The sequence below is a fragment of the Bradyrhizobium sp. AZCC 1578 genome (genome assembly GCF_036924675.1).
Classification (GTDB): domain Bacteria; phylum Pseudomonadota; class Alphaproteobacteria; order Rhizobiales; family Xanthobacteraceae; genus Bradyrhizobium.
Map to the genome: position 1 here is coordinate 4,768,752 of NZ_JAZHRZ010000001.1, position 55,746 is coordinate 4,824,497.

55 protein-coding genes, 1 tRNA gene and 1 pseudogene (2 of these 57 running past the window's edge) are annotated in these 55,746 nt (G+C 62.7%); 33 read left to right on the forward strand and 24 right to left on the reverse strand.

Features of this window, described 5'->3' with window-relative positions; genetic code table 11:
* Nucleotides 1-75, forward strand: the final stretch of a protein-coding gene (locus V1290_RS22835; RefSeq protein ID WP_334366472.1) for a hypothetical protein. The gene continues 282 nt to the left of window position 1, outside the view; 75 of the gene's 357 nt are visible here — the last part of the coding sequence; its start codon lies off the left edge, out of view; the stop codon is at nt 73-75.
* Here the strand turns inward: V1290_RS22835 and V1290_RS22840 are convergent.
* Nucleotides 59-1,180: a Kelch repeat-containing protein gene (locus V1290_RS22840; protein WP_334366473.1), complete on the reverse strand. Its 1,122-nt coding sequence runs from the start codon at nt 1,178-1,180 to the stop codon at nt 59-61. The two genes, V1290_RS22835 and V1290_RS22840, sit on opposite strands and share 17 nt — an antisense overlap.
* Nucleotides 1,181-1,194: 14 nt before the next feature.
* Nucleotides 1,195-1,407, reverse strand: coding sequence for a hypothetical protein (locus tag V1290_RS22845; RefSeq protein ID WP_334366474.1), 213 nt, complete (start codon nt 1,405-1,407; stop codon nt 1,195-1,197).
* Nucleotides 1,408-1,460: 53 nt separating this feature from the next.
* On the opposite strand from V1290_RS22845, the gene V1290_RS22850 reads away from it, so the two are divergent.
* From V1290_RS22850 to V1290_RS22895, 10 genes are all read left to right on the forward strand, one after another.
* The gene (locus tag V1290_RS22850) at nt 1,461-3,251 is read left to right on the forward strand and encodes a peptide ABC transporter substrate-binding protein (RefSeq protein WP_334366475.1); all 1,791 of its coding nucleotides are present in this window, start codon (nt 1,461-1,463) and stop codon (nt 3,249-3,251) included.
* Between the two features lie 310 nt (nt 3,252-3,561).
* A complete protein-coding gene (locus V1290_RS22855) occupies nt 3,562-3,948 on the forward strand; it encodes a DUF2513 domain-containing protein (protein ID WP_334366476.1) in 387 nt (128 codons plus the stop codon).
* Between the two features lie 391 nt (nt 3,949-4,339).
* Complete coding sequence (locus V1290_RS22860; RefSeq protein WP_334366477.1) at nt 4,340-6,814, forward strand: hypothetical protein; 2,475 nt, start codon at nt 4,340-4,342, stop codon at nt 6,812-6,814.
* A gap of 389 nt (nt 6,815-7,203) precedes the next feature.
* Complete coding sequence (locus V1290_RS22865; protein WP_334366478.1) at nt 7,204-9,162, forward strand: peptidoglycan-binding protein; 1,959 nt, start codon at nt 7,204-7,206, stop codon at nt 9,160-9,162.
* A gap of 163 nt (nt 9,163-9,325) precedes the next feature.
* A complete protein-coding gene (locus V1290_RS22870; protein WP_334366479.1) occupies nt 9,326-9,844 on the forward strand; it encodes a DUF3592 domain-containing protein in 519 nt (172 codons plus the stop codon).
* 313 nt (nt 9,845-10,157) lie between these two features.
* The gene (gene phnC, locus V1290_RS22875) at nt 10,158-10,916 is read left to right on the forward strand and encodes a phosphonate ABC transporter ATP-binding protein (RefSeq protein WP_334366480.1); all 759 of its coding nucleotides are present in this window, start codon (nt 10,158-10,160) and stop codon (nt 10,914-10,916) included.
* A gap of 30 nt (nt 10,917-10,946) precedes the next feature.
* Nucleotides 10,947-11,819, forward strand: a complete 873-nt coding sequence (gene phnD, locus V1290_RS22880; RefSeq protein ID WP_442895008.1) for a phosphate/phosphite/phosphonate ABC transporter substrate-binding protein — start codon at nt 10,947-10,949, stop codon at nt 11,817-11,819.
* A gap of 4 nt (nt 11,820-11,823) precedes the next feature.
* On the forward strand, nt 11,824-12,630 hold the full coding sequence (gene phnE / locus V1290_RS22885) for a phosphonate ABC transporter, permease protein PhnE (RefSeq protein ID WP_334366481.1): 807 nt from the start codon (nt 11,824-11,826) through the stop codon (nt 12,628-12,630).
* A 10-nt stretch (nt 12,631-12,640) separates the two neighbouring features.
* Nucleotides 12,641-13,651, forward strand: coding sequence for a phosphonate dehydrogenase (locus V1290_RS22890; protein ID WP_334366482.1), 1,011 nt, complete (start codon nt 12,641-12,643; stop codon nt 13,649-13,651).
* Nucleotide 13,652: 1 nt separating this feature from the next.
* On the forward strand, nt 13,653-14,531 hold the full coding sequence (locus tag V1290_RS22895) for a LysR family transcriptional regulator (RefSeq protein ID WP_334366483.1): 879 nt from the start codon (nt 13,653-13,655) through the stop codon (nt 14,529-14,531).
* A gap of 49 nt (nt 14,532-14,580) precedes the next feature.
* Here V1290_RS22895 and V1290_RS22900 read toward each other — a convergent pair.
* Nucleotides 14,581-14,665, reverse strand: a tRNA-Leu gene (locus V1290_RS22900).
* Nucleotides 14,666-14,836: 171 nt separating this feature from the next.
* Between V1290_RS22900 and V1290_RS22905 the strand changes: the two genes are divergently transcribed.
* Nucleotides 14,837-15,373, forward strand: a complete 537-nt coding sequence (locus V1290_RS22905) for a disulfide bond formation protein B (RefSeq protein WP_334366484.1) — start codon at nt 14,837-14,839, stop codon at nt 15,371-15,373.
* Between the two features lie 303 nt (nt 15,374-15,676).
* Here V1290_RS22905 and V1290_RS22910 read toward each other — a convergent pair whose 3' ends face one another.
* Nucleotides 15,677-16,765 carry an AbrB family transcriptional regulator gene (locus V1290_RS22910; RefSeq protein ID WP_442893706.1) on the reverse strand — a complete coding sequence of 363 codons (1,089 nt, stop codon included), beginning with the start codon at nt 16,763-16,765 and terminating at the stop codon, nt 15,677-15,679.
* Between the two features lie 251 nt (nt 16,766-17,016).
* Between V1290_RS22910 and V1290_RS22915 the strand changes: the two genes are divergently transcribed.
* Nucleotides 17,017-17,487 (forward strand): hypothetical protein, encoded by a 471-nt coding sequence (locus V1290_RS22915; protein ID WP_334366485.1) that lies wholly within the window; start codon nt 17,017-17,019, stop codon nt 17,485-17,487.
* 41 nt (nt 17,488-17,528) lie between these two features.
* On the opposite strand, the gene V1290_RS22920 is transcribed toward V1290_RS22915, so the two are convergent.
* Nucleotides 17,529-18,125 (reverse strand): TetR/AcrR family transcriptional regulator, encoded by a 597-nt coding sequence (locus V1290_RS22920; RefSeq protein WP_334366486.1) that lies wholly within the window; start codon nt 18,123-18,125, stop codon nt 17,529-17,531.
* Nucleotides 18,126-18,223: 98 nt separating this feature from the next.
* Between V1290_RS22920 and V1290_RS22925 the strand changes: the two are divergent.
* The 4 genes and pseudogenes from V1290_RS22925 to V1290_RS22940 form a co-directional block, all read left to right on the forward strand.
* A pseudogene (locus tag V1290_RS22925) lies at nt 18,224-18,370 on the forward strand (thioesterase); the annotation flags it as partial.
* Between the two features lie 20 nt (nt 18,371-18,390).
* Nucleotides 18,391-18,867 (forward strand): PaaI family thioesterase, encoded by a 477-nt coding sequence (locus tag V1290_RS22930; RefSeq protein WP_334369142.1) that lies wholly within the window; start codon nt 18,391-18,393, stop codon nt 18,865-18,867.
* 99 nt (nt 18,868-18,966) lie between these two features.
* On the forward strand, nt 18,967-19,752 hold the full coding sequence (locus tag V1290_RS22935) for a sulfite exporter TauE/SafE family protein (RefSeq protein WP_334369143.1): 786 nt from the start codon (nt 18,967-18,969) through the stop codon (nt 19,750-19,752).
* 30 nt (nt 19,753-19,782) lie between these two features.
* Nucleotides 19,783-20,454: a DsbA family protein gene (locus tag V1290_RS22940; protein WP_334366487.1), complete on the forward strand. Its 672-nt coding sequence runs from the start codon at nt 19,783-19,785 to the stop codon at nt 20,452-20,454.
* Nucleotides 20,455-20,533: 79 nt separating this feature from the next.
* Here the strand turns inward: V1290_RS22940 and V1290_RS22945 are convergent, their stop codons facing one another.
* The 6 genes from V1290_RS22945 to V1290_RS22970 form a co-directional block, all read right to left on the reverse strand.
* Nucleotides 20,534-20,740, reverse strand: a complete 207-nt coding sequence (locus V1290_RS22945) for a hypothetical protein (protein ID WP_334366488.1) — start codon at nt 20,738-20,740, stop codon at nt 20,534-20,536.
* A 171-nt stretch (nt 20,741-20,911) separates the two neighbouring features.
* Nucleotides 20,912-21,985: a phospholipase gene (locus V1290_RS22950; RefSeq protein WP_334366489.1), complete on the reverse strand. Its 1,074-nt coding sequence runs from the start codon at nt 21,983-21,985 to the stop codon at nt 20,912-20,914.
* A gap of 48 nt (nt 21,986-22,033) precedes the next feature.
* The gene (locus V1290_RS22955) at nt 22,034-23,005 is read right to left on the reverse strand and encodes a S1C family serine protease (protein ID WP_334366490.1); all 972 of its coding nucleotides are present in this window, start codon (nt 23,003-23,005) and stop codon (nt 22,034-22,036) included.
* A gap of 160 nt (nt 23,006-23,165) precedes the next feature.
* Nucleotides 23,166-24,683: an AMP-binding protein gene (locus V1290_RS22960; protein WP_334366491.1), complete on the reverse strand. Its 1,518-nt coding sequence runs from the start codon at nt 24,681-24,683 to the stop codon at nt 23,166-23,168.
* 248 nt (nt 24,684-24,931) lie between these two features.
* On the reverse strand, nt 24,932-25,249 hold the full coding sequence (locus tag V1290_RS22965) for a hypothetical protein (RefSeq protein WP_334366492.1): 318 nt from the start codon (nt 25,247-25,249) through the stop codon (nt 24,932-24,934).
* Between the two features lie 117 nt (nt 25,250-25,366).
* Nucleotides 25,367-26,293, reverse strand: coding sequence for a division plane positioning ATPase MipZ (locus V1290_RS22970; protein ID WP_334369144.1), 927 nt, complete (start codon nt 26,291-26,293; stop codon nt 25,367-25,369).
* Nucleotides 26,294-26,588: 295 nt separating this feature from the next.
* On the opposite strand from V1290_RS22970, the gene groES reads away from it, so the two are divergent.
* Together groES and groL are read left to right on the forward strand one after the other, a co-directional pair.
* Nucleotides 26,589-26,903: a co-chaperone GroES gene (gene groES, locus V1290_RS22975; RefSeq protein ID WP_334366493.1), complete on the forward strand. Its 315-nt coding sequence runs from the start codon at nt 26,589-26,591 to the stop codon at nt 26,901-26,903.
* A gap of 53 nt (nt 26,904-26,956) precedes the next feature.
* A complete protein-coding gene (gene groL, locus V1290_RS22980) occupies nt 26,957-28,618 on the forward strand; it encodes a chaperonin GroEL (RefSeq protein ID WP_334366494.1) in 1,662 nt (553 codons plus the stop codon).
* A 153-nt stretch (nt 28,619-28,771) separates the two neighbouring features.
* On the opposite strand, the gene V1290_RS22985 is transcribed toward groL, so the two are convergent.
* Both V1290_RS22985 and V1290_RS22990 read right to left on the reverse strand, forming a co-directional pair.
* Nucleotides 28,772-29,329 carry an HNH endonuclease gene (locus V1290_RS22985; RefSeq protein WP_057842830.1) on the reverse strand — a complete coding sequence of 186 codons (558 nt, stop codon included), beginning with the start codon at nt 29,327-29,329 and terminating at the stop codon, nt 28,772-28,774.
* Between the two features lie 244 nt (nt 29,330-29,573).
* The gene (locus V1290_RS22990) at nt 29,574-29,999 is read right to left on the reverse strand and encodes a YybH family protein (RefSeq protein ID WP_334366495.1); all 426 of its coding nucleotides are present in this window, start codon (nt 29,997-29,999) and stop codon (nt 29,574-29,576) included.
* A gap of 199 nt (nt 30,000-30,198) precedes the next feature.
* On the opposite strand from V1290_RS22990, the gene V1290_RS22995 reads away from it, so the two are divergent.
* Nucleotides 30,199-31,128, forward strand: coding sequence for a LysR family transcriptional regulator (locus V1290_RS22995; protein WP_334366496.1), 930 nt, complete (start codon nt 30,199-30,201; stop codon nt 31,126-31,128).
* Between the two features lie 347 nt (nt 31,129-31,475).
* Here the strand turns inward: V1290_RS22995 and V1290_RS23000 are convergent, their stop codons facing one another.
* The 3 genes from V1290_RS23000 to V1290_RS23010 all read right to left on the reverse strand — a co-directional run bounded on the left by V1290_RS23000 (nt 31,476) and on the right by V1290_RS23010 (nt 34,680).
* On the reverse strand, nt 31,476-32,444 hold the full coding sequence (locus tag V1290_RS23000; RefSeq protein ID WP_334366497.1) for a peptidyl-alpha-hydroxyglycine alpha-amidating lyase family protein: 969 nt from the start codon (nt 32,442-32,444) through the stop codon (nt 31,476-31,478).
* A 194-nt stretch (nt 32,445-32,638) separates the two neighbouring features.
* The gene (locus tag V1290_RS23005) at nt 32,639-33,319 is read right to left on the reverse strand and encodes a response regulator transcription factor (RefSeq protein ID WP_334366498.1); all 681 of its coding nucleotides are present in this window, start codon (nt 33,317-33,319) and stop codon (nt 32,639-32,641) included.
* Between the two features lie 2 nt (nt 33,320-33,321).
* The gene (locus V1290_RS23010; RefSeq protein WP_334366499.1) at nt 33,322-34,680 is read right to left on the reverse strand and encodes a sensor histidine kinase; all 1,359 of its coding nucleotides are present in this window, start codon (nt 34,678-34,680) and stop codon (nt 33,322-33,324) included.
* A gap of 211 nt (nt 34,681-34,891) precedes the next feature.
* Here V1290_RS23010 and V1290_RS23015 point away from each other — a divergent pair, with 211 nt between their 5' ends.
* Complete coding sequence (locus tag V1290_RS23015; RefSeq protein WP_334366500.1) at nt 34,892-35,881, forward strand: DUF2380 domain-containing protein; 990 nt, start codon at nt 34,892-34,894, stop codon at nt 35,879-35,881.
* Here V1290_RS23015 and V1290_RS23020 read toward each other — a convergent pair.
* The 5 genes from V1290_RS23020 to V1290_RS23040 form a co-directional block, all read right to left on the reverse strand.
* Nucleotides 35,841-37,607, reverse strand: coding sequence for a flavin-containing monooxygenase (locus V1290_RS23020; RefSeq protein WP_334366501.1), 1,767 nt, complete (start codon nt 37,605-37,607; stop codon nt 35,841-35,843). The genes V1290_RS23015 and V1290_RS23020 overlap by 41 nt on opposite strands.
* Before the next feature lie 96 nt (nt 37,608-37,703).
* Nucleotides 37,704-38,801, reverse strand: coding sequence for a DUF2855 family protein (locus V1290_RS23025; protein ID WP_334366502.1), 1,098 nt, complete (start codon nt 38,799-38,801; stop codon nt 37,704-37,706).
* Nucleotides 38,802-39,020: 219 nt separating this feature from the next.
* Entirely contained in the window at nt 39,021-40,553 is a 1,533-nt protein-coding gene (locus tag V1290_RS23030) for an acyl-CoA synthetase (RefSeq protein ID WP_334366503.1), read from the reverse strand.
* Between the two features lie 33 nt (nt 40,554-40,586).
* The gene (locus V1290_RS23035; protein ID WP_334366504.1) at nt 40,587-41,774 is read right to left on the reverse strand and encodes an ABC transporter substrate-binding protein; all 1,188 of its coding nucleotides are present in this window, start codon (nt 41,772-41,774) and stop codon (nt 40,587-40,589) included.
* A gap of 54 nt (nt 41,775-41,828) precedes the next feature.
* Nucleotides 41,829-42,803 (reverse strand): NAD(P)H-dependent flavin oxidoreductase, encoded by a 975-nt coding sequence (locus tag V1290_RS23040; RefSeq protein WP_334366505.1) that lies wholly within the window; start codon nt 42,801-42,803, stop codon nt 41,829-41,831.
* Between the two features lie 209 nt (nt 42,804-43,012).
* Between V1290_RS23040 and V1290_RS23045 the strand changes: the two genes are divergently transcribed.
* Nucleotides 43,013-43,900: a LysR family transcriptional regulator gene (locus V1290_RS23045; protein ID WP_334366506.1), complete on the forward strand. Its 888-nt coding sequence runs from the start codon at nt 43,013-43,015 to the stop codon at nt 43,898-43,900.
* Here V1290_RS23045 and V1290_RS23050 read toward each other — a convergent pair.
* Entirely contained in the window at nt 43,857-44,549 is a 693-nt protein-coding gene (locus V1290_RS23050; protein ID WP_334369145.1) for a DNA-3-methyladenine glycosylase family protein, read from the reverse strand. The genes V1290_RS23045 and V1290_RS23050 overlap by 44 nt on opposite strands.
* Before the next feature lie 185 nt (nt 44,550-44,734).
* Here V1290_RS23050 and gluQRS point away from each other — a divergent pair, with 185 nt between their 5' ends.
* A complete protein-coding gene (gene gluQRS, locus V1290_RS23055) occupies nt 44,735-45,637 on the forward strand; it encodes a tRNA glutamyl-Q(34) synthetase GluQRS (protein WP_334366507.1) in 903 nt (300 codons plus the stop codon).
* A gap of 64 nt (nt 45,638-45,701) precedes the next feature.
* Nucleotides 45,702-46,958: an ATP-binding protein gene (locus V1290_RS23060; protein WP_334366508.1), complete on the forward strand. Its 1,257-nt coding sequence runs from the start codon at nt 45,702-45,704 to the stop codon at nt 46,956-46,958.
* Here the strand turns inward: V1290_RS23060 and V1290_RS23065 are convergent.
* Nucleotides 46,882-47,775: a YihY/virulence factor BrkB family protein gene (locus tag V1290_RS23065; protein WP_334366509.1), complete on the reverse strand. Its 894-nt coding sequence runs from the start codon at nt 47,773-47,775 to the stop codon at nt 46,882-46,884. The genes V1290_RS23060 and V1290_RS23065 overlap by 77 nt on opposite strands.
* A gap of 146 nt (nt 47,776-47,921) precedes the next feature.
* Between V1290_RS23065 and V1290_RS23070 the strand changes: the two genes are divergently transcribed.
* The 6 genes from V1290_RS23070 (at nt 47,922) to V1290_RS23095 (ending at nt 51,925) form a co-directional block, all read left to right on the forward strand.
* Nucleotides 47,922-48,116, forward strand: a complete 195-nt coding sequence (locus V1290_RS23070; protein ID WP_334366510.1) for a twin transmembrane helix small protein — start codon at nt 47,922-47,924, stop codon at nt 48,114-48,116.
* A gap of 23 nt (nt 48,117-48,139) precedes the next feature.
* Complete coding sequence (locus V1290_RS23075; RefSeq protein WP_334366511.1) at nt 48,140-48,712, forward strand: cob(I)yrinic acid a,c-diamide adenosyltransferase; 573 nt, start codon at nt 48,140-48,142, stop codon at nt 48,710-48,712.
* A 138-nt stretch (nt 48,713-48,850) separates the two neighbouring features.
* Entirely contained in the window at nt 48,851-49,600 is a 750-nt protein-coding gene (locus V1290_RS23080; protein WP_334366512.1) for an electron transfer flavoprotein subunit beta/FixA family protein, read from the forward strand.
* Nucleotides 49,600-50,544, forward strand: a complete 945-nt coding sequence (locus tag V1290_RS23085) for an electron transfer flavoprotein subunit alpha/FixB family protein (protein WP_334366513.1) — start codon at nt 49,600-49,602, stop codon at nt 50,542-50,544. The genes V1290_RS23080 and V1290_RS23085 overlap by 1 nt, the downstream gene beginning before the upstream one ends.
* Before the next feature lie 188 nt (nt 50,545-50,732).
* Nucleotides 50,733-51,614: a 3-hydroxybutyryl-CoA dehydrogenase gene (locus V1290_RS23090; RefSeq protein WP_334366514.1), complete on the forward strand. Its 882-nt coding sequence runs from the start codon at nt 50,733-50,735 to the stop codon at nt 51,612-51,614.
* 122 nt (nt 51,615-51,736) lie between these two features.
* Nucleotides 51,737-51,925, forward strand: a complete 189-nt coding sequence (locus tag V1290_RS23095) for a putative motility protein (RefSeq protein ID WP_028348190.1) — start codon at nt 51,737-51,739, stop codon at nt 51,923-51,925.
* A 96-nt stretch (nt 51,926-52,021) separates the two neighbouring features.
* Here V1290_RS23095 and tlpA read toward each other — a convergent pair whose 3' ends face one another.
* On the reverse strand, nt 52,022-52,699 hold the full coding sequence (gene tlpA / locus V1290_RS23100) for a thiol:disulfide interchange protein TlpA (protein ID WP_442893707.1): 678 nt from the start codon (nt 52,697-52,699) through the stop codon (nt 52,022-52,024).
* 135 nt (nt 52,700-52,834) lie between these two features.
* Here tlpA and argH point away from each other — a divergent pair, with 135 nt between their 5' ends.
* The 3 genes from argH to lysA all read left to right on the forward strand — a co-directional run.
* Entirely contained in the window at nt 52,835-54,232 is a 1,398-nt protein-coding gene (argH, locus tag V1290_RS23105; RefSeq protein ID WP_334366516.1) for an argininosuccinate lyase, read from the forward strand.
* A gap of 124 nt (nt 54,233-54,356) precedes the next feature.
* A complete protein-coding gene (gene lptM, locus V1290_RS23110) occupies nt 54,357-54,620 on the forward strand; it encodes an LPS translocon maturation chaperone LptM (RefSeq protein ID WP_334366517.1) in 264 nt (87 codons plus the stop codon).
* Nucleotides 54,621-54,627: 7 nt separating this feature from the next.
* On the forward strand, nt 54,628-55,746 hold the 5' portion of the coding sequence (gene lysA / locus V1290_RS23115) for a diaminopimelate decarboxylase (RefSeq protein WP_334366518.1). 147 nt of this gene lie beyond the right edge of the window; 1,119 of the gene's 1,266 nt are visible here — the first part of the coding sequence; the start codon lies at nt 54,628-54,630; its stop codon lies off the right edge, out of view.

Consider the following 55,746-nt stretch of genomic DNA (forward strand, 5'->3'; position numbering starts at 1 on the left):
CTTCGTTCCGATCTGATCGGCAGGATCGATCTTCGCGTGGTCGGCGACGAGATCGCAATCAAGCCGCCAGCGTAAACGCCTCGTGCACGGACGACTGGACTGCGCCGCCCGTCACCGCGCCTCCGCCCGCAACGTAGATGGTATCGCCGATCGTGGTGGCGCCGACCGCGTGCCGCGGTGTCAGCATCGGCGCATGAGATTGCCAGGTATTGGTCTTCGGATCGTAACTCTCCATCTGACCGAATACGACGCCTTGCGAGATCTGGCCTCTGTCCTGCACGCCGTATTCGCCGCCCATCGCGAACAAGCGGTCGCGGTAGACGACGAGGCCGTGGCCCGAACGCGCCGTGGGCAGCGGCGCGCGCTCCTTCCAGGTGTCTGATACAGGCAGGTAAAGGTGGTGAAGGTCGGTGTTGTATTCAAAGGTGTTGAAGCGGCCGCCTATGATGTGGATCATGCCGTTATAGGCGACAGCGCCGACATGGTCGCGCGCGGCGGGGAGCGCTTTCCGAATTTCCCACTTGTCGGTTTGCGGGTCATAGACCTCATGCCAGCCGACACTGGCGCGCTCGTTGGTGGGCGCGCCGGCGCCACCGATCAGATGTATCTTGCCGTCGAGTGCGACTGCCGCGGCAGCGCCACGTGAGCGCGGCAAAGGCGCGATCGTCGTCCACTTGTCGGCGGCCACGTCGTAGAAAAACGCATTCGGGTCGGGATTGCGGTTCTGCTCGATGAAGCCGCCGAGCGCGTAGACGCGCCCCGCATCCGCCACGACGGCAACATGGTTGGCGCCGCGCGGCAAAGGCGCGGCGTTGAACCATCGATCGTCCTTCGGATCGTAAACATGATGATAGGCGCGATCGACACGGCCTTCGCCATAGCCGCCGACAATATGCATGCGCCCCGCCCAGGCGGTGGCCCAGGCCATTTCGCTTCGCGGCAGCGGCAACGCCGCCTTTGGTGCCCAGCGCCCCTGCGGGCCCTGCGGCGCGGGACTATCCACCTTTCGCTGGGCAATCTGCTCGGTGGTGAGGTGATGCGGCGTGCCACCCTGAAGCCGGGCGAACGGATCGGCGGAGGGCGCTGCTTCGGGCAGCGCTGTGCCTGACGGCGTGCCATGGCCCGCATGCTGGGCGAGCGCCGGTGCGCAACCGAGTGTCGCGCCGGCAGCCACGGCCACGAAAGCTCTCCTGTTCAGACGCGGCAGATCGGATGTCGACGACATGAGAGCTCCTCGGCTAAAGTGGCCGTATCATCAATGGTTGTAACAAAGGCGAGCGCGGTCAAGACGACAAAGCCGGGAACTGGCGCGCCGATGCACTCAATTGCAGGTGATGCCAGGACGACCGTTACGGTACCGGGATGGCCCGGATCCTGCTTTGACAGGTTCGCGCTGACCTGATCCATTTCCTTGATCGAGCGTGACGAGGCATTCATCACCAGTGAGGAGTCGGCCCCCCATGAAAGAACGGCAACTTCGAGACCTGATTGCAGACGTCAAGACTGGCCGGCTGTCGCGGCGGGCCTTTGTCCAGCGAATGATCGCCGCAGGCCTGACGGCGCCGATGGCCGGGATGATGCTGAGCCAGTCGGGGGTCGCGATGGCTGCGACCGCGCTTCCCTACAAGCCGACCAAGGCCGGCGGCGGCGGCGTGCTGAAACTGCTGTATTGGCAGGCCATCACCCTGCTCAATCCCCATTTCGCCGTCGGCACCAAGGACCAGGAAGGCTGCCGGATCTTTTACGAGCCGCTGGCGGGATGGGATGGCGACGGCAATTTGGTACCGATCCTCGCCGCCGAGATTCCGAGCAAGGAGAATCATGGATTGGCCGAAGACGGCCGCTCTGTGGTCTGGAAGCTGAAACGCGGCGTCAAATGGCATGACGGCATGCCGTTCACGGCCGACGATGTCGTCTTCACCTGGGAATATGCCAAAACGCCGGAGACTGCGGCGGTCTCGATTGCCAACTACAAGGACATCACGGTCGAGAAGATCGACGACTTCACCGTCCGCCTCACTTTTGCCAAGCCGACGCCGTTCTGGGCCGATGCCTTTGTCGGCAATTACGGCATGATCATCCCGAAGCACCTGTTCAAGGATTATGTCGGCGCCAGGTCGCGCGAGGCGCCGCACAATCTGAAGCCGGTCGGCACCGGCCCTTATCTGTTCGTGGATTTCAAGCCGGGCGACATGCTCCGCGGCAAGATCAATCCCAACTACCACGTCGCCAACCGGCCGCAGTTCGATGAGGTGGAGGTCAAGGGCGGCGGCGACGCGGTGTCGGCGGCGCGCGCGGTGCTGCAGTCCGGCGAATACGACTATGCCTGGAACATGCTGGTCGAAGAGGACATCCTGCTGAAGCTGGAAGCCGCTGGAAAGGGCAGGGTGAACATCACACCGTCGGGCAATGTCGAATTCATGCAGCTCAACTCGACCGATCCCGCGATCGAGGTCGACGGCGAACGCGCCAGCATAAAGACCAAACATCCGCTGTTCAGCGATCCGGCCGTGCGCCAGGCCGTCAATCTCCTGATCGATCGCGCGTCGATCGAGAAATTCATCTATGGCCGCACGGCGCGTGCCACCGCGAACTTCCTCAACAACCCGGAACGCTTCCGGTCGAAAAACACCAAATTCGAATTCAACATCGAGAAGGCCAACCAGATCCTCGAGGCCGCCGGCTGGAAAAAGGGCGGCGACGGTATTCGCGCCAAGGACGGCAAGCCGCTGAAGTTCGTGTTCCAGACCTCGATCAATGCGCCCAGGCAGAAGACCCAGGCCATCGTCAAGCAGGCGTGCCAGAAAGCGGGCATCGACGTCGAGCTGAAGTCAGTGGTGGGATCGGTGTTCTTCTCCTCCGACGCCGCCAATCCCGACACCTACACGCATTTCTATTGCGATGCGCAGATGTACAACACCACCATGCCGCAAGCCGATCCGCAGTTCTTCATGAACCAGTACGTGTCGTGGCAGGTAGCGAACAAGGAAAACAAGTGGCAGGGGCGCAATGTCTCGCGCTGGCAAAGCAAGGAATACGACGAGATCTACAAGCAGGCCGAACGGGAGCTCGACGCGGTGAAGCGCGCGGCGCTGTTCATCAAGCTCAACGACCTCGTCGTGACAGACAATTACATCCAGCCCATCGCCTCCCGGACCCGGGTCGCGGCGCTCGGCAACAAGCTGACCGCGCATATCTCGGGCTGGGACAACGATTTGTGGCAGCTAGCGAGCTGGTATCGGGAGGGGTGAGAGCGGGGCTTCTGGATGTGCCGGGCGTAGAGGTTGAACGGACGGTGGCGGACGATGACGGAAAAACACATTCTCCGGCGTCTGGGTTGGTACCTGCCGAGCCGAAGTGTGTAGATCTGAAGAAGGACCGATCGCATCGCCGAAACGTCAATCGAGTGGACCGACGCAACGTGGAATCCGGTAGCTGGCTGTACAGTCTTGATCCTGCTGATCCCTGAATGTGTTGTCAGGGTGCCGTGACGGTCTGTGCAACCCGTGCTATCGTCGCTCCCAAGTAGCGAAGCCGTTTCGCTTCCTGGGGGAATTCTTGATGAAGCGGGACATGGAGTACGTGCGAGAGCTCTTGCTCAAGATCGAGGCCGCACCGGATGTCATCGCGCATTCACCTGAGCTTTTGCCGGCGAACTCAACTCTCCAGGACAAGATAAAGCTGAACTACCATCTTGGAATGCTCATCGACGAAACAGGATTCGTGAGCGGTATAGCGGCGCACACCATGGCTGAACCATCCTGGATACGCCTGCAGCTCACATGGCACGGACATGAATTCATCGAGACCGTGCGCGATCCTGAAGTCTGGAAGCGAACAAAGGAAGGGGCGAGCAAGGCCGGCAACTTCGGCTTAGAATTCGTCATTGAGATCGCGAAGGCTTATGGAAAGCACGTTGCCAAAGAACGACTTGGAATCGATCTTTAATTGGCATAGCGATCAATCCCGCCCAGCGAAATTACGGTGCTGGCACCGTAATGCCCATGAGCGCCGGCGAGGCGCGCTTCGTTTGGATCAGATCGGCGAAGATCGACTTTAGCTCCGCGCTCGATGCCGTCAGGGCGGCATCCGCGACCGGTTGAGGGCTTTCTTAGCCCGCCGTCGATGACGACGGATAACTGGACTAGCGCGCCTCTGATAGCATCGATTTCAGGTAGAATCACATATTGTATTTCCGAAGGAAGTCTTCGAGCAGCCTGAGAGACATTAAGGACAAGCCGTCAGTAATGAGGCTCACTGGCCTCTCCGGACGACGCCGAACAGCTATGCGCTCGGGGACGCCAGGATGGTCGTGACCTAACTGAAAGAGAGCTTTCGAATGAGCGAACGCCCAGATGAGAAACTTCGTCTTAGCGGTTCGGTAAATCTGCGGCCAACGAGAATTGGATTCTTAGTCTCCCCCAATGATCTTCGATCCATTCGTAAAATCATTCGATTGAACGCAGTTCTATGGGGTGGCCAGTTCAATCCAATCATTCCGGTTCTCAAAAGAGCGCCGAACCGATGGCTCCAGTCATATCAAAAAGCTAGTGCGTTGGACGTTACGCGAGGTCTTATTAGATTTTTCGAGCCAGACGTAATCGTTGAGGCGAACCCAGGCCTAGCCTCAAAGATTGGTTGGAGCGCAGGAGAGAGCTATGAACGAGAAAAGCGTCTCATAGATATGAACGCATTCTTTTCGATCGATCATTACAGCAGAGCGCAGCCTGCCGCTGGTATAAGCCTCTCAGATGTTTACGCAAATCTGTATCAGAAGGAATTCAGGTTTGAACAAAAGAACAGAATTGACTGCGCGATTCCCGATAAGAACTCGAAGGAGGATGTATTTCTGGACGCCGTAATGGGAAACTTCCCGGTCGAAAAACATCTTGAGTTTTTTGGTAAGAATTTTCGGAGCGCTTTTGCTCCAATCGAAGTTCCAAGCAGTGCAGAGACGCTCAAGAGCATACTAGAAGGACAACTGATAACGCCGCTCTGGTTTACGAGGCATGGCTTGAAGCGAGACTACGATTCGAGTCATGGCCCGACAGTTTTCGTGTTCGACCCTGCAGACGCTCAGGACGTCATCGATTTTTGGAACTATCGAATACTAGAACGTTGGGTGTTTCCAATAAATCTCAACTGGTTTGAAGATTGTTTGGATTGGATCCAGGCGTTTATCGCAGCAAACTTTCGCCCACTTGAGGGCAATCCGAATGGCGTCATGACGCATACCACGCTGGAATTTGCCCGTTCGATTAACGAAATTAGACGCAAAGAACTGTCATCTGCTGTTGCCGCTGGCGTGCCGTCAGGATCTTTCTTCGTAAAGACCTACTATGATTCCATTTGGCAGTATCGCGCCGATGACACGCATTTCAGAGTCGGGCGGCCGGTGAGGGTCAGTGGGGCCAAGACAAGTTTCGATGAGAAAGTCGCGGTCAATGAATCATTTAGGGGCGTTGATTTAACGATTCGCGTTCCAAAACTTGCCCCCTCCTTTCTTGGTTCAGCTAATAGTTTCGAGAAATCAACTTGGGCTAACGTAGTCACAATCATCAAGTACGGCAGAGCCGATAGCATCGCGACGGTCTATCCTATCAATTTTCTGAATCCTAGAATCCCTAACCTCCGCTGGGGCGAGTTTAGTCCCATCACTCGAGAAGGTTGGGTGCTTCCACAAGACTTCGATACATCACATGACATGTTGCATCTGGAATTCGGCCGCAGTGCGATCATAGGTTGGTTGAAGTTACGAGATATCGAGGCCAACCCATCTGACGCGGGAAGAATTGCCGAACAGATAATCGCCGCGGTGGAGGGCTTGCAATCTTGTGCAATGCTTGCTGACCCCAGCGTGATCAAGCTTCTCAATGAGATGGCATCAGGCGGAGATGATAGCGGAGTTCCAACTCAACGTTGGGAGAACATATTTAAGAAGACTGATCGCGGGCGGATGCCATGGATAACATTACAGCGCTTCATCGATGCTCAAATTTTGCGTTCCGGCCTGCAAATCAAGTGTCCTAACTGCTCAAAGTTGAATTGGTATGACGTTAAGACGCTAGACTACGACCTAATTTGCCACAGGTGCTTGAAGGCGTACAAATTTCCACAGGATGCGGCTCATCTTAATGGCTTGCGATGGCTTTATCGAGCGATTGGCCCATTCGCCGTCCCGGGTTTTGCTGGCGGCGGTTACTGCGTGGCGTTAACGTTGAGATTCTTTGGTCATGCACTTGAGATTGATTGTTCGCTGACGTGGACAACTGGCCTCGACTTGAAGATCAACGGTAAGTCGAGCGAGATCGATTTTGCGTTTTGGTATTTGCGGCGGCGCCACTTTGGAGAATACGGCGAACCTGCCTTGATGATAGGTGAGGCGAAAAGCTTTGCAGAAAACGCCGTCACTAAAGCTGATATCGATAGGATTGTAGAGTTAGCCGAAAAACTGCCTGGCGCATTTTTGGTTTTTGCGGTTCTTAAGGAGCACCTTACGACCAGAGAAACGACGTTGCTTCGTAAGCTCGCTAGTTGGGGGCGTCGTCGTCAATTCGAAGGAAGGCCAAGAAACCCTTTGATTGTTCTGACTGGAAAAGAGCTGTTCACGACGTACCGGATATCACGTGATTGGCAATCCAATCCAAAGGTGAAGGCGCTCGTGGGATCCAATGCTGACTTAGCCAATCCTCTTACGCTGGCAGAGATAACTCAACGGCTCCACTTAAATATGCATCCGTTCCACGCTGACTTTGAAAGAAGGCTTCAGACCCTCCAACTCCGGAAGCAACTGAGAGCAAAAGCAACGTCCTAAATGCTCGGACTGCGACCCGGTCTTAGCAACAGAATTACGGCGCTGTCACGTAATGCTCACAGCGTGCCACGGCCGCCATGCTAGGCCAGCGCCGGCGCGCAACCGACTGTCGCGCCGGCAGCCGCGGTAACTGTTAGCTAGCTCACACGTGAAGGCTGCAAAACGATGTAAGCTCTTCACGGTTCGCCGTGAGCTGTCATGCTCCGGCTGCGCAAGCGAATATCGATAGTGCGGACAACGCGTCCGGCCGGTTGTCACTGGCCGGGCGATCGGATCATCGTGCCGAAAGGGCAGATCTGGGCCGGCCAATGAGCAGCAAACCGAGGCCGAGGACGCAGCGATCGGCGAAGAGGAAACTGGCAGCAGGCACACAAACGGGGGAGCGCGCAATGGGTCAAATCGGCAGGTCTACCGACCCCTCGACGGCTGACAATCGCGACGACGTTGCAGGCAGCGAGGTCGCTTCGTTCCGCTACAACAATCCCGGCGCTCAATATCCCAGTGCGCGGGCCGCGCGCTTCGGCCAGACCGGCTATGGGATCATCGGTGGCGGCCACAAGATCGCACGCTTTCCCTCGCCGGTGAACGGCGCCGCCTCGAACTTCGACCTGTTGTCGCGCAGCTATGTCGGCATGCGGATCGGCGAAGCTGGAACGAAGTGGACCGGCGCGCACGGCTTCGGCGTGCCGGGCTATGATCCGAACGCCATCCTGACCAAGGAGATGGTCGACGATCCCGTGCAGGCGATCGCCTTGCTGAAAGCCATTGCTGGCCGCGAGTCGGGCAAAGGCAATAACCTGACCGAGGAGCAGTGGCGTCAGGCCCATCGCATGTACAAGGCCGGCAGCGCCGACGCCTTCTTCGACGGTCTGCCAGCCGTAGCCATTGCCCAGCCGCCCGCGAGCGGTGTGCCCTCAGGTGCGGGCCTGGTGCAGCGCGCCCGCGCGCATATCGGCGAGCAATATGTCAACACGCAGGTGCCGAAAGACGATCCGCATTGGCATGGCCCGTGGGACTGCGCCGAGTTCGTCTCATGGCTGGTCTATCAGGAAGCCGGCACGCTTTACGGCTGCGTCGACCACACGGCACAGCCGGCCAAGGCCGATGCCTATACCGGCGCCTGGAAGGCCGACCTCGAGCGACTCGGCAAGCGCGTTTCGGTGGAGGAGGCGGCGGCGACCGTCGGCGGCATCGTGCTCCGCTATCCGCCGGGTCCGGGCAAGATGGGCCACATCGCCGTATGCGACGGCAATGGCGGCACCATCGAGGCAAAGGGACGGCGTTACGGCGTGGTAGCGGACACGGTGCATGGCCGCGGCTGGCATACCGGCATCCTGATTCCCGGCATCTCCTATGACAGTACCGCGCCGATCAAGGTCAACCCGCCAGCCGTCATCTACGAGGTCGGTGCGCCGAACATGGATATGGCCGTGGTTGCGCGCATCCAGGCGGCGCTGGCCGCGAAAGGCTTCGATCCCGGCCTGATCGACGGCGAGTTCGGACTGAACACGCAAGCCGCCGTGCTGCGTTTCCAGGAAGCCGAGGGCATGGTCGTCGATGGCGCGGTCGGGCCGGAAACGGCGGCAGCGCTCGGCATCTCGCTCGAGGCGGAAACCGTTAAGCCCGGCGTCGCGGTGGCGGAGACGGGTCCCGCCGCTGGCGCTCCTGCGCTCGACCTGCAGCAACTGCTCCCGCTCATTCTCATATTGCTATCGAAGGAGAAACCGATGGCCGCCGATCCTGCCAAGCCGGGCCAAGGCCTCGAACTGCTGCTGCCGCTGATTCTGCAGTCGGCGCTCACCGGCAAGCAGCTCGACATCACGCAGCTTCTTACCGTGCTTGCGACCGGCAGGCCGGCGCCGGCGGTCACGCCGATTGCCAACACGCCGGTGCTCGCGCAACCGGTCAACACTGTCCCGGCGCCGGTCGTCGCGCAGCCGGCAACGCCGCAACAGCCTGGCGCCGCTGCGCCGGTCGATCTCATCACCGTGCTGATGCCGCTGCTGTACGAGCGGCTGACCGGCAAGCCATTCCCGGGTACCGAAAAACCGGACAAGCCCGCCGAGCCGCTCGCGCCGGCCGTGACGCGGCCGAGCGTACAGCTTTCCGCCGGCATGCTCGGCATCGTCACCCTGCTGCAGTCGGCCGGCATTCTCAACTTGCCTTTCAATCTTGGAGCGATCGCCGGCCAGGCGCCAACCACAACCGCGCCGGTTTCAGGCTCGACCATGGCGACCTTGATTCCGATCATCACCGGCGTAATCGGCGCCACCGGCGGCTTCGGCGCGCTGGGTGGGATTGCATCGAAGCTGTTGGGCGGACTGCTCGGCGCGTTCGGGAAGAAGTGAGCGGATACGATACCTGGTCCTGTGCGCAGATTGCTGTCTAGCGTTGCTTGGGCGCTGAGCTCGCCGCTAGTGTCATGACACCTGCTCGGGGCATTGAACCTTTCGGTCCGCGCCAAGACACATCCTCGCCTACAACAATGTTTGCCGCAGGGCGCGTCTTTTCATGGAAGATCCTGCAGTTTTTCTCAGCCGTATTGCCAAGTTCGTCCTGATACCGGTTGGCCTGCTGCTATTGCTCGGAGCGGGCTTCAGCGTCTGGTCAACAAAAACATGGATTGCGCGCGCAATTGAAACGCCGGGGTCGGTGATCGAGATGGTGCGCCTGCGCGACAGCGAGGATAAGGGCTACCTGTTTGCGCCAGTCGTGCGCTTCCAGACGATGGACGGTCGCACCATTGAATTTCAGTCCGGGCTGCGCACCAATCCGCCGGCTTATCGCACCGGACAGACTGTCTCGGTTCTCTACGATCCCGATGTACCCGAATCGGCGGCCATCCGAGGCGTGTTTTCCCTTTGGCTGATGCCGATCATCGTGGCTTTCATCGGATCGATCTTCCTGATCGTCGCAACGGTCATGATCGTACTGATCAAGAGGGTGTCGCGGGCTTTCGACGCACCATTGCATGTCGTTGATGCAGCCAGCCCGCCAAGGCATGGCGCTGGGCTCAAGAGGTCACGTTAGGCAGGTAACGCCAAAGGCCCGCGGCAAAGGCGGCGCCTTGTCGGTTGTGCGGATACGTTCGTGCGCAAGCGTTGATCGGCTTGCCCGGTCGAAGCCGCGTTGCAGTGAGGGCAAGTGCCGCTCGTCGGAATCGAATGACCACTGCTTGCAAAAGCCGATTTTTAGTCGAGCACGTCCGTCGAGTTCCGCCAGCAGGTCAGGCATCGGCCTGCGTCGAGCGGCGTCATCCCTACGTCATGGATCGTTGATAGCCAGACCAAGCGAACAACGAAGGCCTTTGTTCGGAAATGACGAACAGCTTCCGGATTTGGACATGCTATCACTCCAGAACGTGACCGTTACCTACGCCAACGGCGTCGAGGCGCTGCGGCCGACCACCGCCGTTTTCGAGCGGGGGAAGTTCATCGTTCTTCTCGGCACGTCAGGCGCGGGCAAATCGACGTTGCTGCGCAGCCTCAACGGGCTGGTGCGGCCGACTTCGGGTGAGGTTTGTGTTGAAGGTCGCGGATCGATCTTCGGCAGCCGCGCCCAGTTGCGGGCGCATCGGCGGCGGACCGGCATGGTGTTCCAGCAACATCATTTGATCGGCCGGCTGTCGGCACTCGACAACGTGCTGACTGGACGGCTCGCCGCGCACAGTGTCCTGCGATCGATTTTTCCGCTGCCACGCGCTGACCGCCTGCTCGCGCTGGAAGCGCTTGACCGGGTCGGTCTCGCCGACAGGGCGCTGGACCGAGCCGACCAGCTTTCCGGAGGACAGCAACAGCGCGTCGGCATTGCACGCGCCATGGCCCAGAAGCCCGAGATCGTGCTTGCAGATGAACCGGTCGCAAGCCTCGATCCCGCCACCTCCGTCCGGGTGCTTGAGGATCTTCATCGAATTTGCCGCGAGGACGGCATTACCGCGATCGTCAGTCTACATCAGGTCGATCTGGCACGCCGGTTCGCTGATCACATCATCGGGCTGGCGCAGGGGCGCGTCGTTTTCGAAGGCGCGCCGGATCAACTCGGATCGGTCACGCTCGATCATATCTACGCGACGGAACGCAAGGGCTTGGCCAAGGCGGCCTAGTCGGGCCGTCAATCTGAATGGAGAAATCAGATGATGCAACGCCGCAATTTCCTTGTCGGGTCGGCCGCGGCCGGCCTCTGCGCGCTCGCCGCTCCGGTGTTTGCCGCCGACAAGACCAGCCCCGATAAGCTGCGGATCGCCCTGCTGCCTGACGAAAATGCATCGACGATCATTCAGAATGCACAGCCGCTCAAGAAGTATCTCGAGGACGTGCTGAAGAAGCCCGTCGAGATCATCGTCACCACCGACTATTCGTCGATGATTGAGGCGATGCGGTTCGGTCGCATCGAGGTGGGATATTTCGGCCCGTTCTCTTACGTGCTTGCCAAGTCGAAGGCGCCCGATATCGAGCCCTTTGGTGTCGGCGTCGAAAAGGGCAAGCCCAATTACCAGTCGATCCTCATCGCCACCGCGGATGGTCCGGTAAAGGAACTGGCCGACATCAAGGGCAAGCCATTCGCGTTCGGCGACCGGGCCTCTACGTCAAGCCATCTTGCGCCGCGCGCCCATCTCGCCAAACAGGGGCTGATCGGCGACGCGGACTACAAGGTCGTCCATCTCGGCCAGCACGATGCGGTCGCGCGTGCCGTCGCGGCTGGGCAGGTGCCAGCCGGCGCTCTCTCGGAGCAGATTTATCGCGTCTTGGTCGAGACCAAGAAAATTGATCCGACCAGGATTCGGCAGCTCGCATTGTCCGAACCCATTCCGAACTACCCGCTAACGGTGCAAGGTTTTCTGAAACCCGAGCTCAAGGACGCCATCAAGCGGGCATTCCTGGATCTGAAGGACCCCGCCATCCTCAAGCTGTTCCGCGTTGAAGCCATCGCGACCGCAACCGACAAGGATTACGACGTGTTGCGCGACATGGCGAAAGTGCTCCAGCTCGACGTAGCCAAGCTGTAAAAAGATGAAATCGGTTTCCCATACGTTCGACGCCATTCTTGAGGAGCAACGCCGCTCCGCCTTGCGCGGGGCGGGCCTCGTCGGCTTGATCGTCGCTGCGTGCGTCGCAGCCCTGGCGGCCACCGGCTTCTTCGACGCGCAACGGTTTCTGGAAAGCGGGCCGGCGATTGGTACGCTGGCCTCCGAAATGGTGCCGCCGGATTTCAGCCGTTGGCAGTCATGGCTGCGGCCGCTTCTGGATACGCTTGCGATGTCGATCGCCGGCACCGCGCTCGCAGTGGCCTTCTCCCTGCCGCTCGCCCTTCTGGCTGCGCCCAATACAAGTCCGCACCCAATTGTTTATCTGGCCGTGCGGACATTCCTCGCTTTCCTGCGCTCGGTGCCGGAGATCGTCCTTGGCGTTCTGTTTGTCGCGGCGGTCGGTTTCGGCGCGCTGCCCGGCGTCCTTGCGCTGGCGCTGCATTCGGTCGGCATGGTTGGCAAGTTCTATGCCGAGGCCATCGAACATGTCGATCCCAAGCCGCTGGAAGCGGCTCGCGCCGCGGGCGCGACGCCGTTACAGGTCATCCAGCACGCTGTTCTGCCGCAAGTCCTGCCGCAACTCACCGATGTTACGATCTACCGGTGGGAATATCACTTCCGGGCTTCCGCCGTGCTCGGCATCGTCGGTGCAGGGGGAATCGGCTTCGAACTAATCTCGGCGCTGCGGCTACTGAATTACAGCCAAGTGTCGGCCATCCTGCTTTCGATCCTCGCCTGCGTCGTCATTGTCGACAGCGTCGGCGCGTACTTGCGAAAATCGCTCAAGTAATAGTCTCCCGATGACAGAATTGCCGCTTATTGTGCTGACAAACCGGGTCTTCCCCGAGACGCGCGTCGCGTTCGAAGGCGTTGCTCGCGTCGTTGCCAACGATGGGCCCGAGCCATGGAGCTATGACCAGGTAATCGAACGCTGCAGGGAAGCGGCCGGGCTCATGGCATTCATGACCGATTGCGTCGATCGCGCCTTTCTCGCGCGATGCCCGAACCTGAAGGTTATCGGCGCCGCTTTGAAGGGCTATGACAATATCGATGTGGATGCGGCAAGCGAACGCGGCGTCCAGGTGACAATCGTGCCGGATCTTCTCACCGAGCCGACGGCTGAACTGGCCATCGGACTGATGATCGCGCTTGGACGGCATATTCCGGCCGGCGATGCCGGAATTCGCACAGTGGGATTCGCTGGCTGGCGGCCCCAGCTTTACGGAACGGGCATCGACAACTCGACGGTGGGAATCGTCGGGTTCGGCCGCGTCGGCCAGGCCATCGCGCGCCGGCTCTCGGGATTCGGCTGTCGCATCATTGCGTATGACGCCGAGCCGTTCGAGAGCCCCGGTGTCGAGGGAATGGCGTTGGAGAACGTGCTGGGGCTCGCCGACTTCGTGGTGCTGGGCCTGCCGCTGACCGAATCCACCACCGGCCTGATCGACGCCGAAGCGATCGGCCGGATGCGGCGCGGGGCGCTGCTCGTCAACCCCGCGCGCGGTTCGCTGGTCGATGAAGCGGTCGTAGCCGATGCGCTCGAGAGCGGTCAGCTCGGCGGATATGCCGCCGACGTTTTCGAATGCGAGGATTGGGCGCGGCAGGAACGGCCCGCAACGATCGACGCAAGGTTGATCCGGCCGGGCGCCCGGACCGTGTTGACACCACATATCGGATCGGCCGTGATGTCGGTGCGTCGCGAGATCGAGTTATCCGCTGCGACCAGCATCATCGAGGCGCTCGCCGGCAAGGTGCCTGGCGGGCTCATCAACAGGCCGGTGCGCCTAGGAAATCCTGCATTGACCGCATGAAATGCTGAACCTGACCCATGCTCGCTCGTTCGTCACGGTGATCGCCGCCCGCGGCGTTCGTGCGGCCGCGCGCCAGCTCGATCTGGCGCCTTCCACCATCGTGGATCACATCCGCCAGCTTGAAGAAGTCTTGGCTGCGCCGCTGGTGGTACGGCAGCGTGGCGGCGCCATGCCGACCGATCAAGGAGCGCGCTTCCTTCCACTGGCACGCTCGCTGGTCGAGACGGCCTCCCGCGTGCGCAGCCTAATTCATCTCCCGGTGCTGCGCCTGGCGGCATCGAGCAACGTCGGCACCTATCTGCTGCAGCCCCACATTGCAGTCTTTCGGCAGCGTGCCGGCGTTCCCGTCGAACAATGGATTGGATCGAACGCAGATGTCGCCGCCCGTCTGGAGCGGGGCGAGGCTGATGTTGCAGCGATGGAATGGTGGGACGGCAGGCCCGGCTTTACCGCGCGCACCTGGACGAGGGAGCCACTCGTCGTCATCGTCGGACCTGATCACCGCTGGGCCAGGCTTGGCTCCGTATCCGTGGCCGAACTGCAAGGCGAGCCGCTGCTGGGCGGTGAATCCGGGACCGGCACGGGGTATCTGCTGCGTCAGCAACTCGGTCCACTCGCGAAATCTTTGACCATCATCGACGGTTTCGGCAATACGGAGGCTGTCAAGCGCGCAGTCCGCGCCGGCCACGGTGCGTCGATTGTCATGGAAGCGTCAGTTGCTGACGAAGTCGCTACAGAGCAGCTCGTCGCGCTTCGAATTGAAGGGGCCCAACTCGCCAAGGAGATCAAGCTGATCGTTCCCGAGTCCTTGCCGCCTACGGCTCCGGCGATGGCGATGTTCGAGGCGTCGCTAAGCTGGGAGCGCGGCCTTACCATTTAGCCGTCGCTGTCGGCCGCCTGCCTAGCCGAAGCTGCAAAGCAGCGAAGCGTGGTGCCCCTGGCCGGAATCGAACCAGCACTCCTTGCGGAACTCGATTTTGAGTCGAGCGCGTCTACCAGTTCCGCCACAGGGGCCTTCGGACGCGAGGCCCGGAGGCCGGTGCGGCGAAGCCGGCGGAATATAGCGGGCGGCGCTTCCGGGTCAACCCGCGTGGAAGTGATTGTGGTGTGTCTCGACACCTGGGCGGTGGCGGGATAGGAGGCTGATGCCTATTTTGAGCATGAACCATGCTCCGGAGCACATCCGTGACGTCAGATGCCCTCCATTCGTCGCACGCGCGCCATCCCGCCGATCCGGTCGTCGTTGCCGCACTGGCGATCGCGGTCGTCGCCGCGGCGACGCTGGCTGGCGCCTGGTTCTTCCAGCTCGTGCTGGATATCCGCCCCTGTCCGCTCTGCCTCGAACAGCGCTACGCCTATTATCTGGCGGTCCCGCTCGGCCTCGTGATCGCCTTTGCCGCGTCGCGCGGGGCGCCGCGGCAGGTAGCGCTGGCCGGGTTTGCGGTGCTGCTGTTGGCGGCGCTCGCCAATGCCTGGCTCGGCGGCTATCACGCCGGCGTCGAATGGCAATTCTGGCAGGGCCCGACCGATTGCTCCGGCCCGCTGGCCGATCTCGGCAGCGCCGGCACGCTGCTGCAGCGCCTCGACACGGTGAAGGTGATCCGCTGCGACGAGGTGCAGTGGCGTTTCCTCGGGCTCTCGCTTGCCGGCTACAACGTGCTGATCTCGCTGGCGATGGCGGCGATCGCCATGTGGGGCATCGTGTCGGCCAAGCGGGCGTAGCTCGGTCGCAGTAGTCGTCGTCCCTGCGAAAAACAGGACCCAATCACCAGCCTACAAGCGCAGCCGTCGCCCCTTGTGCCCTTTGCGCGGGCCGCGGTGTATGGGCCCCTGCGTTCGCAGGGGCGACATGTTGAGAGGTCCTCGCCTCGATCCCGTCGTCCCTGCGAACGCAGGGACCCATAACCACGACTGTTTGTTGTGAGAAGAAGCCGTCTCGCGTAGCGCCATTTCCGCAAGCGGTGGCTATGGGGCCCTGCGTTCGCCGGGACGACGAGCGGATCGGCCGCAAAAAATCGACCTCATCTAATCGTCCACGTCCTCCTGCGGGCGGCCGAACAGGTGCACGATGCCGGGCGTGGTGATCGAGACGAACACGAAGCGCGACAGATGATGGGCGCCGACGAAAATCGGATCGATGTGCAGCGTCAGCGCCAGCGCCAGCATGGCGTCCATCGCGCCCGGCGCAAAGGCGACCACGACGTCGGCGAAGCGCACAGAAGTGCTCAGCACGATCACCGTGACGAAAATGGAGGAGATGAGAATCGCGACCGCAAACGAGCCGAGCCCGGCATTGATGTGGCTGAGCAGCGTCGACTTGCTGATCCGCGCAAAGCGCGTGCCGATCACGGCGCCGATGCCGACCAGCGCCACGCCGCGCATCCAGGGCGGCAGGCCGCCCTCGATCAGGCCGGTGCCGTGCAGCGCGGCGGAGGCGATCATCGCGCCGAACATCCAGCTCGCCGGAAACTTTGCCAGCCGAAGCAGCAGCGCGACGGCGAGGGCAGCGGCGGCCAGCACGACGAGCTCGAGCGGCGAGGCGACGACGAGGCTGATCAGCTCCATGGGCGCGCTCTGCGCGACGCCGGTGAAGGCGAGCAGCAGCGGCAGGGCGGCGGTCAGGATGATCACGCGCATGGTCTGCACCACGGCGATTGCCGCGACATCGGCGCCTTTCTCGGCGGCAAGCATGGTGATCTGCGACAGCGCACCGGGACTTCCCGCCAGCAGCGCCGAGGTCTGGTCCCAGCCGTGCACGCGCTGCAGATAGAAGCTCGAGCCGAAGGTCGAGCAGAACGTCGCCAGCGCCAACAGGCCGATGGTCAGGGGATAGGCGCTCATGTGCTGGATCAATTGCCGCGACACCAGCGAGCCCAGCGTGATGCCGAGCAGCACCAAAACGCTCTGCGTCAGGATCGCCGGCATGGTGACCGGCCGCCCCGCCAGCGCGGCGACGCCCACCGCAGCCATCGCGCCGGAAATCAACCCACCCGGCAGGTTGAGCCACAGAAACAAGAGGCCGCCGGCGGCGCCGACGACAAGCGTCTCGAGCGTGCCGAGAATCTTGGCGCGATCGGCCATAGCGGAGGATATCGAGGCGGGGATCAGGCTCACGCCGCCTTATGGCAAATCCGCTTGCACCGGACAAATGCGTCACGCGATTGCAGCAATGCGTGGCTAGCGTCTGCACAATGCCTGCACAAACGTCCCGTAGCGTTGGCTGAACACGGGCTGAATGCCACGACGAATCGCGCCTCTTCGCCGTCAGAAAATTTTTACCGCAGGGTTCGTCCGATGCGTTGTCGCAAGCTGTGGTTGCGCTAGGATGGGCACCGCAGATGACTACTGCCCTAAGGAGACCAGGGATGACTATTCAGGCAAAAATACTGGGCGCGTGTGCGCTGTCGGCATTGGCTGCGTTTGCGATGACCTCGCAGGCGAATGCCCTGACGGCGCAGGAATGCAGCGCCAAATACCAGGCTGCGAAGGCCGCCGGCACGCTCGGCGGCCAGAAGTGGAACGACTTCCGGAAAGCCCAGTGCGGCGCCGACGCCGCGCCCGCTGCCGCCGCTGCGGCTCCGGCCGCCGCGCCGAAGGAAGAGAAGACGGCTGCCAAGAAGGAAGCCGCACCGGCGGCGCCGTCCGGCCCCGCAACTTTTCCGAGCGCGGTCGACGCAAAATATTCGAAGGAGACGGCGACGAAGCAGCGCTTCCACACCTGCCTCGATCAATACAACGCCAACAAGGCCAGCAACGCCAATGGTGGGATGAAGTGGATCCAGAAGGGCGGCGGCTATTACAGCGAATGCAACAAGAAGCTGAAGGGCTCGGCCTAGCCAGCAATCGACGTGGGCGCGGCCGGAGGTTTCGGCCGCGCCTATATTTCGCGGAGCAATGTTTCGGCCGACTTCGCCACCAGTTGCGCGCGCTTGCGCTGGCCGCGTTCGAGAAACAGCAGGCTCTGCCCGAACACGAAGCAGTAGAACAGGAACGCCTGCGCGTCGGCCTCCTCGGCCGCCAGTCCCGTCGCGCGATAGAGATGCCCGACATTCTTCAGCCGCGCAGCGTCCACGCTCGCCACCGCATTGGCTGCCAGCTCGTCGGAGCGGGCCCATTGCCGGATCGCCAGTTCGACCGCCATGGCCTCGGTGTTCATGCGCTCGGAATAGAGCGCGATCAGCGCCTTCAGCCGCTCGCGCGCGGTCGCGCCGTCGAGGCTGGTCTGTTTCTCGATCGCGGCGATGCGGCCCGCGCTCCAGTGCTGCAGCATGGCGTCCAGCAGAGCCGCGCGGTCGCGGAAGCGGCGGTAAAAACCGCCCTTGGTGACGCCGAGGTTCTTGGCCAGCACCTCGACCCGTACGCCCTCGACGCCGGTCCGGGCGATTTCCTCAAAGCCGGCCTCGATCCAGCTCTCGTGGCGAACCTCGCCGGCGCGCGCCTCTCCGGTTCGCGCCGCTTCTTTGGCATTGCTCATGGTCCGGTCCCACCGAGTGTCGATACGGTACCGTATTGCTAACCTGGAGAGGGCCTGATACGCTACCGTATCAAGAAACAAAAGAGCGGGAGCAAACGATGGAAACGGACGCGACCTATCGCGGCACGGTCTATCCGTGGCAATGCGATCATGTCGGGCACATGAACATCATGTGGTATGTCGGCAAGTTCGACGAGGCGAACTGGAATCTGTTCGCCCGGCTCGGGCTGACAATGCGGCATCTCGAACCGGCGATGGCGTGACCATGCCGCGCTTCGAGCCGAAGAACCCGGATTATCGCGCGCTCGCCACCGCCATGTTCGAGCAGCAGCGCGCGATGAAGACGCTCGGCATTTCGATCGCGCGGCTGGAGCCGGGCGAGGTCGATCTCGCGATGGATTATGCGCTCGACCTCACCCAGCAGCACGGCTTCATCCACGCCGGGATCATCACGGCCGCGCTCGACAATGCCTGTGGCATCGCCGCCTTCACGCTGATGCCGCCGGGTGCGGGGATTCTCACCGTGGAATTCAAGACCAACTTGCTGGCGCCGGCGCGCGGCGAGCGGTTCGCGTTCCGCGCCAGCGTCGTCAAGCCCGGCCGCACGCTGACGGTGTGCGAGGCCCGCGCCTATGCGGCGGATGACGGCAAGGAGACGCTGATCGCGACCATGACCGGCACGCTGATGGCGCTGACCAGCCGCGAGGGCGCATCGCCAGAGAGGGGGCATGTCGCAGCCTGATCGGCTGATGCGCATTGCAGTGCAGCTTTGTGCTGCGGCCATGGCGATCTGCAGAAAATTCTTCTATGGTTGCGCCGTGCAACTGAGTCTTTCAACTTGATCATCTCCACGGCGCAAGGTGTGCTGGGACTGGCGTCGGGGATGCTGGTCGGCTTCTCGCTTGGCCTGGTCGGCGGCGGCGGCTCGATTCTGGCGGTGCCGCTGATGGTCTATGTGGTCGGCGTGGCAGAGCCCCATATGGCGATCGGCACCAGCGCGATTGCGGTGGCCGCCAACGCCGCGCTCAACCTGTCCAACCATTCGCGCGGCGGCACCGTGATCTGGTCCTGCGCGCTGATCTTCGCCGCGGCCGGCATGGCCGGCGCCTTCGGTGGCTCGATCCTCGGCAAGATGATGGACGGTCAGCGGCTATTGGCGCTGTTCGCGCTGGTGATGATCGTCATCGCGCTGTTGATGCTGAAGACGCGCTCGCGGATCGGCATGCCTGACGTCAAGGTCTCGATGGCGAACATGCCAGCTATCGTCGGCCTCGGCCTCGCCACCGGAACGGTGTCGGGATTCTTCGGCATCGGCGGCGGCTTCCTGATCGTACCGGCCCTGATGCTGGCGACCGGCATGCCGATCATGAACGCGGTGTCCTCCTCCCTGGTCGCGGTCACCGCATTCGGCCTGACCACGGCCGCCAGCTATGCCTGGTCCGGGCTGGTGTCGTGGGCATTGGCGGGACTGTTCGTGGCGGGCGGCCTCGCCGGCGGACTGGCCGGCACGCGTTCGGCGCGGCACCTCGCCGAGCGCCGCGGCGCGCTCAACATCGTGTTCGCCGTGGTCATTATTGCCGTGGCGCTCTATATGCTGGCGCGTAACATATCCCTATCTCAGCCGTAGACAGGAAATGCGGCCCTTGGCGAGACCCAGATGAAGCGATTGAATAATCCGGCCGGGACGATCCCAGGCCCGACGCGGCGCGAAGCGCTTGGCTTGCTCGGCGCGGGCGTGGCCCTGTTCGGCGCGGGCATGTCGCGTCCGGCGTTCGCGCAAGGCGACGACATCCTGACCGAAGCCCTGGTGCTCCGCGACCCCGACGCTCCCGCGACCGGCAATCTCGACGGCGACATCAACATCGTCGAATGGTTCGACTACAACTGCCCGTATTGTCGCAAGATCGCGCCCGAGATCCAGCAGGTGGTGCAGGACGACGGCAAGGTCCGCCTGGTGCTGAAGGACTGGCCGATCCTGGGCGACGTCTCAAAATACGCGGCGCGGGTGGCGCTCGCCGCTAAGTATCAGGACAAATACCTGCCGGCGCACGAGGCGATGATCGGCGTCAGTTCGAAATTGACCGAACCGCGCATCCGCGAACTGGTGGCAGGCGCCGGCATCGATATGGACCGTCTCAACCGCGACCTCACTTCGAATGCGAAGGCAATCGACACCATTCTCGCCCGCAACCACGATCAGGCGGTGGCCTTCGGATTCAAGGGAACGCCGTCCTTCATCGTCGGCAAGTTCCGCGTGCCGGGAATCCTGACCATGGCGGAATTCGAGATGGTGATTGCCGACGCGCGCAAGGCGAAGAAAAGCAATTAGCTAGAGCGCCAAAACGCCGTCGTTCGGGACGACGGCGTTCGAATGTTGCGATTGATCTCGCCAGGAGATTATCAAGCAATTATCGCGACGAGAGCTTGACCCAATCGTCGTGAGCGCGCGTTTTCAGCGCCTTCCAGTCCTCTGCCACGACATCCCAGTTGACGAGGGTGCGATTGGCCTGCGCGACCTGGCCGCTGGCGACGCTCGACGTCCGCATGGAATCGTAGACATAGACGCCGAAAACTAGCAGCAGCGCGCCCAAAATCATTCCGACAAACGTCCGCATGCGATACCTCCGTGACCGCTCACTAACGCGCAAGACGAGGGATGGTTCCCCGATCTAGGATCGCGCCTTCGGCGGCGCCGGGCGGGGAGCCGAGGCGGAAGGTGCCGCCCCCGTGGCTGTGCCGGTCGCCATCAGCTTGCGACGAGATTGTGTCGGCAGCATCATCGGTGGTCAGGCATGGCTGTTCAGCCATTGCAATATCTCTGCATTCATCTCGCGCGGATAGGTGTGGCTGAGATCGTCGAGCTCGCGATAGATGACGTTGGCACCAGCGGCCGACAGCGCTTGGGCTGTCTGCCGCGCCACCTGTACAGGAAACATCCAGTCGAGCCGGCCGTGCACGATGTGAACAGGCAGGCCACGTAGCCTGTCGGCATCGGCCATTTCGGCCATCAGCGGATGAAACGTTGCCGAGACCGGCGCGAGGTGAGTGAAGGGCGAGGCGCTCTCGAATCCCGTGACATAGCAGAACGTGCCGCCGTCGCTCATCCCGGTCAGCAGCATCCGCCTGGGATCGACGTTCCAGCGTGAGCGTACGGCGTCCATGATGCGCATCAAATTCGGCGTGTCGGTATCGTCGCCCATCAGCGCCCAGGTCGAGCCGGTCGCGGTCGGGGCGACCAGGATCGCGCCGCGGCTGCGGGCATCGCGCAGCCAGCTCCACAGAAAGCCGCGGCCATTGCCGCTGCCGCCATGCAGCGCCATCACCAGCGGAAGCGCGCGGTCGGGGGTGTAATGTTCCGGCACGTAGGCGGAGAAGCCGCCGCGGCTGCCCGACTCGTTATGATCGTGAAAGACGCCGGTATTTGGATTGGCTGGCGCCGCCAGCCGCGCCGCGAGATCGTCGTCGTCGCGCAGCGACGGGTCGACGAAGAACTCGCTCACCGGCGGCAATTTTGTAGCCAGCGCATATAGTGCCTCCTGCGCGCGCGGAGCGTAGCGAAGTGCGCGAAACACGCTAACGAGATCGCCATTGCCATTTTGCACGACGCGCAGAGCAGCGAACGCGGCGAGCGCCGCATCGCTCGCCGCGTCGAGGGAGGTCTTGATATCTGCGAACTCCGCCGGCCATTCTGCGAGCTTCGACCGAACCGCGCGCAAGGCCTCGTCAGGCTGGCCTGCGGCCTCCATCACGCGGTCGAAATCGGGCGGGTTCAGGTAGCGCGCGATAAAGCCGAGGGCTTCGAGCGACTGCAGCAGTGGCGGCAGCACGGCCACGATGTCGTCCACCACGGCCTCACTCATCACGCCATCCCTTATTGCAATGCAGCCTCAATCCAGTGAAGTCTTCATCTAGTGAAGTCTTGGCGCCTTCAATAGCGTGGCACGGTCGGTCGAAGCCAGCACCACGTCGAAGGTGAGGCCCTCGTGGTAGACCGTGAGCGGTACGTCGACGCCGGCGCTGCCGAGCGACCAGAGCTTGCGATAGAAGCCGGTCTGGCTGGTGATCTTGTCGCCATTGACAGCGAGAATGACGTCGCCGGTCTTCAGTTCGGCGAGTGCCGCGGGTCCCTTGCCGGCGATGCCGACCACCACGACGCGGTTGTCGATTTCGGTGGTGAACATGCCGAGCCACGGTCGCGCCGGCTTGTTGACGCGGCCGAATTTTCTGATGTCATCGAGTACCGGCTTCAACAGATCGATCGGCACGATCATGTTGACGTGCTCGGCCTTGCCGTCGCGCTCGCGTTCAAGCTGCAGCGAGCCAATGCCGATCAGTTCGCCGCGGCTCGAGATCAGCCCGGTGCCGCCCCAATTGGGATGCGCGGGATGGGTGAAGATCGCCTCATCCAGCAGATATTCCCAATAGCCCGCGAATTCCTGTTTTGCCGCGATCTGGCTGGCGACCGAGCGCGTGCGCCCGCCCGCGCCGCCGACCACGACGCGGTCGCCGATCGCAGCAGTGGCCGAAGAACCGAACGGCAGCGGATCGAGGTCAAGGTCGCCGAGCGCTTGCACCAGGCCGAAGCCGGACTCGAAATCGAAGCCGAGCGCGTGGCCTTCCACCACGCGGCCGTCGCTACGGTGCAGCCAGACGGCCTCCGCCTCGGTGATGAGGTAGCCGATCGTCAGCACCAGCCCGTCATCGATCACGACGCCATTGCCGGCGCGTTCGGTGCCGAGCGTCTCGGCGCTGAACGCATCGGGTGGAATGATCGAATGTAGCCCGACCACCGACGACAGGGCTTTGTCGAGGTCGAAGGCGTAATCGCCCGGGCGCGGCTGGTTTGCGGGCGGCACTCTCCATTCGGTCAAAGAAGGCATGGATGGTCTCCTGGCGAACCGGAGCGCGTTTCGGACGAAAGCGCGGGAAATTCATCACAGTCTATGCTGCAAACGGCCGTCTTGAAAGTGTCCCCCAAATGGGCCGGTATGCGACTTATAAGGCGGGCAGATTCACAATTGTTCCAGGGCCAGTTAAGGATCATTCCACATTTGCCCGCGCGCGGGCCGGCACAATCCGGAAATCGCGGTTCTCCTTCAACCAGCCGACGCGTTCGTCGCGCAGCAATGTGCGGCGGACCTTGCCGGAATCGTCGCGCAGGCCGACATCAACGGCCTCGAAACTTTCCGGGTGCTTGTAGCGGCTGAGCCGGTCGGCCAGGAACGCAGCCATGCCGTCGGCGATCGCCTTCGCGTCTGCGCCCCGGTCGAGTTCGAGGATAGCGTGCACGCGCTGCCCGAACTCGGGATCGGGCAGGCCGACCACGACGCAGGAGCGCACATCGGGATGCGCCGATACCGCAGCCTCGACTTCGGCCGGATAGATGTTGGCGCCGCCGCGCAGGATCATGTCGGCGAGCCGGTCGCCGAGATAGAGATAACCTTCTGCGTCGAGCCGGCCGATGTCGCCGAGCGATTCCCAGCCGTCAGGCCGGCGCTTCGGCTCGGCTCCGAGATAGTGATAGGTGGAGCCCGGGCCGTCATTGGGCAGGAAATAAATCTCGCCGGTCTCGCCCGGCGCTACATCGTTGCCGTCCTCGCCGATGATCCTTAAGCGACAGGTATCGCCGATCTTGCCGACCGAGCCGTGGTGTTCGAGCCATTCAACGCCCGATATGATCGTGGCGCCCTGTGCTTCGGTGCCGCCATAGAGTTCGTAGATGCGCTCGGGGCCCAGCCACTCGATCCATTTTTCCTTCAGCCATGGCGGCATCGGCGCGGCCATGTGAAACACGATCTGCAGGCTCGACAAGTCGTAGCAGTTGCGCACCTCCTCGGGCAGCGCCCAGATTCGGTGCATCATGGTGGGCACGAAATTGACCCACTGTACCCGGCTGGCCTCGATCAGGCGCAAGCATTCCTCGGCGTCGAATTTGACGAGGCCGGTGACGCGTCCGCCGTTGAACAGCGCGGTGTGCGAAACGATGAAGGGCGCGTTGTGGTAGAGCGGGCCAGGGTTGAGCACGGAAGCGCCGAGTGGCATGCCAAGCGCCGCCGGTCCGGCGGTATCGACCACGGCGGGCCGGTGATCGAGGATCACCTTGGGCCGCCCGGTCGAGCCGCCACTGGTCATCGCCTTCCAGTAGCGTGCTACCGGATTGGTTACCGGCTCGTCCGAAAAACCTTCGGGGACGAAATCGGCGGGCAGCGAATTCGGCGCATTCCAGTCCGCCTGGCCGCCGACCACCAGCGATGGCTTGAGGATATCGAGCACGGCTGCGGCCTCGCCGCGCGGCAGCCGCCAAGTCAGCGATGTCGGTGTCGCGCCGCACTTCCAAACCGCAAACGTAGTTTCGAAAAACACGTTGCTGTTGGGAAGTCCGATCGCGACGAAATCGCCGGGCTTGACGCCCTTGGCGGCGAAGGCGCGGGCGCGGCGGTTGGCGTTGCGTTCGAGCTGCTCCCAAGTGATGGCATCGGCGCCGTGACTAACCGCGATCGTATCCTTCGGCTTTCGTTCGGCATACCAGCGAGGCACGTCGGCGATAGGAATGAGCATGGGACGTTTCCGTTGGAGCGTTGATGTCGCTCTTGTGGTTGTGACGAGGCGGGCGCCTCAAAAAACTATCGTGACAGAATTGGACGGTTGAGTGAAGGCGCCGCTTGCGTTCCAAGATTGCGCGCGCCGCCTAGTCCTGCCCAACCGCTCCTCAAGGAATTCGACGGATCGGCGCGCGGCGCGAAAAGAAAAGGCCCCGCCTCGGCGGGGCCCTTCCAACGCAGGCGTCGGGCTTCTACGCGATGGGCTCACCAGTCGGAAATGCCATAACCGACTTCCGTGGTGTAGCCGTAGGGTCCGTAGTCGACAGGCACCGGCGCGCCAAACGCAGGGTTCGGCACATAGGCCCGACGGCTGACCACGACGGTGCGTGGCCGCACAATCGGCGGTGCCGCGACAACCGGCGCCGGTGCGACGTAGACGCTGCCGGGAGCCACTGCCACGGGATAGGGGTCGACGTATCTATCGACATAGATTGCCTGCGCGGATGCACTGGTGATGCCAAGGGCCAACGAGCCGGCGATCGCCATGCCGGCCATCGAGCAAATGCGCGACTTGTTTGTCATGTTCCGCAATCTCCTTTGCTGCTTGTTACGGCTTCCAACGAACCCACACCGCGCACGGGCGTTCCGGTGCTCACGAAGTTTTTTGGACGCAGGCTCCGTAATGACGCGCCCCCCCGCTCACGGACCGGCCAGGATCTCGGTATCCAGCGGGCTGTTGTGAGAAGCAAACCATTCGGCGCGAAGCACTGCACGGCGGCGACCGCGATCGTTGATTGGCAGCTTCAACGCCTCGATCAGGCCCTGAACCTCGCGGCGCGCGGGGAGACGAGATGTCTCCTCCCCGTCGGTGTCGGGCATAGTCTCGCTTAGCTCGTCCAGCGCGGTGAGCCCGCGGGGAAAAAGATCGCGATACATCGCCCGCTCCTGAAGGCCAGTCGCGGCCCGGAAACCTGCATTGAGAGCCAGTTCCTGCAAGCAGCCGCAAAGAACCGGGGCGGTAGATGATCGTTGCGCCGAAATGCGATTGCGCACGACCACCCAATCGATGAGGGCGCCGTCAACCGGCCGGCGATGCCGGCGTATCTCGCGCACCAACTCGCCGTAATGGCCGACCCCGGTGACCGTCAACGTAACCGGATCGAGTGTCGCCAGCACGTCGAGGTCGAGAAAACTGTCGTTCAGCGGCGTCACCAGGGTGTCCGTGATCGAATGGGCGAGCCGCATCAGGTAGCTGTCATGCGGGGGCGTATCGATCACGACGAAGTCATGGCGATCCTGCGCGGCGGCAACGGCCCGCTGGAAATCGGAGCATTCGGCGGCCTCGTTTTCAGCCACCATGGGGCCTTCGACGCGTGCGATGCAGAAATGCGTCGGCAGTTCCAGATCGACCTGGCTCCGCCGCGCCCAACCGCGCCGGCTCTCGATGTAGTGGGTGAGGGTCCGTTGCCGCCCGTCGAGGTCAATGGTTGCGACGCGCTGGCCGGCCTTCAGCAGCGCAACGGCAACATGCATCGCGATTGTGGTTTTACCCGAGCCGCCCTTCTCGTTTCCGACCACGACCACATGCGGCGACGGGCGCAATTGATATGTAGGCGCGGTAAGCACGGCTGCGCCTCCACGAACCGTCGGTTGCTTTTCAAGCCTGCTCAGGACGGGCGCTCTGCAAAGGCGCGGCAGTCCTGTGCGGCAGGCAACGACATAACAGACGCGTGGAGCCGTTTGTTCCTGGAACGCCTGCAACCCCCGCTGTCGTCAATCATTTTTTTGCAAGTCCCTTGAAGCGCAATTCTGACCCACCTAGGTCGCATGTGTCAGCCGTAGACTTCCGCCTGTCGCAGACTTCCGCCTGTCGACGGCTGTGATTTCCTGTCATCTCCACAAGCAGCCGAGGAGGAGCGCAATGAAATTCCGTCCGCTTCACGATCGGGTAGTCGTCAAGCGCATTGAGGCCGAGGAAAAGACTGCCGGAGGCATCATCATCCCCGATACCGCCAGGGAGAAGCCGCAACAGGGGGAGGTCGTGGCGGTCGGCCCCGGAGGGCGTGACGAGGCCGGCAAGCTCGTTCCGATCGACCTTCAGGTCGGCGATCGCGTGCTGTTCGGCAAATGGTCGGGCACCGAGGTCAAGATCGACGACACCGAGTATTTGATCATGAAAGAGAACGACATCATGGGCGTGCTGGTGGAGTCCGGCGCCAGTCGCAAGGCCGCTTGAAAGCCCGCCCGATGTAATGGGTAACCGATGAACAGTATCTTAGGAGCAAGACCATGGCTGCCAAGGAAGTCAAATTTTCGGTCGATGCCCGCGAGAAGATGCTGCGCGGCGTCGACATTCTTGCCAATGCGGTGAAAGTAACGCTCGGCCCGAAAGGCCGAAACGTCGTTCTCGAAAAGTCGTTCGGCGCGCCGCGCATCACCAAGGACGGTGTCACCGTCGCCAAGGAGATCGAGCTCGAAGACAAGTTCGAGAACATGGGCGCCCAGATGGTGCGCGAGGTGGCGTCCAAGACGTCCGATCGGGTTGGCGACGGCACCACCACGGCCACCGTGCTTGCCCAGGCGATCGTGAAGGAGGGAGCGAAGGCTGTCGCCGCAGGCGTGAATCCGATGGACCTCAAGCGGGGTATCGACCGCGCTATCGATGCCCTGATAGGCGATATCGAGAAGAACTCGAAAAAGATCACATCGAACGATGAGATCGCGCAGGTTGCAACCATTTCGGCCAACGGCGACGCCGAGATCGGCCGCTTCCTCGCCGACGCCATGAAGGCCGACGCCATGAAGAAGGTCGGTAACGACGGTGTAATAACAGTCGAGGAGGCGAAGTCGCTGCAGACCGAGCTTGAAGTGGTGGAGGGCATGCAGTTCGACCGCGGCTACATCTCGCCCTACTTCATCACCAACGCCGAAAAGATGCGGGTCGAGCTCGAAGACCCCTACATTCTAATCCACGAAAAGAAGCTGTCGGGACTGCAGCCAATGCTGCCGCTGCTCGAATCCATCGTGCAGTCAGGCAAGCCGCTGCTCATCATTGCCGAGGACGTCGAGGGCGAGGCGCTCGCCACCCTCGTCGTAAACAGGCTGCGTGGCGGATTGAAAGTCGCGGCGGTGAAAGCGCCCGGCTTCGGCGATCGTCGCAAGGCGATGCTCCAGGATATCGCGATCCTTACCGGCGGCACCATGATTTCCGAGGATCTCGGTATCAAGCTGGAGAGCGTGACCATCAAAATGCTCGGCCACGCCAAGCATGTGAGGATCGATAAGGAAAATACCACGATCGTTAACGGCGGCGGCAAGAAGGCTGACATTGAAGCTCGCATTACCCAGATCAAGGCCGAGATCGAGGAGACCACCTCCGACTACGATCGTGAGAAACTCCAGGAGCGGCTTGCCAAGCTCGCGGGCGGTGTCGCGGTGATCCGTGTCGGTAGGGCGACCGAGGTGGAGGTAAAGGAGCGCAAGGACCGCGTCGACGACGCGCTGCATGCGACCCGCGCGGCAGTCGAGGAAGGCATTTTGCCCGGCGGCGGCGTTCCCCTGCTCCGCGCCGGCAAGGCGCTCGACAGGCTGAAACCAGCCAACGAGGACGAGCGCTATGGCGTCGAGATCGTCAAGAAAGCGCTTTCGTGGCCGACCCGCCAGATCGCGATCAACGCGGGCGAGGATGGTTCGCTCGTGATTGGACAGATCCTGGATAAGGATACGTACGCCTTCGGCTTTGATGCCCAGACCGGCGAGTTCGGCAACCTGATCTCAAAGGGGATTATCGATCCCACCAAGGTGGTGCGAACCGCGCTTGAGGACGCAGCATCGGTAGCTGGCCTACTCGTCACCACGGAGGCAATGGTTGCTGAACTTCCGAAGAAGAAGTCGCCGCCGACAACTCCGGGTGCGGGTGCGAGCATGGCCGATATGGATTACCAGATCTAACTCGGGAGTGATTGGCGCGTCTTCGACCGCGCCAATCATCGTTTCGTCGGCGATGGGTATCTCGCTCTACGAATTCTGAACCGCTCCGCCTATGGATCGGGGCTCGGCGTGCCTCCGATCAGGCGACCATCAACAACAGCCCGCGGCGGTCTGCTACGGATCGAGCTCGGTGTCCCAGTAAAGATAATCCAGCCAGCTATCGTGCAGATAGTTCGGCGGAAATAATCGCCCGTTGCGGTGCAACTGATGCACGGTCGGCGCGAACGGGTGTTGCCGCGGAAACATCTTTGCCTGCTGCGGGGTTAGATTGCCCTTGCGTAAGTTACATGGCGAACAGGCTGCGACGACGTTCTCCCAGGTGGTCTGGCCGCCCTTGCTGCGCGGAATGATGTGATCGAAGGTCAGGTCGTCATGCGCGTTGCAGTACTGGCAGACGAAGCGGTCGCGCAGGAAGACGTTGAAGCGGGTGAAGGCGGGATGCGTGGTCGGCTTGACGAAGGATTTGAGCGACACCACGCTGGGAAGCTGGATCTCGAAGCTCGGGCTGTGCACCGCGCGGTCGTAGTGCTCGACGATGTTGACGCGATCGAGAAACACCGCCTTGATCGCGTCCTGCCACGACCAGAGAGACAGCGGGTAATAGCTCAGCGGCCGGAAATCCGCGTTCAGCACCAATACCGGCCAACCGCCCTGCGAGACATGTGCGTTCAAGTAACGCTCCTGACCCCCATGTTAGCTGCGAAGCAGCGTGTGCCCTGCATACTACAGGCAGCGTGACGGGATTGTGAAGAGCGTTCCAAGGCTTATCCAGCAGCGGGAACGCGTGATTCTCTGCCGTGACCCTGGAAAAAGCCTCGGTTCCTGACCTCGCCAATGCCGGACATTCGCGGTCAATCCATCGTGATAGGCGGCCCGGGCCGGGCGATTCGCCTCCGGCGTGGGCTGTATGGCGCGACTATTCGGTGTGCGGCGGAGCTTCGACCGCCCAGCTCGGATCGGCACCGAACGGGTGATCCATGAAGAATACCCATGTGCCGTCAGGCATCCTGCGGTGAACCTCCATACCATGGTGATGCACCTCGGTGCGCTTGCCGTTTTCGTCGGTGCCCTTGATCAGCCACTGCGACCGCGTCATCGCGAAGTCGCCGGAAACCGTCGTGTGATGGGTCACGACGTCCATGTGCGGCTTCAATCCGACATAGGCCGCCATCGTCTTGCGGATGCCGTCGGCGCCGCGCGCGACGGTGCTGCCGCCATGGACCTCGTCGACCTGAACGATCGAGGCGTCGGGGTGGTACATCGCTGCCGCGGCGTCAACGTCCTGCGCATTGAACGCGCGTGCCAGCCAGAGATTGCAAAGTTCGGGGGACGGAGCACCCATTTCTTGGACTCCCATGTGTTGAAGGTTGTCGATGCGAGGAGGCCGTGGCCTCACGCTCCGGTGCAAGGCCGGATCGGTGTCACCTGAAGTTCCTCATCTCGCTTCCCGTTGCGGTAGGTAACGTTTGGCGCGGCGGAAAGCACGTTGGAGGTACGCCAGCGTCACTTGCGAAACTGCAAGCGGCGCTTACGTCTGCGCCATGGAGGACTGGAACGAGCCCCAACTCGTGTTGGCGGTGCATCGGGCAAGCAGCCTTACCGGCGCCGCCAAGGCGCTTGAGATCGATCACTCGACCGCGTTTCGGCGCCTGAATGCTCTGGAAACGCGGCTCGGCGTGCGTCTGTTCGAGCGTCTTCCCGGCGGAGCGTATCAAGCGACGCCGGCCGGCGAGCGGATGGCGGCAGCGGCCGAGCGGATGGAAGATGAGGCGCTCGCCATCGACCGCGACATTGCGGGGCGGGATCACCGTCCCTCCGGCCGCCTGCGCGTAACCTCCTCGGAAACGCTGGCGTATCGAAAGCTGACCAGCCATCTTGCCGCGTTCCGGCGAACCCATCCCGGCATCGTCGTCGAGCTCGTGGTCGACAACCGCGTCCTCAATCTCTCGCGCCGCGAGGCTGATATCGCGCTTCGTCCGATGCGGCCGAAGGAAGGCGATCTCTGGGGTCGCAAACTCGCCGACGTCGCGTGGACCGTTTACGGCGCAACCGGCTATCTCAAGGAAAGAGGCGGGGCCGTTTCATCCCCCGAAGACCTCGGCCGTCACGCCCTGATCGGATGGGAAGAAACCGCAGTTGGCATCATGGCGGCCGACTGGCTCAATCGAATGATGCCGGATGATGCCTTCGTCTACCGGACCAACAGCCTCGTCAATCAGTTCATCGCCGCGAAGGCCGGCATCGGTCTCGCGCTGCTTCCTTGCTATCTCGGTGACGACGATCGCGATCTCGCCCGCGCGCTGCCGAATGCGGTGCCGGATCTGGTTGGCGAATTGTGGATCGTGACACATGCTGATCTGAAGAAGACGGCGCGCGTGCGTGCCTTCTTCGATATCGTTGGAGAAGGCCTCGCGCGTGAGCACAGCCTGTTTGACGGGCGAGGCCGGTCCCGCGCCGCCGATCGCCAGTAGCGACGCACGTTGCGGTTCGCGCCCGTCCATAGCCTGATGACTCTTGGTTAGATCGATTTGGCCGCGGACTTGCTTCACCTCTCCCGCTTGCGGGGGAGGCGTAGGCCACCTTCAGTGGCCGTCCTCTGAGACGCCGAGGCAAAGCCTCGGCTATGCCGGAGCGCCGGGTAGGGACTCTCTCCACATGGGGAGTGTCAATTGTGGAGGCACCCCCACCCATAGCCGATGCTACGCATCGGCGTTCTTAAACCAAGGACGGCGGCCGTAGGCCGCCTACGCCTCCCCCGCAAGCGGGAGAGGGGGTGCAATCCCGTCGCGGCTGCAATCCGACCTAATCTCATCATGGTCTAGATCTTCTCCAGCTTCTGCAGGCAGCGCGTCACCCCGACCTCCGGCGGCATCGGTGTGTCCGGAAAGCTGGTCTTCCAGTCGGTGACGCCGACCTCGCCGATATAGATGTCGCCCTTGGAATCCAGTGCGATGCCGTGCGGGGCGAGAAATTTGCCGGCCTCCAGCCCCGGGCCGTTTTCGCCGCCGAGCCGAGCAATGCGCCTGCCTTTCGAATCCACGATCGAAAGCCGTGGACCGAGATTCGGTACCTTGCGGTTGACGGCCATGCCGGGGCCGAGCTCGCCGACGATGAAATTCGGCTGCTTGCCGCCGCAGCAGCACAGTGCGCACGGCCGGTGCAGATAGTTCCACTGCGTCTCGTATTTGCCGTTACCGTCGAACACCTGCACGCGGTGGTTCTCGCGGTCCGCGACATAGACCCAGCCGTCGGCGTCGGTGGCGATGTTGTGAACGATGTTGAACTGGCCGGGATCGGTGCCGGGCTCGCCCCAGGTCTTCAGGAGCTTGCCGTCAGGCGAATATTTGTGGACGCAGGCATTGCCGTAGCCGTCGGAGACGTAGATCTCGCCCTGCGGCGACAGCGCCGTATGCGTGCAGCGATGAAACGGCTCGCCGCTCATGAACGGCGCGGGCTTGTTCGGGATGCCGATGGTCAGCAGCACCTTGCCGTCGGGGGAGCACTTGCGCACGGTGTGGTCGCCGTCGTCAGTGCAATAGAGATTGTCGTCGGCGTCGATGTACAGGCCATGCGCGCGGTTGAACAGGCCTTCGCCCCAGCTCTTGATGAAATTCCCCTCGCGGTCCAGCACCACCATCGGATGGGCGCCGCGGTTGAAGACGTAGATGCGGTCCTTGCTGTCGACGGCGACCGAGGCGACGTCGGTCAGGCTCCAGCCGTCGGGCAGTTTCGCCCAGTTTTCGACGACGCGGTAACGGTGCTCGCCCGAGCCGAGAATGGCCGACATGCGCTTCTCCCCAATCCGATATTTTGTTGGCCGGGAGTGTTGCAGAGACCTGCCCGAAGCACGAGGGGGATTTGCGCATGGCACGTTTCTTCCAGACTAGAGCCCGGTTCTGATTGAATCAGAACCGGGCTCCAGATTCTTGTTTTGACGCGTTTTCTTGACGCGAACCCGTGTCCACTTCGCTGGAAAACGCTCTAGCTTCCCATATCCTCCGCCGCGATGATCCGCTGGCGAAGCGCCAGGCGCACCAATTCGATGTCGGAGGCGACGCCGAGCTTGGCGCGGATCTGATAGCGCGTGTTGGCCGCGGTCTTCACGCTGATATGCAGCGTGTTTGCGATCTCATCCACGGACTTCTCCGCCAGCAGCATGCGCAGGATTTCGAATTCCCGTGGGCTCAGTGCGTCGACTGCCGAAGGCTCGTCGGCGAGCCGGTTGATGGCGAGTTCGTGGTCGATGTCGGGGCTGAGCGCGATGCGTCCGGCCATGACCTCGGCGATCGCGCGCAACAGCGCGTCGGGCGGATTGCTTTTGGTGACAAAGCCACGTGCGCCCGCCTTGATCGCCTGGACCGCATAGGCCGCGCTCTGGTGCATCGTGAAGACCAGGATGCGCGCCGACTTGTCCCATTGCCGGATGCGCCTGATAGCCTCGACCCCGCCAATTCCCGGCATCGACAGGTCCATGATGACGAGGTCGGGCCTGGCTTCCTTGTAGACGCGATAGGCGTCGGCCCCATTGTCGGCTTCAGCGACGACTTGCAGGCGATCCTGCTTCTGCAGCAGCGAGCGATAGCCCTCGCGCACGATGGCATGGTCGTCCACCAGCATCACGCGCGTGCGGCCTGCGGTGTCCGCCAAATCTAAGGCTGCCATGTCTAAGACTCCACCCGCATCGTGGGAATGCGCGCGACAAGTCGGGCGCCGCCCGCCTCTCGCCGCTCGAATTGCAAGGACCCTCCGAGCGAAACCACGCGCTCTTGCATGCCGAGCAGTCCCATGCCGGCTTTCGGCTTCAGGTTGGCGCTGGCCGCTTCGCCGTCGTCATCGACGGTCAGGACGATCTCGGCGTCTCCGGCATCGAGACGCAATTGCACGCACCTAGCCTGTGCGTGCTTGGCTGCATTGGTGATCGCCTCCTGCGCGATGCGATAAAGACTGGCGCTGACACCGGGCGGCAAATCGTCGGCCTTGCCACTGACGGCAATCTCGAATCGGGTGCGGCCCTTCTCAAAGCCATTCCAACTCGCGACCAGGCTTTCGAGGCTGAGGGTGAGGCCGAGTTCCTCGACGTCAGGCGGCCGCAGGCGCACCAGCGCGCCGCGCAAGGTTTCCATCATATGCGCCGTCGTACGCGAGATGCCCCGGCATTCCTCGTACAGTGGCGGGCATTGGCGCTCCGCGGTGTGAGCGGCGGCAGCAGCCTGCGCCGCGATGGCGGAAAGCGACTGGCCGAATTCGTCGTGCAGCTCGCGCGCAAGATGGCGCCGCTCCTCGTCCTGCACTTCGATCAGTTTTCGCGTCAAGGCGTTGCGTTCGGCAAGCGTTGCCTGCAGCCGCTGTGCAAGGGCGTTGAAGACGCCGGAAATTGCCGACAATTCCGCAAGGTCGAAACGCGGCAGGCGCGCGGAAAGATCGTTAGCCGCCAGTTGCCGCAGTCCCGTGGCAATGGCCTGGGTCGGCCGCAGCGCCCGCGCCAGCGCGGCATAGACCGCAACACAAAGCCCGGCCAGCGCAAAAGCCATGATGGAGAGCAGCCGGCTCACCTCGCGCCAGCTCTGGCCGATCTGCGTCGCGGGGTCGAAGGTTGCGACCGCCATGCCCCGAGCGCTGCCGGCAACGAGGACCGGCATCGAGACCGGTTCACCCGGACGAAAGACGGTGCGATAGAGGGAGGCGAAGCTTTCGGGCGCGGCCATTTCGTCTGCGGGCGCTCCACTGCAGACCCCTTGCCGAAACGCGCCGGTATTGTCGCGGTAGGCAATGCAAAGGCCCGGCTCCATCAGCGCCGCGATTCCTTGCAGATCCGGCGTTGCGTTGATGGAGACGGAGAGCCATTGCGCCTGCGATTGCTGCAACGAGAGATCCCGGGCCACGATCTCGGCGATTCGGCTCGCTTTGGCCTTCGCGGCACGGTCGCTGTCGAACAAGGCGTAGGCCGCGACGGCGATGAAGCAAGCTGCCGCAAGCGCCGCGACGCGTAACGCCAGCCGCAGCTTCAGATCGATGGCGGGCATAGGCCTCGCCACGGAGTTGGATGCCTGTCGCAAGCTCCCTCCCATGGGCTTAGACTATAGAAGCAAATTTCCCCGGGAAGAAAGCGGGGCAAGCCAAGATCGGGTATTTCACCCGGCCGATGCAGGGAAAGCTGCCGTTTCGGCGGGGCAGCAGATCGGGCGAAATCGCGGCGAGTAAGGCAGCTCCGCGTTAGCAGTTCCGAGGTGATCCATGCGCTCCATCGCCACCATCCTCGCTCCGGCCATTGTGCTGGCCACGCTCGCGACGGCTGAGGCAGCTGAAACACCCGCGCCGCCTCCGATCAAAATTGCAGTCTTTCCCTTCGAACTGGAGGATTTCAGTGCCGGGGCCGCCTACGTCCCTCCTGATGACATCGATCGCGAGCAATTGCGGCTTTCGACGGAGGAAGCCCGTCGGCTGATCGCGGCGTCCGGGCGCTACAAAATCGTCGATGTCAGCGCGGCGAACGACCCAGCGGCGAACGCAGGCAGGTTGCGGAATTGCGAGGGCTGCGAAGCCAGGATCGCCGCCGGCCTCGGTGCAGATCAGTCGATGATCGGGATCGTCACGCGCATCACCCGAACGGAATACGCGGTCACCTTCAAGATACGGGACGCCAGATCCGGGGCGATGGTCGCGGTCGAACAGACGGATTTGCGCATGGGCGCCAATGTGGCCTGGAGCCGCGGGGCGCGGTGGCTGATCCAGAACCGTCTGCTGGATCGGGCGCAGGACAAGCCGCTCATCTTCGCAGTCGCCGAAATCGAATATATCGACACCTCGGGCGAGGTCATCGATCAAAGCGCCGACCATTTGCGGCGCCGGCGCACCTTCGAAGCCTCGCTACGTACCGATCTGGCGGCGAGCGGAAAGCTGCGAAGCGCCGATCTCGATTGTCCGGCAAACGCCTGTTCGGTCGGCGACCTCACCGTCGCTCAGTTGCTCGGCATGGCGCAGGCGGCCGGCGCCGACCTTCTCCTGATCGGCAGCGTTCAAAAGATGAGCACGCTCGTGCAATGGGCGAAATTCGACATCATCGACGTGAAGGCGCGGAAGGTGGTATTCGAACGCCTCGTCAGCTTTCGCGGCGACAACGACGAAGCCTGGCGTCGCGCGGCAGCCTTCATCATCAGGCAAATCAGCGATCGCGAGGCGGAACTCACGCGCCTCGCGGCAACAGCCCTTCCTCGATCGCCTTGATCTGCAGCGCCAGATGTTTTGAGCCGATGCGGCATTGCGCGAGGCCGCCGGCGATGAACCACAGGCCGGGCTGACCGGTCCGCCTGTACATGTTGCGCAGTTCCTGCTCCTCGCCAAATCCCCAGATCGTGCCGACGCGCTTTTCCACCGCCTCGCCGAACAGTTTTCGCACCAGCTCTTCCTGGCGCTTGTAGCCAGTCGCCAGCACCACGAGATCGGCGGCGATGGTCTCGCCCTTCTTCATTTTCGCGCCTGCGGCCGTGAATGTGGCGAGATCGGCAAATTGCTTCAGCGCGATGTCGCCCTTGATGATCAGGTCGGAGCAGCCGACGTTGAAATAATAGCCGCCGCCGCGGGTGAGATATTTGAACTGCCAGCCGGTATTGTCCTCGCCGAAATCGAGCTTGAAGCCGACGCGTTCCAGCCCTTCGAGCAATTCCGTGTCGAGCGCCTTGGATTTCTCCGCGGTGATCGCATGGCTCTTGCGTGCCAGTTTGAGCGGCATCGAGGTCACGATCAGGTCGTTATCCTCTAGCGTGCCTTCATTGTAAGGCGCGTAGACCAGTTGCGCCGATGGCTCGATGCTGACGACCAGCGTGGAGGAGCGCTGGAACAGCGTGACTTTTACGCCGCTGGAATGCAGGTCCTGCGCGATGTCGTGGCCGCTGTTGCCGGTGCCGATCACGATGGCGCGCTTGCCCCTCCAATTCTCACCGTCGTCATACTGGCTGGAATGCATCACCTTGCCGGCGAAATCCTTCAATCCCGGAATGTCAGGCACGCTCGGAATGCCGCTGACGCCGGTCGCCAGCACGACATGGTGTGGATGCATGCTGCGCTTAGCTCCGTCGGCGCAGCGCAGCGTCACCGTCCAGCGACCTTCCGTCTCGTCGTAGCTGCCGCCCTCGAACTCGGTCTCGGTCCAAAAATTCAGCTCCATAGCCTCGACATAAGCTTCGAACCAGTTGGCCAGCTTGTCCTTCGGAATATAGGTCGGCCAGTTCGGCGGGAAGGGCATGTAGGGCAGGTGATTGACCTGCACCTGGTTGTGCAGCGTCAGCGCATGATAGCGCTTGCGCCAATTGTCGCCGATGCGTTTTTCGCGATCGACGATCAGCGTATCGACGTTCAATTGCTTCAGCCGCGCGGCGATCGAGAGCCCGGATTGCCCACCGCCAATGACGAGAACGGTGGGATCGGAGTTGGCATATTCAGCCGACGCCTTGCGTAGGTCGAGCCAGTTCGGCCCGCGAAAGTCCCGCGAATAGGCGTTGCCGCGCGGGCGGTTCACGCCGAGCTGTTCCTCAAGGCCTTTCAACTCGCCAAGCTCGGTCAGCAGCGTCCAGGCCTTCAGGCGGTTGCCATCGTCCGCATCTGATATCAGGCGGATGATGCCGTTGCCGCGCCCGACCCTGGTTTCGAACTTGAAGATCGCCTCGATTGCGCTGGTGCCGGCGCGCATCACCTTGCGCGGTGCAGCGCGACCGGGGGCGATCGCGAAGCCGCAGGGCTCAGCGCCACGGGCCAGCGGCGGCAGCGCCTTCAGGATGGTGTCTCTGCCGTTCAGGGTCTGGATGTTCCAGCTCAGCGCCAGCACGTCGCGCCAATAGCTGTCGGGATGGAACAACGTTTTCAACAGAGCGTCATCGGGTTTACCGAGCGCTTCCTCGAATTGCGCAAGCCAAATGTCGGCGGCAACCGAACTGTCGTCCGTTCTGTCGAGCATGGGCGTTTCCCATCACCGGCCGTCTTCGCGGCGTTTTCCTGTGGGCGAGCCTATACCTATTCCGGACGGTGCAGGAAGGGCGCAAGGAGATGCCGCCTATTCCGAGAGCGACAGGATCAGCCCCTGATCCGGCGGCACGCGGCCATTGAGGATGTCGAGATAGGCGCGTTGAACCGCCGCGGGCCCATGGTTCTCGGTCACCTTCATCCAACGTTCCAGGTTCGGGACGAAGCCAGACCATGCGGCGCGGAACCGGATGTCGACGCCGCCCGGTCCCCACTCCTTGGCGCGCTTGCGGATATGGTCCGGCACGAAGAAGAATTGCGGCTTGGCGCCGGGTAGTGCCTGTGCCGAATCAGCGGGCGACGACTTGCGATGCGTCAGCCCAACGATTCCGCTGTATTTCATTTGGTCGCCGAAGTGCTGGTGCAGCGTTGCACGTAATGGAGTATTGCCGGCCATGTCGACATAGGCGACCGCAGAGTTCGTCGGCAGCGAGCTTACGTTCTGATAGGTCACGACCTCGTCGTAACAGCCAAGCGACCTGACGAAGGTCGTGTTGCCCGGCGAAGTCAGGCCGATCGTCTTGATGCCGTTATCTCTCGCATGCAGGAGGTGCGCGAGCCCGTAGGCGGTCTTGCTGGAAGCCGACGACAGCACTACGCTTTCTGCGCCATAAAATTCGTTCTCGGCGAGAAAGTCATCAACCAGGAACGACAGCATGAACAAGGGGCGCAGCAGCGCCTGATAGTCGCCCTGCCTGCCTGCGAACGAGAGATCGCCGCTGACACGAGCATAGGCATTATAGACCGGCGCCACGCCCTGCCGGTGCGCGGCGGCATCGCGTAAGGCTCGCTTGGAGACGTCGGCAGCCTCGATGACGAGATGCGTCGACATCGGGAAGTAGCCGAACAGTATTTCGCCTGCGGCAATGCCGGGATGCTTCGAGGCGATCACCTCGCCAAACCCCCATACCGGAACGTTGCCGAAACCTTCGGGCGCCGGAAACAACTGCCAATATTTTAGATGATCGCCCAGCACGGCATAAGTGATGTTGTTGGCGGTGAGGGCGAAGCGCGTCACCTTTACCAGTAGCGTCTCGTCAGGCAGCGCGGCCGCGTCGGGCAGTTGCGTCTCGATGGTCTTGCATTGCTGCAGATCGTTGCGGGCGACGACGAAGTCGGTGGATGGCATTGTTTCGATCCCTGCTTCACCTGGCAGCGATCTTTGCGCCGTCTAATGACCGTTTTGCAACAGCAATGATGTTTAAAACGCTGTTCGGATTTGGTTGCAGGAAGGCTATCCTCGTCATTGCGAGGAGCGGAGCGACGAAGCAATCCATCTATCCCCGCGGGGATAGATGGATTGCTTCGCTTCGCTCGCAATGACGTGGAGGGAGCGGAGGGTTAGCCCTCACCCAATCGCCCGCAGCTTACCCTCGGCATATAGATCGCGCAGCTTGCGCTTAAAAATCTTGCCGGTGGCTTCGCGCGGCATGGCGTCCATGAACTGGATGTCTTTGGGCACCTTGAAATTGGCGAGACGTCCGCGCAAAAATTCCTGCACGGCGGCCGGGGACAGCGCCGCATCCGCTTCCGGCTCGATGCACGCAAAAAGCCGCTCGCCGAATTCGTCGTCGGGAACGCCGAACACCGCGCAGTCGCGCACGCCGTCCATGCCGATCAGCGCGTTCTCGATCTCGGCGGGATAGATGTTGACGCCGCCCGAGATCACCATATCGCGCTTGCGGTCGCACAGGAACAAATAGCCGTCGGCGTCGAGATAGCCGACGTCGCCGACGCTGACGAGGCCGTCGCGGCCGGCCTCGGCGCGGGCCTCGGCTTTGCCGTGGTAGTCGAAATCCGGCACGGACATTTGCCGCATAAAGATTTCGCCGGGCTCGCCAACGCCACACGGCTGGCCGTCGGGGCGGAAGATTTTCACGACACCGCCTTCGATGGCGCGGCCGACGGTGCCGGGCTTGGCCAGCGCCTCTTCGGCCGAATGCCACACCGGGATGCCGGTTTCGGTCGAGCCGAAATATTCGTTGATGACCGGGCCCCACCAACCGATCATGGCGCGCTTGACCTGCGGCGGGCAGGGCGCAGCCCCATGCACGACGAAGCGTAGCGACGACAGATCGTAGCGGCGCTTCACCTCATCCGGCAGCCGCAGCAGGCGCACGAACATCGTCGGCACCATGTGCATGTGGGTAACCCGATGACGCTCGATCAGTTGCAGCATGTCCTCGGGATCGAAGCGCGGTTCGAGCACGATTGTGCAGCCGCTGCGGAATGCCAGCATGCCGTAAGAGTTCGGCGCCGAATGGTACATCGGCCCGTTCATCAGGATGACCTGCTCTTCGTTCGGTTTGACGCCATAGGCGATGCCGCCGACCCGCGCCGAAGCCGCAGCCTGTTCCGGCGTCATCGGCTTGCGGCGCACGCCCTTCGGTAGGCCGGTGGTGCCCGACGTATAGAACATCGGCGCGCTGCCGATCGGCGATTCTTGCGAGGGCGCATGCGTGTCGCGCCAACGGTCCCAATCGGTCATGCCGTCGGGGACTCGCGTCAGTGCGGGCGCGACGTTGAAGGCGGCCGCGATTTCCGGCGGCGTAGCCACCACCAGGAGCCGCACGTCGGCGGGCAGGCCATCGCTGATCTGCGGCAGCAGGTCAGCATGGCAGACCAGGATTTTGGCGCCGCTGTCGGCGAGGATGTAGGCGACTTCCTCGGCTTTCAGATGCCAGTTGATCGGCACCACGGGGCTGCCCAGCGCCGCGGCGGCGCTGGAGACTTCGAAGAACGCAAAATCGTTCCGCAGCATCATGCCGACGGGCACGCCGCCACTGACGCCGACCGCCTTGAAGCCCGCCGCCGCCCGCGCGATGCGGGCGTGGATGTCAGGGTAGCTGATCTGGCGTTCGCCGCTGATGATCGATGTCAAATTATCCTCCCCGGCCGGCCGAAGCCCTCAGCCCTAGCCATCATCCAGAATTTCGTCGAAGCCGATCCAGCTTTTGCCGTCGAAGCGACGCAGCCTCAATTGCTGGAACGGCAGATAGTCGTCGGCATCGGTCGATACCGTGATGCCCGGCAGCAACAGCGGCAACGGCACCTCGCGCAGCGACGCCGCCTGTTTAATGATGTTCTCGCGGCTGAGATCGCCCTTGCAGGCCATCAGAACTTTCACCATGAGGTTGGCATAATGATAGCCGGCGGCGTAGTTCGAATTGGTCAAATCCGCATTCGGCAGATACTGCTTCATGAAGGCGAAATATTCCTTCACGCCGGGATCATTGGCCCATTGCGCGTCCAGCGTGTCCTTCACGTTGCTGGATGAGATCAGGCCGACGGCGTTCTCCAGGCCAGCCGGTTCCAGGAACGAGATCGATGAGGCTGAGGTCGGCACGAATAACAGGTCAGGCTTCCAGTTGATCTCGGCCACGCCCTTGATCATCTGCGAGGTGAATTTGCCGAGCACGACGCCGAACATCACGTTGGCGCCGGAGACCTTCAGCGTCGCAAGTTGCGAGCTGATGGTCGGCGCGCTGGTTTCGTAAGTTGCTTCCGACACGATCATGGTCGCGGCCTTGTCTCCCAGGCCGCGCTTGAAGCCGGCGACGTAATCACGGCCGAAATCGTCGTTTTGCGAAAGGATGGCGATTTTGGCGTCAGGCTTGGTCCGCAGGATATGCTTGGCATAGACGACGCCTTCGGACTGGTAGGCCGCCATTCCCGGCATGGTCCAGCGGAAATTCTTCGGATCGGCCCATTTGGTCGCGCCGCTGAGCACGAAGAGTTGCGGCACCTTCTTGCCGTTGAGGTAGCGATGCACCGCGTTGTTGGTGGCGGTCCCGAGCGAACCGAACATCAGCAGCACTTCCTCCTGTTCGACGAGTTTTCGGGTCTGCTCGACCGTCTTGGGCGGCGAGTAGGCGTCGTCGAGGCTGATGAACTTGATCTTGCGGCCGTTGATGCCGCCTTCGGCATTGATCTTCTCGAAATAGGCCTCCTGCGCCCGGCCGATGATGCCGAAGCCGGATGCCGGGCCGCTGTAGGGCAGCGTCTGGCCGATGCGGATCTCGTCTTTGTCGCCCTCGGCGAGAGCGGCGGTACTTGCCAACACCGCGAATGCGATCGTCACTAAAGGTCGCGACACCCTCATTGTTTCCGTCCCTCTGTTTTGTTTTATTTGATTGGCTGTTGAAACCGGCGCGTCTTAGGCGCGCGCTCGGCTGAGAAAGTCACTGCTTGCGTCGGCGAATTCGCACCTGAGGCGCTCCACCAGTTCGGCGACCGGCGGCGCATCCGCAATCTGGCCGATGCCCTGGCCGGAGCCCCAGATGTCGCGCCACGCCTTGGCCTTGGTGTTGCCGCCGGAGCCGAAATTCATCTTCGACTTGTCGCTTTGCGGCAGATTGGCGGGATCGAGCCCCGCGGCCACGATCGACGGGCCGAGATAATTGCCGTGCACGCCGGTGAACAGGTTGGAATAGACGATGTCATGGGCGGCGTGGTCGATCAGCGCGGCCTTGTAGGCCGGATCGGCATTGGCCTCCCGCGTCGCGATGAAGCGCGTGCCCATGTAGGCCATGTCGGCGCCAAGCGCGAGCGCCGACGCGATACCCCAGCCATCTGAGATCGCACCCGACAGCAGCACGGTGCCCTTGAACCACTGCTTCACTTCGCGCAGCAGCGCGAACGGCGACAGCGTGCCGGCATGGCCGCCGGCGCCGGCGCAGACCAGGATCAGGCCGTCGACGCCGTGCTCGGCCGCCTTCCGCGCATGCTTGACGTTGATCACGTCGTGGAACACGACGCCGCCATAGGAATGCGCGGCCTCGACGATTTCGATCGGCGGGCGCAGCGAGGTGATGATGACCGGAACCTGGTGCTTCACGCAGGTCTCCATGTCCTTCATCAGCCGGTCGTTGGACGAATGGCAGATCTGGTTGACCGCGTAGGGCGCGACCTTCTTTTCCGGATGCAGCGCCTTGTACTCGCCCAGCTCGTTCTCGATTCGGCTCAGCCATTCGTCGAGCTTTTCGACCGGTCGCGCGTTCAGCGCCGGAAACGAGCCGACGATGCCGGCCTTGCACTGGGCGATGACGAGCTCGGGCCCGGAGACGATGAACAAGGGGGAGCCGACCACCGGCAGTTCGAGCGAATTGGCAAGCGAAGCGGGCAACGGCATTCGGTCTCTCCCTTGCAACGCAAAGCCGGGACTTAAAATCCGGACTGCGTCGATGATGTTGATTGAGGGCGCCGTACCGCGGGCGGAGCCGCCGGCCGGGCGCTGTTGTTGCCGCCACTATAAGGCTGGACGGCAGCCGCCATCCGTTCAATATTGAACAGATGTTTATCCAGCTATGAACAGGCCGATCTAAACCGCGGGGAGCACCGATGGACTGGGACCTGTGCAAGACCTTCGTCGCGGTGGCCGAGACCGGCAGCTTCGCGGCGGCCGCGCGCCGCTTGCGCTCCAGTCATCCGACGGTTGGGCGCAAGATCGCCGAACTCGAAGGTCAGCTCGGCATTCCCCTGTTCGCCCGGTCCAACGAAGGTCTTTCGCTGACTTCGCACGGGCAGAAATTTCGCGAGCATGTCGATGCGATGGCCGCGGCGGCGTTGCGCGCCGAAGCCGCTGTATCGGCGACCGGTGCGCAGGCGCGCGGCGTGGTCAAGCTGTCGATCGGCGCCACGCTCGCCTCACACTGGCTGATGCCGCGGCTCGGGCCGTTCCTGCGCCAGCACGACCATATTCAGCTCGAGATTATCACCCATCCGTATCCGGCGAGCGTCCGCCGCCGCGAGGCCGATGTCGTGCTGCGTCCCGTCGATAGCGGCCAGGAGAATTTGATCGGCCGCAAGATTGGCCGGCTTGGCACCGGCTTTTACGCCTCGCGCGATTATGCCGCACGGCGGCGCCTGCCTGAGCGGCGCGACGAATGGAAGGGCCACAGCGTCATCGGCTTCGCCGACCGGTTGTCGAACGAGCGGCTGGCGCGCTGGAGCGACGCGATCACGCGGCAGGGTTCAATGGTGATGCGCTGCTCCTCGCAAGGCGACATGCTCGCCGCCGCACGCGCCGGTCTTGGAATTTCGACACTGTCCTGTTTCGTCGCCACCGCCTATCCGGAACTCGTCCGCGTCGCCCCGCAAAAACTCGTCAGCGTGGCCGATCTCTGGTTGCTCGCGCATCCCGATCTCGTCGACCTCTCCGCGGTGCGCGCCGTGATCGATTTCGTCACCGCTTGCGCTCGGGAGGATCGGGTGAGGTTGCGGGGATGAGCTTGTCGGGAAGCACGCCTTCCCGTTTCTTCAGCACGCGATAATAGCTCCACCACAGATGCGCCGCCGCGCCGCGCAGGGGACGCCACGGTTCCGCCAGCGGCGCCATCTGCTTGACGGTCGGGCGCGTTTTCAGGCCAAGCCCGATCTTCACGGCCTCCTGCACCGCGAGGTCGCCAGCCGGCCAGGCGTCGCCATGGCCGAGGCAGAACAGCAAATAGATGTCGGCAGTCCAGGGGCCGATGCCGGGCAGCGCGGTCAGCGTGTGATGGGCGGCATCCGCATCCTCTTCCGCCAGCACCTCGAGATTGAGCCGCTCGGCAGCCAGTTCGCGCGCGATGTTCTTCAGCGTCTTGATCTTGGCGGCCGAAAGCCCGAGCCGGCCGAGGCGGTCGGCGCGGGTCTTGCGGATGACCTCGTGATCGAACGGATCGAACGCGGCCGTCAGCCGCGCCCAGATCGCGCCGGCGCTGGCGGTGGACAATTGCTGGCCGCAGACGATTGCAGCTAACCCCGCGAACCCCGGCGCGCGCTGCCGCAGCGCCGGCATGCCTGTGAGATCAAAAATCGGCTTGAGCCTTGGGTCTTGCTTGACCAACGCGTGGACGGCGTCTTCGAGATCGGACTGGCTGTTGAGGTGGATGGTCATTTCGAATGCTGTCAACTCACTGTCATGCGCGGGCTTGCCGGCTCCGCTAAGCTTCGCCGGTCCGACGCTGGTGCGCCCGGCGAAGCATTGGCGTAGCCGGGACCCGCGCATCCAACATATATCGTAAAGGGTTCATGAACGATGGATTGCCGGGGCAAGCCCGGCAATGACAGTGTTGATAACTGATGCCGCCACCCGTTTTCCGATTTGCCCCCAGCCCGAACGGCTACCTCCATCTCGGCCACGCCTATTCGGCGCTCCTGAATTTTGACCTCGCGCGCGAGCGCGGTGGGCGGTTTCTGCTGCGGATCGAGGATATCGATGCGACGCGTTGCCGGCCGGAATTCGAGGCGGCGATCTATGAAGACCTCGCCTGGCTCGGGATTTCCTGGGAAACGCCGGTGCGGCGGCAATCGGAACATTTTGCGCGCTATCGCGAAGCGGTTGAAAAATTGGCAGGCTTAGGCCTGATCTATCCGAGCTTCGAGAGCCGCGCGGAAATCGGCCGTCTGATCGCGCAACGCGAGGCCGGGGCGCCCTGGCCGCGCGATCCCGACGGCGCGCCGCTCTATCCGGGCGTCGCGAAATCGCTGCCGCCGGACCGGCGCCAAGAGTTGATCGCGCAAGGCGCGCCTTACGCGCTGCGGCTCGACATGCAGGCGGCGCTCGCGTGCACGAAGGAACTGGCCTGGCAGGAGGAGGGTGCAGGGCCCGGTGGCGAGACCGGCGTCGTCGCCGCGCGCCCTGAAGCGTGGGGCGACGTCATCCTGGCGCGCAAGGAGACGCCGACCAGCTATCATCTCTCGGTCGTGATCGACGACGCCCTGCAGGGCGTGACCGACGTGGTAAGGGGCAGGGACCTGTTCTGGTCGACGAGCGTCCACCTGCTGTTGCAACAGTTGCTCGGTATCCCGCAACCGGTGTATCGGCATCACCGCCTCATCGAGGATGCGTCGGGACTCAAGCTGTCGAAATCGACGCAAGCCACGGCCTTGCGCGAATTGCGAGGGCAAGGTGTCACCCCTGCGGGTATTCGCAGTCTCGTCGGCTTGTCCAACGATTCCTGTAGTACTACTGCCGGTTGTTGAAAACGTCTCCGTGACACCAGCCGCCATCGCGTGTCATGCTGGTCGCGGCAGAGGAAGGGGGACCATGGCGGCAAAGCGGCGCTCACCAGGCACCACGGGAACAGTCAAGAAGCGGCGAGCGAAAAAGCGCGTATCCGGCGCCGCGGTCAAAAAACGCGGCACGCGCAAGTCCGCCATCGCTGCGCCCGGCATGGTCGAGACCGCACTGGCGGCCTTTGCTCACGAGGTCCGCACGCCGCTGACCGGCATTCTCGCGATCAGCAATCTGCTCGCGACCTCGGACCTCGACGAACGCGGACGGCGCTGGGTCGACACCATCAAGGCGGGCGCGGAACATCTGGCGAGCCTTGCGACCCTGTTCGTCGACGCCGCGCGCAGCGGCGGTCCGGGCCTCGAGGTGCGGCAGGACTTCTTCGACCTGCAGACGCTTGCCCGCAATGCCGGCGATTCGCTGACCGGGCGCGCCGCGGCCAAGGGCCTGCAGTCGTCGGTCGATATTTCCGAAAAGCTTCCAGGGTTTGCGATCGGCGATCCCGTCCGCCTGCGCGCCGCACTGGAGAACCTGATCGACAATGCGGTAAAATTCACTGAACAGGGCAGCGTTGGGCTGCAGGTCACGCCTGTGCGGGGTCCGAAGGGCAAGGTCGCTGTTTCATTCGCGATCTCCGACAGCGGGATCGGCCTTGCGCTGAGCGAAATCAAGCGCCTGTTCCGGCCGTTCTCGCAGGCCAATGCCTCCATTGCATCGCGCTTCGGCGGCGCCGGGCTCGGGTTGTCGTCGGTCAAGCAACTGGCGCGTGCCATGGGCGGCGACATCACCGTGACGCAACGCCGCGGCGGCGGCACCACCTTTACCCTCAACGTCGTAATGTCGCCCGCAAAGGACGTCGTGACGGCGGCGCCCGGTGCCGATGGCGAGGTATCGATCAGTTCGCCTCGGCCATTGCGCCTGCTCAGCGTCGAGGACAATCCGTTCGGCCGTGTCGTGCTCAACACGATCCTGACCGAACTCGGTCATCAGACCGACTTCATCGGCCAGGGCGAGGCGGCGCCCGAGCGGCTCGCGCAAGGCGCATTCGATGCGGTGTTGATGGACATGGTCCTGCCGGGAATCGACGGGGTCGAGGCGATCAGACGCATTCGCGCGCTGGAGCCGCCGCTCGGGCGCATTCCGATCATCGGCATATCAGGCCGCAGCGAGGACGAGGCGGCGTCGCGCGCCGCCGGCGCCGAGATCTTTCTGGTCAAGCCTGTGAGCCCGCGCGCCCTGGCGACTGCGCTGCATGCAGCGACATCCCCTTCGGCAGTTGCGACTTCATGATGGCTGCGTTCAGTTCGCCGCCGAAGACGAAAATCGCCGAAATGAAATACAGAAACACCAGCGCGATGATGACCGAGGCAAGCCCCGCATACATCGTCACGTAATTGCTGGCGAAGCGCGCCAGATACTGGCCGAACACGACGCCCGAGATCAGCGATCCCACCATCGTAAAGACGATGCCCGGAAGGATCTGCAGAAAACTCCGCCGGCCGCAGGGCAGCCAGGCATGCAGCACAAACAGCGCCACTGTCATCGCCGTGATCGTGATGCCATAGCGGGCGAAGGTGAGAAGGCTTTCGTTGGACTCGACGAAGAACGGAATGTGGCGGCGCGCCGTCTCCAGGATCAGCGGACCGAGCACGATCAGGAACGCCATCAACAGCGACGTGACGGCGGCGACCAGCGTATAGCCGATCGATTCCAGCCGCAGCCAGTACCACGCCCGCGGCTCGACCACCGAATAGGCGCGGTTCAGCGCGACCCGCAGCGCCTCGACGCCGTTGGAGGCGAAATAGACCGCCAGCACCGCACCGACGGTCAGGATGTCGCCGCGCGTCGTCGTCAGCACGTCGTGGATTTCGCCTGACAGCGCGTCGGCGACCTGTTGCGGCCAGGTTTGCAGCAACAGTCCGACGGCCCCATCGGCCAGTTCCTTGGAGCCGAAAAAGCCAGCCAGCGACGTCAGCACGATCAGGAACGGAAATAGCGCCATCAACGTCGACAGCGCGATGTGGCTCGCGATCGCCCAGCCGTCATCGGCGAGGAACGTATAAAACGCCTCCATGACGACGAGGTAGACGTAGCGAATGAGCTTCACATCTCACCTCGATCGGGGTATCGCGGTCCGGTCCTAAAGCCGGGGCTAGCATCTGATATTATTGGGTTAAAAGCCAGATCGTCGAGCAATAGTGCGAGAGTTGTGATCGTGTGGAAGTCAGCGCCTCGCGGTGTTATGTACCGCCGATGATATCCTTTCTGAGTTCGATCGTCCTCCCCATCGCGCTTGCGGCCGTGGCTATCGTGCTGTTGCTCGGCCTCGTCAACATGATGCGGGGCGGCTCGCCGAACCGCTCGCAGAGCCTGATGCGGCTTCGGGTGCTGCTGCAGTTCATCGCCATCGTCATCACCATGGTCGTGGTGTGGGCGTTGGGTAGATAAGGATCAGGAAAGGGGAAGCGGCCATGGTCGTGCTCAACCGCATCTATACGAAGACCGGCGACGACGGCACCACGGCGCTCGGCAGCGGCGAACGCCGCCCGAAATACGATCTGCGCATTAGCGCCTACGGCACCGTAGATGAGACCAATGCCGCTATCGGCGTGGTGAGGCTGCATCTCGGCGATGCCCGCGAACTCGATGCAATGCTCGGCCGGATCCAGAACGATTTGTTCGATCTCGGCGCCGACCTTGCGGTGCCCCAGCGCGACGGCAAGGCCGAGCGGCTCCGGATGCTGTCGAGCCAGGTCGAGCGGCTCGAGCGCGACATCGATGCGCTGAACGATCATCTCGCGCCGCTGACCTCGTTCGTGTTGCCCGGCGGTACCCCCGCTGCCGCATACCTGCACCTCGCCCGTACCATATGCCGCAGGGCGGAACGGGTCATGGTGGAACTCGCCGCGCGGCCCGAGGAGCCGGTGAGCGCGGCTGCCATTCAGTATATGAACCGCCTGTCCGATTTCCTGTTCGTGGCCAGCCGCGCCATGAACGATAATGGGGCCGGAGACGTGTTGTGGGTGCCGGGTCAGAACCGTTAAGGTAGGCCTTGAAGGTAGGGCCTTCGGGGGCCGATTTTTGGCTTTCGCGCGTTGACCGCCGATAGCGGGACCTTTAGGTTCCGCGCCCAAGCTAATAACAAGCTGATCAAACCCCAGAATTCAAGCGAAAGAGGATCGATGAAGGTTCTTGTGCCGGTAAAGCGGGTGGTCGATTTCAACGTCAAGGTCCGCGTCAAGAGCGACGGAACGGGCGTGGAACTCGCTAACGTGAAGATGTCGATGAATCCGTTCGACGAAATCGCGGTCGAGGAAGCGTTGCGGCTGAAGGAAGCCGGCAAGGCGACCGAGGTGGTGGTGGTGTCGATTGGCCCGGCGCAGGCATCGGAGACGATCCGGACTGGTCTCGCCATGGGCGCCGACCGCGGCATCCTGGTCAAGGCCGAAGGCAATGTCGAGCCGCTGGCGGTCGCGAAGCTTCTCAAAGCCGTAGCGGATGCCGAGAAGCCCGGCCTCATCATTCTCGGCAAGCAGGCGATCGACGACGATTCGAACCAGACCGGCCAGATGCTGGCCGCCCTGCTCGGCTGGTCGCAGGCGACATTTGCCTCCAAGCTCGAAGTTGAAGGCGCAGACTTCAAGGTTACGCGCGAGGTCGACGGCGGCCTGCAGACCGTGAAGCTGAAGGGACCGGCGATCGTCACCACCGACCTGCGGCTGAACGAGCCGCGCTATGCGTCGCTGCCCAACATCATGAAGGCAAAGAAGAAGCCGATCGACGACAAGAGCGCCGCCGATTACGGCGTCGATCTCACGCCGCATCTCGAAGTGCTCAAGACATCGGAACCGCCCGGCCGCAAGGGTGGCGTCAAGGTCAAGGACGTCGCTGAGCTCGTTTCCAAACTCAAGACCGAAGCCGGGGTTCTCTGATGACGACGCTATTGATTGCCGAACACGACAACGCGTCGATCAAGGATGCCACCAACAAGACGCTGACGGCAGCCGCTGCGCTCGGCGCCGACGTGCATGTGCTGGTCGCCGGCGAGAACGCCAAGGGTGCGGCCGATGCCGCAGCCAAGCTTGCCGGCGTCAAGAAGGTGCTGCTCGCGGACAATGCCGCCTATGCCCATGATCTCGCCGAGCCGCTGGCCGCGCTGATCGTGTCGCTGGCCTCCGGTTACGATGCTCTCGTCGCGCCTGCGACCTCGCGCTTCAAGAACGTGATGCCGCGCGTCGCAGCTCTGCTCGACGTGATGCAGGTGTCCGAGATCATCAAGGTGGTTTCGCCCGATATCTTCGAGCGGCCGATCTATGCCGGCAACGCGATCCAGACGGTGAAGTCCAAGGACGCCAAGAAGGTCATCACGGTGCGGACTTCGACCTTTGCCGCGGCAGGTGAGGGCGGCAGTGCTCCGGTGGAGAACGCCGCCGCTGCGGCCGATCCGGGCCTCTCCAGCTTCATCGGCGAAGAGGTGGCGAAGAGCGACCGTCCGGAACTGACCTCGGCAAAGATCATCGTTTCCGGCGGCCGCGCCATGCAGAGCCGCGAGAACTTTGCCAAGTATATCGAGCCGCTCGCCGACAAGCTCGGCGCCGGCGTCGGCGCCTCGCGCGCCGCGGTCGATGCCGGCTATGCGCCCAACGACTGGCAGGTCGGCCAGACCGGCAAGGTGGTCGCTCCGGAACTATACGTCGCAATCGGCATCTCCGGCGCGATCCAGCATCTCGCCGGCATGAAGGATTCCAAGGTGATCGTTGCGATCAACAAGGATGAAGACGCGCCGATCTTCCAGGTCGCCGATTACGGCCTGGTCGCGGACCTCTATCAGGCGGTTCCTGAACTGACCGACGCGCTCGGCAAGCTCGGAAAGTAACGGAACACCGGCCGGACGCGCAAACGTCCGGCTGGTGTTTACCTTAAGCGGATGCGGGCGAAGGGGATTAAGCTTCGCGTGAAGAATACGTGCCAATGGTGGGACTGAAACCTCGCGTCTGATGATATCGTAGCTGAGGTTTAGAGATGAACAGGCGCGATATGCGCGCCGTTCCGGTGGATGACAAAATGGCGGTGACAATCAAGAAGGTCGGCGTGATCGGCTCGGGCCAGATGGGCCACGGGATTGCGCATGTGGCGGCGCTCGCCGGCTTGGACGTGGTGCTCAACGACGTCTCCGACGAACGACTGAAATCGGCGATGGCGACCATCAACGGCCATTTGTCGCGCCAGGTTGCCAAGCAGATCATTACCGAGGACGCGCGCAAGAAGGCGCTGGAGCGGATTACCTCCACCGAGACGCTCGACGGGCTTTCGGATTGCGACCTCGTAATCGAGACCGCGGTCGAAAAGGAAGAGGTCAAGCGCAAGATCTTTCACGAACTCTGCGCGGTATTGAAGCCGGAAGCGATCGTCGCCACCAACTCCTCGTCGATCTCGATCACCCGGCTCGCCGCCTCGACCGACCGTCCCGAGCGCTTCATCGGCATTCACTTCATGAATCCGGTGCCGCAGATGGAACTGGTCGAGCTGATCCGCGGCATCGCCACCGACGATTTGACGTTCGACACCGCCAGGGAATTCGTCACGAAACTCGGCAAGCAGATCGCGGTGTCCGAGGATTTCCCGGCGTTCATCGTCAACCGCATCCTGCTGCCGATGATCAACGAGGCGATCTACACGCTCTATGAGGGTGTCGGCAACGTCGAGGCGATCGACGCCGCCATGAAGCTCGGCGCGCACCATCCGATGGGGCCGCTGGAACTGGCCGATTTCATCGGGCTCGATACCTGTCTGTCGATCATGCAGGTACTGCATGAGGGGCTGGCGGATTCGAAATACCGGCCGTGCCCGCTCTTGGTGAAATATGTTGAAGCCGGTTGGCTGGGGCGCAAAACCCAGCGCGGTTTCTACGACTACCGCGGCGACAAACCGGTCCCGACGCGCTGACGATCGAGAATTCGTACAGATTCGTCGGTTGCACTCAGCTCACTTCTCCACCGCTCAGTTTCGCCAAGCATTCATTAACCGGTGCCGGGGTACGGTGCCCTCAGGTTTGAGGAGTGCTGCGTATGGATATGATGGCTATGGTTTCGAGCATGCTTGCGATGCAGGCGGCGGGCACGCAGCAGCAGATCCAGACCTCGATCATCAAGCAGAATGCGGACGCCGAAAAGGCCGCGGTTCAGACGCTGCTCGGCACGCCCTCGACCGCCAATCTCGCCCCCGGCGTCGGCGGCAACCTCAATATAGCGGCTTGACAGTCTTGTAGGGTGGGCCAAGGCGCGCCTGCGCCGTATCCACCATCGTTGCGCCCGGACAGGGTTTTGGTGGGCACGCTTCGCTTTGCCTAGCGCCTAACTCCCCGCCTTCATCGGCTGCATCGCGGCCTTGATCAGCTTGATGGCGTCGTCACTGGCCCATTCGGCGGGACCGGCAAGGTTGGCGATCTCGCAGCCCTGGGCGTCCACCAGCAGCGAGGTCGGCATGCCCAGCGCCTTGCCTATGCTCTTAAGATCCTGAAAAACCTTGGCTTTCTGGTCGGCGAAATAGCCGAGCCGGGTCAGATTGGCCTCTTTCAGGAAGTTCTTCGGCTTCTCGGGGTCGCGGGTGTCGATGTTGATGGCGACCACCTCGAAATCCTTGCCGCCGAGCTTGGCCTGCAGGCTGTCGAGTGCCGGCATTTCCTTGCGACAAGGCACGCACCAGGTGGCCCACAGGTTCACCAGCACCGTCTTGCCGCGCCATTCCGACAGCTTTCTTGGCTTACCCTCGGCATCCTCGAAGGCGAGGTCGGGCAGCCGCAGCGGTGTCGTCGCCATGGTCAGCGCGGCCACCTCGCCATGCGCCAGAGGCGATATCTTGCGGGCCAGTTCGACGGCTGCCGCACAGGACGGATCGCCGCCCGTTCCGCGCTTGAAGCCGCCGAGCCCGTAAAACGCGCCCAATCCGACGACGCCCGCAGCCGCTACCGCGCCGATGGCGATCGGGATCCGGCGCCTCGTGGCGGGGCGGGGCGGGGACATTTCGGGCATATCGTTTGTCATCCTGTGTCAGATACGGCTATGCAGGGCTCAAGAATGCGATCGGGGTTACGGTCGAATTACGGTCGAAACCGGCGCGGCGTTTCGCGCTGCTACGACGATATAGATGGCAGGGCTTGGGAAGTCATGAGCAACAAGATGTGGGGCGGCCGGTTCAGCGAGCGCCCCGATGCGATCATGGAGGAAATCAACGTCTCGATCGACGTCGATCGTCACCTCTATGCCCAGGACATTGCCGCGTCCAAGGCCCACGCTGCAATGCTTGCCGCGCAAGGCATTATCACCGCGAGTGATGCGAAAAATATCGGCAAGGGTCTAGACACGATTTTGTCAGAGATCGGCAAGGGCTCGTTCGACTTCAAGCGCGCGCTCGAAGACATCCATATGAATGTCGAGAGCCGGCTTTCCGAATTGATAGGGCCCGCCGCGGGGCGGCTGCACACCGCCCGCTCGCGCAACGACCAGGTGGCGACCGATTTCCGGCTCTATGTCCGCGACACGATCGACGAGATGGATGCGGCGCTGGCCGGCTTCCAGCATGCTTTGGCTGCCCGCGCGCTGGAGCATGCCGCAACCGTGATGCCGGGCTTCACTCATCTGCAGACCGCCCAGCCCGTCACCTTCGGGCATCATCTGCTCGCCTATGTCGAGATGGCGGCGCGCGACCGCGGCCGTTTTGCCGACGCGCGCAAGCGGCTGAACGAATCGCCGCTCGGCGCCGCGGCGCTCGCCGGAACCTCGTTTCCGATCGATCGCGCTGCCACGGCCAAGGCGCTCGGCTTCGACCGCCCCATGGCCAATTCGCTGGACGCGGTATCGGACCGCGACTTCGTGCTCGAAACCCTATCGGCGGCGTCGATCGCGGCCGTGCATATGTCGCGCTTTGCCGAGGAGATCGTGATCTGGACCTCGCCGCTGGTGGGGCTGGTGCGGCTCTCCGACAAGTTCACCACCGGCTCCTCGATCATGCCGCAGAAGCGCAATCCGGACGCGGCCGAACTGGTGCGCGCCAAGACCGGCCGGGTGATCGGCGCGCTCAACGGGCTCTTGATCGTGATGAAGGGGCTGCCGCTCGCCTATCAAAAGGACATGCAGGAGGACAAGCAGGGCGCGATGGAGGCGTTTTCCGCGCTCTCGCTCGCGATTCGCGCCATGACCGGCATGGTGCTCGATCTCGTCCCCGACGAGGCGCGGATGAAGGCCGCGGCCGGCGAGGGCTACGCCACCGCCACCGATCTCGCCGACTGGCTGGTGCGGATGCTGAAAATGCCGTTCCGCGACGCCCATCATGTTACCGGGCGAATCGTGGCGCTCGCGTCGAAGCAGGGCGTGGCGCTGCACGAATTGCCGCTCAAGGTGATGCAGGAGGTCGAGCCTGACATCACCGCGGACGCCCTGCGCGTGCTGTCGGTGGAGGCCTCGGTCAAAAGCCGGACCAGTTATGGCGGCACCGCGCCGAAGAACGTGCTTTCGCAGGCCAAAGCCTGGCTGAAACGGCTGGAAAAAGAGCAAAAATCGGGCTGAGCGAAAATTTCGCTCCAGTTTCTTGGGTTTTTCCTTGGGTTTTTCTTGGGTTTCCGTGGCCGATCGGCACTCGCCAGACTGCGGCAACCTTTGTATGGTGCGGCGCGCATTGGGGATTTTCGTCGTGATCAGTAACTACCGCCCGTCATCGTCGGGATGGGCCATCATCGTGTTGAGTGTGACCGCGCTCGCACTCGGCGGCTGCGGACGCAAGGGCGGGCTCGATTTGCCGCCAAGTGCGCCGCCGCAGGCGCAGGCCACGTCGGATACCGAGGCCGAGCGCGCGGCGCAGCCCGGCGTCTTCAATTCGACCTATGGATCCGAGGCGGGCCCCAGCGCCCCCAAGGGCGGCAAGAAGAAATTCGTTCTCGATCCGCTGCTGGACTGAGCACGCCATGAATCACTTCGACTATCGCAACGGCGTGCTGCACGCCGAGGCCGTGAATCTGTCCGAACTCGCGGATGCCGTCGGCACGCCGTTCTATTGCTATTCGACCGCGACGCTGGAGCGCCACTACCGCGTCTTCACCGAGGCCTTTGCCGGCGAGAAGACGCTGGTCTGCTACGCCATGAAGGCCAATTCCAACCAGGCGGTGCTGCGCACGCTGGCGAAACTTGGTGCCGGCGCCGATGTCGTCTCCGGCGGCGAGTTGAAGCGGGCGCTGGCGGCGGGGATTCCGCCCGGCAAGATTCTGTTTTCCGGCGTCGGCAAGACCGAGATGGAACTGCGCGCGGCGCTCGCGGCCGATATCCTCTGCATCAACGTCGAGTCCGAACCCGAACTGGAACTGCTGTCGAAGCTCGCGGTCGAGACCGGCAAGACCGCGCGGATTTCGTTGCGGGTCAACCCTGACGTCGACGCCGGCACGCATGCCAAGATCGCCACCGGCAAGTCCGAGAACAAGTTCGGCATTCCCATTGCACGCGCACGCGAGGTCTATGCCCGTGCGGCCAGCTTACCGGGGATCGAGGTGACCGGCACCGATATGCACATCGGCAGCCAGATCACTGATCTCTCCAAGATGGAAACCGCGTTCCGGATTCTTTCCGAATTCGTGCAGACGCTGCGCGCCGACGGCCACACGATCTCGCATATCGATTTCGGCGGCGGGCTCGGCATCCCCTATCACGCCGACCGCGAGGCGCCGCCATTGCCGTCGGCCTATGCCGCGATGGTCAAGCGGGTGACGCACAATCTCGGTTGTACGCTGATGTTCGAGCCCGGGCGGATGATCGTCGGCAATGCCGGCATCCTCGTCTCCCGCGTCATCTATGTGAAGCCGGGCGAAGCCAAGAACTTCGTCATCATCGACGCCGCGATGAACGATCTGATCCGCCCGACGCTCTACGAAGCCCACCATGACATCCTCCCGGTTCGCGAGCCGGCCAAGGATGCGCAGACGATCACGGCCGACGTGGTCGGACCCGTCTGCGAGACCGGCGACTATCTCGCGCTCGATCGCAATTTGCCCGAGCCCAAGGCCGGCGATCTCCTGGCCATCATGACCGCCGGC

Bases quoted from the DNA above. Each gene is read 5' to 3' on its own strand.
- V1290_RS22845 (WP_334366474.1), bottom strand. From the start codon at position 1,407: ATGGATCAGGTCAGCGCGAACCTGTCAAAGCAGGATCCGGGCCATCCC.
- V1290_RS22850 (WP_334366475.1), top strand. From the start codon at position 1,461: ATGAAAGAACGGCAACTTCGAGACCTGATTGCAGACGTCAAGACTGGC.
- V1290_RS22855 (WP_334366476.1), top strand. From the start codon at position 3,562: ATGAAGCGGGACATGGAGTACGTGCGAGAGCTCTTGCTCAAGATCGAG.
- V1290_RS22860 (WP_334366477.1), top strand. From the start codon at position 4,340: ATGAGCGAACGCCCAGATGAGAAACTTCGTCTTAGCGGTTCGGTAAAT.
- V1290_RS22865 (WP_334366478.1), top strand. From the start codon at position 7,204: ATGGGTCAAATCGGCAGGTCTACCGACCCCTCGACGGCTGACAATCGC.
- V1290_RS22870 (WP_334366479.1), top strand. From the start codon at position 9,326: ATGGAAGATCCTGCAGTTTTTCTCAGCCGTATTGCCAAGTTCGTCCTG.
- phnC (WP_334366480.1), top strand. From the start codon at position 10,158: ATGCTATCACTCCAGAACGTGACCGTTACCTACGCCAACGGCGTCGAG.
- phnD (WP_442895008.1), top strand. From the start codon at position 10,947: ATGATGCAACGCCGCAATTTCCTTGTCGGGTCGGCCGCGGCCGGCCTC.
- phnE (WP_334366481.1), top strand. From the start codon at position 11,824: ATGAAATCGGTTTCCCATACGTTCGACGCCATTCTTGAGGAGCAACGC.
- V1290_RS22890 (WP_334366482.1), top strand. From the start codon at position 12,641: ATGACAGAATTGCCGCTTATTGTGCTGACAAACCGGGTCTTCCCCGAG.
- V1290_RS22895 (WP_334366483.1), top strand. From the start codon at position 13,653: ATGCTGAACCTGACCCATGCTCGCTCGTTCGTCACGGTGATCGCCGCC.
- V1290_RS22915 (WP_334366485.1), top strand. From the start codon at position 17,017: ATGACTATTCAGGCAAAAATACTGGGCGCGTGTGCGCTGTCGGCATTG.
- V1290_RS22920 (WP_334366486.1), bottom strand. From the start codon at position 18,125: ATGAGCAATGCCAAAGAAGCGGCGCGAACCGGAGAGGCGCGCGCCGGC.
- V1290_RS22930 (WP_334369142.1), top strand. From the start codon at position 18,391: ATGCCGCGCTTCGAGCCGAAGAACCCGGATTATCGCGCGCTCGCCACC.
- V1290_RS22940 (WP_334366487.1), top strand. From the start codon at position 19,783: ATGAAGCGATTGAATAATCCGGCCGGGACGATCCCAGGCCCGACGCGG.
- V1290_RS22945 (WP_334366488.1), bottom strand. From the start codon at position 20,740: ATGCGGACGTTTGTCGGAATGATTTTGGGCGCGCTGCTGCTAGTTTTC.
- V1290_RS22950 (WP_334366489.1), bottom strand. From the start codon at position 21,985: ATGAGTGAGGCCGTGGTGGACGACATCGTGGCCGTGCTGCCGCCACTG.
- V1290_RS22955 (WP_334366490.1), bottom strand. From the start codon at position 23,005: ATGCCTTCTTTGACCGAATGGAGAGTGCCGCCCGCAAACCAGCCGCGC.
- V1290_RS22960 (WP_334366491.1), bottom strand. From the start codon at position 24,683: ATGCTCATTCCTATCGCCGACGTGCCTCGCTGGTATGCCGAACGAAAG.
- V1290_RS22965 (WP_334366492.1), bottom strand. From the start codon at position 25,249: ATGACAAACAAGTCGCGCATTTGCTCGATGGCCGGCATGGCGATCGCC.
- groES (WP_334366493.1), top strand. From the start codon at position 26,589: ATGAAATTCCGTCCGCTTCACGATCGGGTAGTCGTCAAGCGCATTGAG.
- groL (WP_334366494.1), top strand. From the start codon at position 26,957: ATGGCTGCCAAGGAAGTCAAATTTTCGGTCGATGCCCGCGAGAAGATG.
- V1290_RS22990 (WP_334366495.1), bottom strand. From the start codon at position 29,999: ATGGGTGCTCCGTCCCCCGAACTTTGCAATCTCTGGCTGGCACGCGCG.
- V1290_RS22995 (WP_334366496.1), top strand. From the start codon at position 30,199: ATGGAGGACTGGAACGAGCCCCAACTCGTGTTGGCGGTGCATCGGGCA.
- V1290_RS23000 (WP_334366497.1), bottom strand. From the start codon at position 32,444: ATGTCGGCCATTCTCGGCTCGGGCGAGCACCGTTACCGCGTCGTCGAA.
- V1290_RS23005 (WP_334366498.1), bottom strand. From the start codon at position 33,319: ATGGCAGCCTTAGATTTGGCGGACACCGCAGGCCGCACGCGCGTGATG.
- V1290_RS23010 (WP_334366499.1), bottom strand. From the start codon at position 34,680: ATGCCCGCCATCGATCTGAAGCTGCGGCTGGCGTTACGCGTCGCGGCG.
- V1290_RS23015 (WP_334366500.1), top strand. From the start codon at position 34,892: ATGCGCTCCATCGCCACCATCCTCGCTCCGGCCATTGTGCTGGCCACG.
- V1290_RS23020 (WP_334366501.1), bottom strand. From the start codon at position 37,607: ATGCTCGACAGAACGGACGACAGTTCGGTTGCCGCCGACATTTGGCTT.
- V1290_RS23025 (WP_334366502.1), bottom strand. From the start codon at position 38,801: ATGCCATCCACCGACTTCGTCGTCGCCCGCAACGATCTGCAGCAATGC.
- V1290_RS23035 (WP_334366504.1), bottom strand. From the start codon at position 41,774: ATGAGGGTGTCGCGACCTTTAGTGACGATCGCATTCGCGGTGTTGGCA.
- V1290_RS23040 (WP_334366505.1), bottom strand. From the start codon at position 42,803: ATGCCGTTGCCCGCTTCGCTTGCCAATTCGCTCGAACTGCCGGTGGTC.
- V1290_RS23045 (WP_334366506.1), top strand. From the start codon at position 43,013: ATGGACTGGGACCTGTGCAAGACCTTCGTCGCGGTGGCCGAGACCGGC.
- V1290_RS23050 (WP_334369145.1), bottom strand. From the start codon at position 44,549: ATGACCATCCACCTCAACAGCCAGTCCGATCTCGAAGACGCCGTCCAC.
- gluQRS (WP_334366507.1), top strand. From the start codon at position 44,735: ATGCCGCCACCCGTTTTCCGATTTGCCCCCAGCCCGAACGGCTACCTC.
- V1290_RS23060 (WP_334366508.1), top strand. From the start codon at position 45,702: ATGGCGGCAAAGCGGCGCTCACCAGGCACCACGGGAACAGTCAAGAAG.
- V1290_RS23070 (WP_334366510.1), top strand. From the start codon at position 47,922: ATGATATCCTTTCTGAGTTCGATCGTCCTCCCCATCGCGCTTGCGGCC.
- V1290_RS23075 (WP_334366511.1), top strand. From the start codon at position 48,140: ATGGTCGTGCTCAACCGCATCTATACGAAGACCGGCGACGACGGCACC.
- V1290_RS23080 (WP_334366512.1), top strand. From the start codon at position 48,851: ATGAAGGTTCTTGTGCCGGTAAAGCGGGTGGTCGATTTCAACGTCAAG.
- V1290_RS23085 (WP_334366513.1), top strand. From the start codon at position 49,600: ATGACGACGCTATTGATTGCCGAACACGACAACGCGTCGATCAAGGAT.
- V1290_RS23090 (WP_334366514.1), top strand. From the start codon at position 50,733: ATGGCGGTGACAATCAAGAAGGTCGGCGTGATCGGCTCGGGCCAGATG.
- V1290_RS23095 (WP_028348190.1), top strand. From the start codon at position 51,737: ATGGATATGATGGCTATGGTTTCGAGCATGCTTGCGATGCAGGCGGCG.
- tlpA (WP_442893707.1), bottom strand. From the start codon at position 52,699: ATGCCCGAAATGTCCCCGCCCCGCCCCGCCACGAGGCGCCGGATCCCG.
- argH (WP_334366516.1), top strand. From the start codon at position 52,835: ATGAGCAACAAGATGTGGGGCGGCCGGTTCAGCGAGCGCCCCGATGCG.